Raw genomic sequence first — 56,530 nt, 5'->3', positions numbered from 1 at the left:
ATCGCACAAGGAGCAATGGCTGCTGGAGACGGGACCGCCGCAGTCGGCGGCGGTGTTGGTGGCGCGCTGGGTAATATTGTCGGGCAACAGTTAGGCGGGGCCACTGGTGCCGCTGTTGGGGCCGGAGTCGGTGGTGCTGCCGGTGGCGCGATCGGTGCACCAAGAGGCAACAAAACCGAAGCAGCCATTGGTGGCGGGCTCGGATCAGCCGGTGGCTCGGTCATCGGTAACAAACTGGGAGGTTCAACCGGCTCCACTATAGGTGCTGGCCTTGGTGGAGCTGCTGGTGGGGCAATAGGCAACAATCTTGCCGACGATGGCAGCAGGCATGACTCGGGTGGCAAACACCACAAAGGCAACAAGAAGCACAAAAACAAGAACAAACACCGCTAAAGATCCAGGCTCAGGTCTGTACAAGGCCGCAGACCATGATTCGAAAGACGTGGACGGCAATTGACCGCAGTATCATTGCCGTCCCGCCCGATCGGATGCCCCCGTCATGGCCAAAGGACTCCGGCCATCGAGCCAATACAGGATTAAATTACACATTTTTTTAACTTTTCCTGTTTTCCGCCCCCGCAGCTTCAGCCCCTCATCGCGTCATTCAAAAATGCTCGCCCCCCTGTAATTGCCGGGGTACGGCACTTATGCCCCCCGAAATGGCGTATTCGAACAGCCAGTGCCTATGCTTTTTTTGGATAAATGCATGCTTATTCTGCATAGGGTAGGCATTTACAGCATTAGACGCCGCTCTCGCGCATTGGAATAGTCGCGCCGCCTAAACGGTCTGCCAGAGAGCTTTAAGCATGATTTCCGAGCGACCTATCCGGAGCTGATGCACAGGCTTTTCGGTCGCTGAGCGTTCCGGTTCGGGCACCTAACTACATCAAACTGAAGTAAAGGTAAAAAAAAAATAATATGAAGAAGGCAAAACTTAGCCTCGCCTGGCAGATCCTGATCGGTCTGATCCTCGGGATTGCAATCGGCGCGCTGCTCAACCATTTCAGTGCCGAAAAGGCCTGGTGGATCAGTAACGTGCTGCAACCTGCCGGCGATATCTTTATCCGCCTGATCAAGATGATCGTAATCCCGATCGTTATTTCTTCGCTGGTAGTGGGTATTGCAGGTGTGGGAGATGCGAAGAAACTCGGTCGCATCGGTCTTAAAACCATTCTTTACTTCGAGGTGGTTACCACCATCGCGATTTTGGTCGGCCTGGTGCTGGCCAACGTGTTCCAACCCGGTGCCGGGATCGACATGAGCACCCTGGGCACGGTCGATATCTCCAAATATGCAGCCACTGCTGCTGAAGTAACGCATGAACATGCGTTTATCGAGACCATCCTCAACCTGATCCCCTCGAACATCTTCGCGGCCATGGCTCGCGGTGAGATGCTGCCGATCATCTTCTTCTCGGTGCTCTTCGGTCTCGGCTTGTCGAGCCTGAACGCCGAACTACGCGACCCGCTGGTGAAAACCTTCCAGGGCGTGTCCGAGTCGATGTTCAAAGTCACGCACATGATCATGAACTACGCGCCAATCGGTGTGTTCGCGCTGATCGCTGTGACGGTTGCCAACTTCGGCTTCGCCTCCCTGGTGCCATTGGCCAAACTGGTAGTGCTGGTTTACGCCGCCATCCTGTTCTTCGCCTTCGCAGTACTGGGCCTGATCGCCAAGCTGTTCGGCTTCTCCGTGATCAAGCTGATGCGCATCTTCAAGGATGAGCTGGTTCTGGCTTACTCCACTGCCAGCTCCGAAACCGTGCTGCCGCGTGTGATCGAGAAGATGGAAGCCTACGGCGCACCCAAGGCGATTTGCAGCTTTGTGGTTCCGACCGGCTACTCGTTCAACCTTGACGGTTCGACGCTGTACCAAAGTATCGCGGCGATCTTTATCGCTCAGCTGTACGGTATCGACCTGTCGATCAGCCAGCAATTGCTGCTGGTACTGACCCTGATGGTCACCTCCAAAGGCATCGCCGGTGTACCGGGCGTGTCTTTCGTGGTGCTGCTGGCCACCCTGGGCAGCGTGGGTATCCCGCTGGAAGGCCTGGCCTTTATCGCCGGTGTTGACCGTGTGATGGACATGGCCCGTACTGCCCTGAACGTGATTGGTAACGCCTTGGCAGTACTGGTGATCTCGCGTTGGGAAGGCATGTACGACGACGCCAAGGGCGAGCGCTACTGGAACTCGCTGCCGCACTGGCGCAGCAAGGAAATCCTTCCGGCAGGCGAAGTTTCCAACGGCTGAAACCCGTACGCCTGAAAGCATGATTCTGGCTTCACACAACCCCCGGAAAAACCGGGGGTTGTCGTTTCAGCAAGGGCATAGCGAGACCAGCGACGTCCAGGTCCAAGAGGCGAACAGCCGCTTGGACCAATTGCATCAGTAAGCCAGATGCTTATCGATCAAGCTGGCCACTTCACCGGCATGGGTAAATCCCAGGTCATGCCCGCCGCCGGCAAGCACATGCATTTCAACCCGTGGAATGAGTTGCGCAAGACGCGCCCCGACACGAACCGGGCTGATAGGGTCGCAATCCCCCCAAAGAAGCAGTACTGGCATACGCAGCTCGGCCAGTCGATGCGTAAGGTCGGTATGATCGTCCAGAAACCAGCGCGGCAAGGTCGGATTATCGGCAGCAAATTCATCGCGCCAATCCTGCGCTCCCTGGGCGGACATATCGACACCCCCAGAGGTAACGGTCAGTACCAGATGCGTGATCAGTTCAGGGCGCTCAAGCGCCACACGCACAGCAACAATACCGCCCATGGACTGAGCGACTAACGCCGTCGGTTGATCGATATCGCCAAGCACCCGCACAACCAGATCATCCATGCTGTTCACGCCAGGAATAGAGGGTGTATCGCCAAAACCAGGCCAGCCCACATGGAACTTCTGCGCTCGAGTGGCAAGCTTTTGCGCAACTGGATGCCAGAACTGTGTGTTGCCGGAGGCACCTGGCAGAAAAAGAAGTTGGTCAGGAGAGGTAATCATCGGCGCGGTCCTTGAGGTGGATCAAAACGTCAGCAACAGGGGCAAATAGCGAAAGTAGCGGCATTGTACGGGTTACCAAACAACCTTCTGAAGTTGCCCCTGCCTTGTTTTAAGCCTCTGCGCCTGCAAATGGGTGGTCTGCGCAGATTCCCCCTATAAAACTTGATCGAAACGAAACGATGCACCATAAGCTGACGCTGGTAAGTGACTGGCGCCGTCTGCGCGCAATCGCGAGCGCAAGGTCCCGCTCTGAGGCTCGGTGCGATACAAGCCACGTTTTTGCAATTCGGGAATAATCAGTTCTACAAAGTCTTCAAGACTGCCAGGACTGATCAACGGGTTGAGCATGTAGCCGCTGGTACCGGAAATGCGAGCGTGCTCCTCAATCCGGTCTGCAACCTGTTGCGGGGTGCCCACCAGAATCAAATCGCTGCCACGAGTAACGTTGGCAAAACGTTGTTTGACGTCACCCGCCGTTAACGGTTTACCGCTACCATCTGCACGCATCACATAGGAAGTCATGCCTTCGGTGTGAGTAGAGAGCGCATCACCGTCCGCGTAGCGACTGATGTCGATACCGGTATCGCCTGCATAACTGACCAGTTGCGCCTGCAAGTGGTAATTGCTCTGCAGTTGATCATATTTGCGCTGGGCTTCAATTTCCGTTTTGGCCGTTACGATGCGCAACACCGTCAGCGATTTGACATCTTCAGCCGCGCGACCGCGCGCCTGGGCCTGAGCCCAGATCTCCTCCAGCCCTTGGCGGATCTCATGCGGGTTAGACTTGGCAACGAAGATCAGTTCCGCGTGCTTGGCCGCAAACTCACGTCCACGACCTGACCAGCCTGCCTGGATCAGCAGCGGTGTACGTTGCGGCGACGGAGCCGTCAAGTGCGGCCCGGCTACGCGATAATGCTCCCCGACATGGTTGATCGGACGCACGCGATCACCACGCGCATAAAGCTGACGCGCCTTGTCGGCGACCACAGCATCATCGGCCCAACTGCCCTCCCAAAGCTTATAGGTTACGTCGAGAAATTCTTCCGCACGCTCATAGCGATCGTCATGCTTGATCATCTGTTCCAGGCCGAAATTTCGAGCGGCACTCGACAGGTACGACGTCACGATATTCCAGCCTATCCGGCCATTGGTCAGATGATCCAATGTGCTGAAACGCCGGGCATGGGTGAACGGATGCTCGTAGCTGGTAGTCACCGTGACGCCAAAGGCCAGGTTCTCGGTGACTGCCGCCAGTGCCGGAATAATCATCAACGGGTCGTTTGCCGGTGCTTCCACGGCCCACTTCATCGCAGCCTCGGCATTACCGCCAAACACATCGTAGAAGCCCAGGACATCTCCGAAAAACAGCATGTCCATATGCGCCTGATCGGCAATACGCGCCAGATTCGACCAGTACCCTAAAGAGTTGATGCTCAATCGCTCGTCAGCCGGGTGTGTCCAGAGGCTGGGGGCGCCACCACAGCCAACACTCGCTTGCTCATAGAGCGCAAACAACAGAGGTTTTGGATCAGACATCGTTCTTCCTGAAAGTAGAATAATTAAATGGGCAGGCTGACCGCTGATTTACGGACCTTTGCCGAAGTTGCGTTCGAGGCGGCACAAACCGAATAAAACTGCCCACGTGAGATAGAGCCGAGTGCGAAAAAAATCGTTGGTTCAAGGGTAAGAGCGCTATTGCTTTCAAAGACCAGCACGCCAATCACTTCAGCCACCTTGATAGATTAAAACGTACTATAAAATCTATTTGTACTTGTTTTAAGGAATAAGAGACTAGATTCGAGCTATAACGAATCAGCAGCCAAACGCTTGCCGGGCAGCTCGCTACCCGGTTCACGCACGCAGTACACAGGGCATGGCTAACGGCCAACCTGGCAGGGCTTGAATGACGCCCCCCTTAATCCACCGATTTCAGCTGTCAGCGGACACCCAGCAGTTACCAACTCCGAAGCTATCAAAACTAAATAGTTATATAAAAAGTATAACTACCCACCCCATAAAACCTCCGCAATAATACTTGATAGGCGGTACACACTAAGACGGCCAACATTAAATGAACTTATTGTGACACCCCTGACCGCCCAGACCCGGCACATTACCTACCGAGAATCTGCGAACTACAACGCAGCCCGGCAGGCACTAAAACAGTGCAAACAAGGCATAAAAGCCTTGAGCCAAGCGCTTTAAAGACCTGAACTGACCTGCCGCAAACATATATAAAAATCTTGATAAATCACACTTGGCAAGCGTGCAAAACACTACAAGCAGCGCCAATAGAACACCCTTAGTGTCAGCTTTAAAATCACATGGACTGGGTATATAAAGCGATGAGCATACGTTACTGCAAAGGTGTTGGTTCCTTTATAACTCTTTGCATGCCCGACGCGGTTCGTGTCGGCTTGCACCGTCAACTTAATGCTATCAAGGGCGCTAAAAACACCCTGCAAGTTCGCATGGCATGCGAACGCGCAGAGGGCTTTAGCGAAGCACTTAAAACGCTCAACATATTGAGTACAGAGGATATGGCCGGAGTCTGCCAGGTAATAGAGGCGGTGGTTCAGGCCCGAACCCGGGCCCTGACACTGTAACCTGATAGTGATGGGGCCCGGCTCAGGGCGACTTACAAGCCGAGGAAGCTCTTCGAAAACTCGTCTGCCCCATCCGCCCAGCGGCCGCAGAAAGGAGCGCAATCCATGCTGCGCTCAGCCATGCAGGGCACGATCGTAGGCTGCCAGTACCGCTTCATGCATGGCTTCGGACATGGTCGGGTGTGGCAGGATACTGTCGATCAGTTCAGCCTCTGTGGTCTCCAGCCCCCGTGCGATGGCGTAGCCCTGAATCATTTCGGTAACCTCCTCGCCGACCATATGGGCGCCCAGCAACTCGCCGCTGGCCGCGTCGAACACGACCTTGACGAAACCCTCCGTAGCGCCCATGGCAATCGCCTTGCCGTTAGCCGCAAAGGGGAACTTGCCGACCCTGATCGTCTTGCCGGCACTGCGCGCCTGGGCTTCGGTGTAGCCGACGCTGGCGACTTGCGGGTGGCTATAGGTACAGGCCGGCACGCTCCGGGAATCCAATGGATGGGGATTCAAACCCGCGATTTTTTCAACACAAAGCACGGCTTCGTGACTGGCCTTGTGCGCCAGCCACGGCGCCCCGGCAAGATCACCAATGGCGTATACGCCCGGCTCGCCCGTGCGGCAAAACTCATCCACCAATACATGGGTGTGCTGCACCTTGACCCCAGTGCTTTCCAACCCCAGTTCCTCAACGTTACCGACAATCCCCGCAGCCACCAGCACTACGTCGGCCTCCAGCGTTTCATTGCTCTTTCCTTCCAGACGCAACTGCACTATGCCCTGCTCCACCTTGCTGCTTTGCAGCGCACAGCCGGTGTACAGCCGGATACCGTCACGAGTCAGGGCCTGCGCCACATGGGCACTGATCTCTTGATCCTCTATCGGGAGAATCCGCTCAGCCATTTCCACCAGGCTGACCTGAGCGCCAAGAGCGTGATAGAAACTGGCGAACTCGACACCGATCGCACCCGCGCCGATGATCACCAGCCGCTTGGGCACGCTGTCCGGCACCAGCGCCTGGCGGTAGGTCCAGAAATGTTTACCGTCCGGCTCCATGCCCGGCAGTACCCGTGCCCGGGCACCGGTTGCCAGAATAATGTGCGGCGCCGACAGGCTAAAGTCACCCTTCTCCCCGGTCACTTTCAGCCGCTGCGGCCCATCCAGTCGCGCATGTCCGTTGAACACCTGGACGCGGTGCTTTTTCATCAACCCGCTGACACCCCGATGCAACTGGGCGGCCACATCGCGGGAACGCTTGACGATTGCCTTCAGGTCAGGCCTGGCCGCTGCGACCTCGATACCAAAGCTGCTCGCATTGCCGATCAGGCGCAGTACGTCGGCACTGCGCAATAGGGCCTTGGTCGGAATACAGCCCCAGTTGAGGCAGACCCCACCCAACTGCGCCTTTTCCACCAACGCCGTGCGCAGCCCCAGCTGACTGGCGCGGATGGCCGCCACATAACCGCCGGGACCGCCACCCACGACGATCACATCAAATTTTATTTCGCTCATGGCAACTCCCTCAGATCAGCATGCCCAACGGGTTTTCCAGCAGGCCCTTGAACACTGCCAGCCATTGCGCCGCCAGTGCGCCATCCACGGCCCGATGATCCACCGAGAGGGTGCAACGCAGTACCGAACCGACCGTCAACTCACCGTTTTCAACCACCGGTTTCAGCTGCGTTGCGCCCACCGCCAGAATCGCCGCGTGGGGTGGATTGATGATGGCGCTGAACTGCTCGACGCCAAACATTCCCAGATTACTGATAGTGAAACTGCCACCTTGGTATTCCTCGGGGCGCAGACGGCCGTCGCGGGCACGCCCGGCCAGCTCCGCCACATCCGCGCTGATCTGCGAAAGAGCCTTGCTGTCGGCATTGCGCACCACTGGCGTAATCAGGCCGCTATCAGTGGAGACCGCCACGCAGACATCCGCCTGGTGATAGCGGCGCAGCGCCGTCTCGGTCCAGGTTACGTTCATTGCCGGAACTTGCCGCAGGGCGACGGCCACCGCCTTGACGATGAAATCGTTGATCGAAATCTTCCTCGATGCCGTACGGTTGACCTGCTCGCGAAGGGCCAGCAGAGGCTCCATCCGGCACTCCAGCTCGAGATAGAAATGCGGGACCGTGGCCTTGCTCTCCACCAGGCGCCGGGCAATGGTCTTGCGCATACTGCTGTGCGGGACTTCATCAAAGTCGATAGCCGATACCGGCGCCGCCACCGACGCGAGCGCTGTATTGGCAGCGGGTGCTGCCTCGACGTCGCGCTTGACGATGCGCCCGTTTGGCCCGCTGCCCTTGAGGCTCGTCAGGTCAAGGCCCTTGGCCGCCGCCAGGCGGCGGGCCAGAGGGCTGGCGAAGATGCGCTCGCTATGACAGACGTCAATCGCAGGTGCCACCTCGGCCCGAGGCTGGAGCACAGGTGCATCCACCACCGGTTCATTGGCCGCCGACAGCGCACCAGCCTTGGCCAATAGCGCCGCAATATCGACATTAGTTTCGCCTCTGGCAAACAGCACCCCAATCGGAGCCCCCACTTCCACCTCACGCCCCGGTTCGACCAGGATCTTGCCCAGCACCGCATCTTCTTCGGCTGCCAGTTCGACCAGCGCCTTTTCGGTTTCGATCTCGGCAATGCAATCACCGGCGCTAATCGTGTCGCCTTCCTTGAGGGTCCAGTTCTGGATCGCGGCGTGGGTAGCGTTGGCCGACACCTCCGGCATATGTAAGAGCTTGGCCATCAGGCACTCCGGTCGTTGAACAGGTCGGGACGGTAGGCGGCGATGTCGGCGTATTCCACGAGTTCCAGCACGTTGCCTTCCGGGTCTCGGCAGAACAGAGCCTTCACGTCAGGTCGCAGCTGGATCGGCGCATCACCGGCGAAAAAGCTCGCGCCGGCATGTTTCAGGTCGGCCACCAGAGTGGCGATATCTTCGACAATGAACGTCAGGTAGCTCGCATTCTGGCGGTCGAGGATCAACCCCTGTTCATGCCGGGTTGGCACCCGCTCAGGTGCCAGCAGCTTGATCCGTTCACCGTAGGGCGTCTGCAGACGCACCACGCTGTAGCCGCCTTCGCTCAGACCGACCTGTTGCGCGGCGGCAGCGGGCATATGTACCTGGGCGACAAAGGTAAAACCCAACACATTCTGATAAAAACGGCTGAGGGCCGGGAGATCGACGCAGCAAATTCCCACTTCCATTGGAACCAGCATATTCATACTCATTGGTGTGCCCCTTTTTCACGGATGACCTGTTGCAGGCCTTCGATCACTTCCTCGGTGCGGGCACAGGCGGCGCGCTCCAGGACTTTTGAAATACTTGGTGAGCCTTCGCCACCGGTCACGCGCTGGATCGGTTGGTCGAGCCAGTCGAAGCAACGGCGCTGCAGTTCGTCAGCCAGCCAACCGCCGTAGGAAGTCCCCCGTGCGCCCTGCTCGACGATCAGTACATTATTGGTCTTGCGAATGCTCGCCTCGACCGTGGCCCAGTCAAAGCTGGCACGGTCGAGGAAACGCAGGTCAATGACTTCGGCATCGATACCGGTCTGTGCCACCGCTTCCAGCGAGTGCCCGACCATGCTCAAGTACGTAAGGATGGTCAGGTCGCGACCTTCACGGCGCACGGCGGCAGTACCGAACGGGATCTGATAGTCCAGGTCGTCCACAGGCACTTCGCCGTTCTGGGTGTACAGATCGACGTGCTCGATCACCAGCACCGGGTCCTTGCAGGCCAGCGCGGTGTTCATCAAGCCTATGTAGTCGAACGGCGTGGAAGCCGCAACGATGCGCCAGCCCGGATTGGTCACGTAGATTCCGGCCGGATCCATGGAGTGCTGCGAACCGTAGCCGGTGCCCATGGCAATCTTGGTACGCAGCACCAGTGGTACGTCACTTTGCCCGCCGAACATGTGCCGGGCCTTGCCGATCTGGTTGAATACCTGGTCGGCGGCGACCCACATAAAGTCGGGGTACATAAACTCCACCACCGGTTTGAAACGCCCATCCAGGGCCATACCGCCACCCAGCCCACAGAAAGCGTTTTCACTGATAGGGGTGCCGAGTATGCGCTCCGGAAAACGCTCTTTCAGGCCGCGAGTGGCGCCGTTGGTTCCGCCCTTTAGACGGTGTACGTCCTCGCCCATGACGACAATGCTGTCATCGGTTTCCATGCGCCTGTTCATCACATCGGCGATGGCGTCGATGAACTTGCGTGGCTCCAGGCCACCGCTATAGGTCGCCTGTTCACAGGTGCGGGCAGAGGCCAGTTCACTGAGGTCACCACGAATACCGACATCGCGAAAGTCCGGCGACGGCCACAACTCGGGACGAATCCGTCGTTTGCCCGGTTTACCAGCCGGGTCGGCTTCGAGCAATGCGGCAGCCGCCTGAACCATAGCCAGCTTGATGGTTTGACGCAGATCGGCCAATCCGGCGTCGTCGATCAGGTCGCGTTTTTTCATTTCCCGCGCCAGACGCTCCAACGGATCACGGGCACGCCAGCTCTGTTCTTCTTCCTTGCTGCGGTAACCGAATGCGCTGCCAGGGAACGGTCCGTTTTGATGAAAGAACCGGTACACATCAGCCTCGATAACGGTTGGACCGTTGCCCGCGCGCATATGCGCCAGCGCTTGCTGCATGGCCAGGTAGACCGCCAGCGGGTCCATACCATCGACCTTCCAGCTCGGGATATTGAAACCCAGCCCGCGCGCCGACAGACGTGGCTCGGCAGTGGCTTCCTCAACCGTGGTGGAGACCGCGTACAGATTGTTTTCAATGAAGAAACAAAGCGGCAGTTTCCAGGCCGCTGCCAGGTTCATGGTTTCCAGCACCGAACCGATGTTTACCGCGCCATCACCGAAATAGGTCACCGCCACGGTGTCGGTCCGGGCATGCCGATGGGCCCAGGCGGCACCGGCTGCCAGCGGTACCCCGCCACCGACGATAGCGTTGGTTCCCAGGGCACCAGCCTCGGCCCACTGCAGATGCATCGAACCACCACGGCCTTTGCAAAACCCCTGGGCCAGGCCCAGGATTTCCGCCAGGGTGCGTTGCAGCAAATCCTGGATCGGCGCAGTGACAGGCGATTTCGGGTCGATACCAGTGGGCATCAGGTACACCAGCGCCTTGGCCAGAAACTGGTGATGCCCCCGGTGCGAACCATTGACTTCATCCGCCGCGCCCAACGCAACGATCGAACCTACCGCGCCTCCTTCCTGACCGATGCTCGAATGCGCCGGACCATGCACCAGGCCTTCGCCTGCCAATTCCAGCACGGTCTCTTCAAAGGCTCGGATCAGGTGTAATTGGCTGAGCATGGTGCCCAGCAACGCAGGATCGGCCTGCTTCCAATCGGCGTCAGTGGAACTGAGCTCGACCCACGGCGAGGCCGGCGACAAGGCAACACTTTTCGGCATTTCACTTCTCCACAAATGACTTGAATCGACAGGCCACGGCGGGCCCGCGCAACGAGGGCGAACTAGAAGCCGTTAGCGGTCCAGCCGCCGTCCGATACGTAAATTTGCCCGGTGATGAAGGTCGCGCTGCTGGAGGCCAGAAACAGCGCCAGCTCAGCCATTTCGCCCGGTTCACCGAGGCGTTGCAGCGGTGTGCGCTTGCGCAGGGCTTCGACGTCCAGGCGGCCAGCACGTTGCAGTTCTTCCACCAGCGGAGTCCGGGTATAGCCCGGGCCGATGGCATTCATGCGGATACCATGCCCGGCCCACTCCACCGCCAGGCACTTGGTCATGGAGACCACAGCGGCCTTGGTTGCGCAGTACGCAGTGCGATCCGCGGAATGGGACACGCCCCACATCGACGAGGTGTTGATAATCACCCCGCTCTGTTGGTCGATCATGTGTCGTGCTGCCGCTTGGGCGCAGAAGAACACGCTGTTGAAATTAATCTCGATGGCCCGACGCCATTCGGTGGGAGTGATGTCCAGGGACGGTTTGTTGATCGATACGCCCGCGTTGTTGAGCAACACATCGATACGCCCGAAACACGCCTTGGCGTGAGCGAAGGCAGCTTCGACAGCAGCTTCGTCGGTGACCGAAGCCAGGAAACATTCAACCCGTGTCGACGGAAAATTGTGCTGCAACGCGCTCTTGGCGTCCGCCATGGCCTGGGCATTGATATCGATCAGCAGCAAGTGCGCGCCGTTGCGGGCAAAGCCTTCGGCCAAGGCCAGGCCTATGCCGCTACCGCCGCCGGTTACGACCACCACCTTGCCGTCGATACCGGCATAGGCACTGTGCTGGAAAACGGCTGCATCGGACCGTGACTGTTGGGAGGTAGCAGGAGAAATATCTGGATGGGACATGCTGTTCTCACTTGTTTTTATGTCTGGTCATACATTTAAAACTACTTGTCAGACCAGTAGCAAAAAATTAACTCGCTGCCAGGAGTCTGTCAAAGGGATTTGTTGAAAATACCCTGCTGCAACGATCAGAACAGCGCCAGGCTGTAGCTTACAATCAGCCGGTTATCGTCCACTGAGGGGCCGAAATTGGAGCGCACCATGGCATTCCTCCAGCGCAGCCCGAGGTTCTTCAAAGGCCCGCTCTGGATCACATAGGACAGGTCGAAATCCCGCTCCCATTCCTTGCCGCCGTTACCACCAGCAACCGCCACATTGTCGCCATTGACGTAGCGCACGAAGGCGCTAAGCCCAGGGACACCCAGAGCGACAAAGTTGTAGTCGTAGCGCAGTTGCCAGGCTTTCTCTTCGGCGGAGGCAAAATTGCGCACCTGGATATCGCTGGGCAGCACGGTGGTGGTGGGGCTCAACCAGATGGTGCCGTCATCGCCATACATACGCTGCCAGGCGGCCATCAGCGTATGCCCGCCCAATCCTGCACTCAGGGCCGTGAAGAACGAACGGTTGTCGATCTGCCCAGCCTTGGCCTGACCCTCTTCTTCGGAATCCAGCAGGCCGATATTCGCGCCCAGCGTCCAGGCGCCAACCGGTTGTTTGTGGGTGAACTGGATAAAGCGCTGACGGTAGATATCCTCCAGTTGTGCGCCCCACAGGCCTACCATGGTCCGCTCCTGATTGAAACGGTATTCGCCGCCCAAGTAGTTGTAACGATCAGATGTGGCGAAGGCGCGGCCATCGATGAACAAGTCTTCACGATTGCTCGAGTTGCGCTGGGTGAACGAGCGCATCTGCCCGGCATTGAGGGTCAGCCCGGTGATTTCCCTGGAGGTCAGCATGGCGCCCTGAAAGGTCTGCGGCAGCAAGCGCGCATCGTTGTACTGAAGGATCGGCAGGGTCGGCAGCAGCTCCCCGACTTTCAGTTCGGTCCTGGACACTTTCATCTTGACCGCCGCCCCCAGGCTGGAGAAATCATCTGCGGAACCATTGCCGTCATTGGGCAGCAACAAGCTGCCTGCGCGCCCACCGCCGCTGTCGAGCTTGACCCCGAGGCGACCGATAATATCGACCCCCACACCGACGGTACCTTGGGTGTAGCCGGACTGAGCATTGAGCAAGAACCCCTGGGCCCACTCCTCGCTCTTGGCCCTGGCGGCGCCACTGTCGCGAAAGTCACGATTGAAATAGAAGTTGCGCATCTGCACGCTGGCCTTGGCGTCCTCGATAAAACCTTGCTCCTGGGCCAGGGCCAAGCCCGGCAAAGTACTGAGCAACAACAGTGGTCGTGCGCTGAAATGTTTAGATAGGCTCATTTTTATTGTTATTCCCGGTGGATTGCAGACACAACGATCCCTTGCGCACACGAGGTCGGCGATGGGATCAGGTAGAAAATGGCAGGCGGACCTGCCGGTTAAACGCGCTTGCGACCTCAGACCGCCAGCCACTCCTTCATCAGGCTCGGGTCATCGGTGAGTGCCTGGGGCGTGCCCTCGAAGACGATCCGCCCATGCCCCATTACGCAGACACGGCTGGAGACCTTGAGGGCGATAGTCAGCTTCTGTTCTACCAGCAGGATTGAGACGCCTCGCCGGTGAATATCGCGAATGGCCTCGGCGACCACGGCGACAATCTTCGGTGCCAGCCCCTCGGTGGGTTCGTCGATCATCAGCACTTTGGGACAGCCCAGCAGCGAACGGCACAGGGTGAGCATCTGCTGCTCGCCACCCGAAAGGTTGCCTGCACCCGTATTGCGTCGCTCGCGCAGTCGCGGAAAGTAGTCGAACATCTGCTCGACGGTCCATGCCGTGGCACCGTCAGTCGCCACTTGCTGCCCCATGCGCAGGTTTTCCTCGACGCTGAGGTTGGCGAATACTTCACGCTCCTCCGGAACAAAACCGACTCCGGCGCGACTGATGCGGTACGGACGCAGCCCCGTCAGCTCCCGCCCCCCCAGCTGGATGCTGCCCGCACTGGGCGGCACCAGGCCCATTACTGCTTTCATGGTGGTCGAACGCCCGGCGCCATTGCGCCCAAGCAGGCTTACCACTTCGTTATGACCGATGCTCAAGTCGACCCCATGCAACACATGGCTCTTGCCGTAATGAACATGCAGATCGCTGATCGACAGCAGGTTTGGCGAAATCGAGTTCATGCGCATTGCTCCTCTCCCAGATAGGCTTCCTGCACCCGACGGTCAGCGCGGATCTGATCCGGCGTGCCAGTGGCTATGACTTCGCCGTACACCAGTACGCTGATGCGGTCGCACAGGGAGAACACCACGTCCATGTCATGCTCGACAATCAGTAGCGAACGCCCCTGGGTAACCTCGCGAATCAGGTTCAGGGCGTAGTCGGTTTCCTCATGGGACATGCCCGCCATCGGCTCGTCCAGCAGGATCACCCGAGGGTCACAGGCCAGGGTCATGCCTATCTCCAGGGCGCGCTGCTCGGAGTAGGACAGTTCGGCTGCGCACACTGTTTGCTTGTCCTGTAGCCGCACCTGTTCGAGCAGTTGCTCGGTCTGTGCGCGCACCTCAGAGTAACGCTGGATCGAGCGCCAGAAGTGGTATTGCATCCCGTGTTTGCGCATGACTGCGATACGCAGGTTTTCGAACACCGAAAGTCCGGGAAAAATGTTGGTGATCTGAAACGAACGCGACAACCCCAAGTGATTGATGTGCTGCGGCGAATAACCCTGGATCGCTTCCTCACCCAGGAGAATCTGCCCGCTGCTGGGCTGCAACTGCCCGGAAATCAGATGGAACAAGGTCGACTTGCCCGCCCCGTTGGGACCGATCACCGCGTGGCGTTCCCCGGTGTGCAACTCAAGCTGCGCACCACGAATGATGTGTGCCTCGCCAAATGACTTGTGCACATCGCGTAACTGCAGGATTGCACGGCTCATGATTGTTCTCCTTCGACCCGAGATCTGAGGGCGACGGGCCCGGCCGCCGGCTCATCGTCCAGCAGACGCAGCCATTGCCGACGAGCCAGCTTCAAGACCAGTAACCCCGCCAACCCCAGCAGCAACGGCATGGCCCAGGTCAGCAGCGCGCCCGGTAGCCATTCACGACCGAACAGGCTGATTGCAGGCCAGGGCTGGTCCGCTATCAGCAGCGCCTGATAGTCCTGGCTAAACACCCGCTGCAACGTTTCGATCGCAAACACCACCGCCAGGCTCAACAGCCCCGCAGTGATCAGCGCAGACAACGCCGCCGGGATGACCGCCAGCCAGCCGCGCCGACGAATTTGCGCACTCCAGCACAGCACCAGTCCGGCCAGGCCACTGGGCATGAACATCATCACCAAAACGAACAGCAGGCCCTGATACAGCAACCAGGACTGCGTAAGGTCGGAGGCAGCATTGCCAAAAAACGTCATCAGCGCTGCGCCGAGCACCGGCCCGAGGAACACGTTAACCCCGCCGATGTATGTATTGAGCACCACTTCTGCGGAAAAGCGCATGTCGAACAACACGTAGTTGGCCGACTCCAGGTTCAGCGCCTGCAAGCCCCCGGCGATACCAGCGAACATTGCCGACAAGGCAAATACCAGCACCCGTAAACGATGCACGTTGTAGCCCAGGAACTGCAGCCGGTGGCCGTTCTCGCGCAGGGCGAAGGTCAAACGCCCCATAGGGGTCAGCGTGAAGGCATAGAGCAAGGCAATCGACAGCACCACCCAGCCCAGCGTCAGGTAGTACACCTGGGTGGCGTCGCCGAAATCCAGGCCCCAGGCAGGGGAGCGCATGGACGAAATACCCGCCTCACCACCGAACAGCATACTCAGGTGCGGGGCCAGGGAATGCAGCAGCTCAGCCAGCGCCAGGGTAATCATGGAGAAGTAGACACCCGCCCGTTTGGTGGCAAACCAGCCAGCACACAAACCGCAGATAAAGCCGCCCAAGGCACCGATCAGTGGCAGCAACGGCGTTGGCAGCAAACCTTCGCCATTTAGCGCATTCATCGCGTGTAATGTGGCGAACGAACCAACGCCGAAGTATGCCGCGTGACCGAACGAAAGCATGCCGCCCTGCCCACACAACAAGTTGAAGGCACAGGCAAACAAGGCTGCGATAAGCATCTGAATAGCCGCATTGACCATCGCTGCCGGCAGGATGGCGGGCAGCACCAGCAGGGCCAGCAACAACACCGCCAGGAAGATTTTCGTAAGTTTCATGGTTTATCCCTTCTCGCCCATCAGCCCGGACGGCCGGATCAGCAAAATCAGCAGCATCAGTGCAAACGGAATGGTTGCCGCCACGCTGGACACTTTGAGGGTCATCAGCCCACCCATCTGCTGTGCCCAGTCACCTGCCCCCAGCAAACCGAAGAGCGAAGCCAGGCTGAGGTCTACACCTACTGCGAACGAGGAGATCAACCCGATCAACAGCGAAGCGATCATTGCCCCGGCCATCGAACCCAGACCGCCGACAACCACCACGACAAAGACGATGACGCCCAGCTCCAGGGCCATATTCGGATTGGTGGTGTAGAACGCTCCGGCCAGCGCTCCGGCAAGCCCCGCCAGTGCCGCACCGATACCGAATACCGCCATGAACACCAGAGGCACGTTATGCCCCAGGGCCTCGGCCATCTGCGGACGATGGATCGCCGCCCGCACGACGATGCCGACTCGGGTGCGGGTCAGCAGCAGGTAAATCAGGCCGAACACCAGCAGCGAAACCCCGCCCATCAACAGGCGATAGAACGGGTAATCCGTGTTGAATACCTGGAAGGCAGCAAAATTGAGGAACTCAGGGATCCGGTACTCGACAGAAAAATTACCGTAGAACAACTTGATCAACTCGGCAATGATAAAGGTCAGGCCGAAGGTCAGCAGCAGTTCATGAGCGTGGCCATGCTTGTGTACCCGGCGCAGGAAGAAACGCTCGACGATCACCCCGAGCAGGCCCACCAGCACGGTCGAGAGCAGTACCGCACTGGTAAAACCGACAAACTTCTGCAGGGTATAGGCCAGGTAGGCACCCACCATATAGAAGGAGGCATGGGCGAAATTGAGCACGCCCATCATGCCGAAAATCAGCGTCAACCCGGCCGAAACCATAAACAGCAGCAGACCGTAGATCACGCCGTTAAGCAGTGAAACTGTGAGAAATTCCATAGGCGACTCCAGCGTTCGCGATGGACAGAAAGACGTACCGGCCGGCACGCCATGCGGCGTCACTCAGGTCGTTGCATCTGGCAGGTGTCCTGGACAGGCGCTGCTGCTTCATCGGCACTGAACGACTTGATCGGCAAGAAGCCCATGTCAGTGCCATCGACTTTGTAGCGAGCTTCTTTCGAGACCACCGACACCACAAACGGCATCAGCAATTGGTGATCTTCGGTCCGCATGCGCACTTCACCCAGCGGGTTGCTGTCGCTGGCTTTTTCCAGAGCCAGCGCGAAACTGCGGGTATTGAGGCGACCGTCTTGTGCCGGCAGTTTCTTCAGCACATTGCCGACCATCTGCAAGGCAAATACGGTCTGGGGTTCGATGTAAGCCGGCAGGTGCCCGGTGCTGGCCTGGTACTGAGTGGCAAAGCGTTCGCCCTCCTCACCGGCCGCCTCGATATTGAAAGGATGGGAGACGTAGTGCCCCAGCGCGACATCGCCAGCGTTGGCCAGGTTACCCGGCTGGTCAAGAAAGGCGGTGCCAAAGCGCAGTTTCAACCCGGCAGAGCGACTGGCCTTCATCAGCAACAACAGGTCGTTGCCCCAGTTGCCGGTCAGCACGGTTTCGGCACCCGAAGCCTGGATGCGAGCAATATAGGGCGAGAAGTCCTGCACCTTTTGGGTGTCATGCAGGCTTTTACCTACCAACTGATAACCACCAGTCGCCGCGTTTTCGGTAATAGCTTTTTCCATGTCCAGGCCCCAGCTGTAGTTCTGGTTCATGGAATAGACCTTACTGCCCAAGGCGCCCGCTTCTTTCATCGCCACCACCAGGGTTTTGACCCGTATCGGCGCATTCCCGTTGAAACGGAAGTGGTAGAAGTGGCATTTGCTGCCCGTCAGTTCCAGTGCTTCTCCCCCGACGTTGAGAAACACTACCTCCTTACCCTTGTTGCGCAGGTTGTACTTGCGCACGTCTTCAGTGATCTGCCCTGCGGCCACTGAGGACGCACCTTGAACGATCATTTGCGCACCGCTGCCAATGGCGGCTTTGAGTTTCTCGGAAGCACCTGCCGGGGTTCCCTGGCTATCGAGTTCGATAAGCTGGATCGGTTCGCCATTCCAGCCGCCTTCGGCATTCAGCCGTTCGATCTGAAAGCGTGTGGCGGCGCGAAACATTTGCCCGGTGGCGGCTGACGGCCCCGACAGGGTCTCGACCAACGCCACTTTCAAAGGATCAGCGCAGGCGATGCCAGCGAACAGGGTCGTGCCGAGGGTGAGCAGACGCAGCGTGGTCTTGGTGTGCATGGAAACCTCGTTTTTTATTTTTATTTACGGTCTGGTAGAACATCATCAACAACATGTCTGACCAGTTGGCGAAAACTACGACAACGCTTGCCTTAAGTCAAAGCACCCGAACCCTAAAATATAATTTTATTTTTTTATAATTCGCTCGCAGGCCTTTAAAACAGCCAACCCAAGCTGAAAATATTTTTTCAAACACTTGTAAGACCACAGCCCGCTGCTTCACTATCAACAGCTCATCACTTCGATGCCTGTACCCGTGCTGCCTACCGGCAGAGGACTGAACAATGAAAAGCGTTAACGTGCATCCCCACCAGCCCCTACCCATGGAGATAGTCAACTGGCTCAGCGGCGAGATCCAGTCCGGACGGCTGGCTACCGGTGATCAATTGCCAAGCGAAAGGCAATTGTGCGAACAGTTTTCGGTTAGCCGGGCGGTGGTGCGCGAAGCCTTGTCGCAGCTCAAGTTCGAAGAACTGATTACCACCCAGCAAGGCAAGGGTGCGTTTGTTGCCAAGCGCGGCGAGCGCCATGCGTTTCGCTTGAAGGAAGTATCGCTGGGCGAGGAAGACGCATTGCTGCATATCCTCGAGTTCCTGATCACTATCGAAGTGGGCGCCACGCGCCTGGCAGCCTTGCGTCATACCCCCGAAGACCTGAAGAAAATTCGCCAGGCGCTGGTCGGCATGGAATACGCGATGGTCAATGACCAGTTGGGTGACGAAGAGGACTACGCCTTCCACCAGGCCATTGTCGCGGCCACCCACAACCCGCACTTCAAATCACTCAACGAGTACCTCGACCACAGCGTTCGGCGCCTGATTCGAGAAGCCCGCAGCAACACCGCTGAAATTTACAACGAGCTGATCCAGGACGTGCAGGACGAGCACCAGGCCATCTTCCAGGCCATCCAGGCCCGTGATCCGGTGTTGGCTGGTGAAGCCGCCGAGCGACACCTGCGCAATGCCGCCAAGCGCATGGACATGTACCTGCAGGCTTGATCCCCTGAGCCCCCTTGACACCTGAAAGCGAAGCCTTCTAACATCATGTCAGACCACTAAAAAATATGTCAGACAGGTTGTCATTCATGGGCCGTATCACAGCACTGCTACAACCACCGGCTTCATGCAAGCGCGCCTCCTGCGTCAACCCCGCCCGTGGCGCGACAGCCTACGTGCGCTTCTACTCCTGCCTTTGAGGTTCCCCATGCACATCAGTGGCCAGACGCGACTGATCGGCATCGTTGCCGATCCGATTGCCCATGTAAAAACCCCACAAGTGATCAACCAAAGCGCCACCAACCAGGGCCTTGACCTAGTTTGCGTGCCGCTGCACGTACAAGGGACAAACCTGCACAAGGTACTGCTCGGCGCATCCGGCATTGCCAACCTGCACGGCCTGGTCGTGACCATCCCTTACAAGGAAAGCATCGTTGAATACTGCGATGAATTGACCGATATGGCGCGTCAGGTCGGCTCGGTCAACGCAGTTCGGATTGACCCCGAGAGCGGTCGACTGACCGGTGGCAACTTCGATGGCGAAGGCATGCTTGCCGGGCTGCATCAGCAGGGTCATCGACTGGAAGGCAAGCGCGTATTGCTGGTGGGTGCCGGTGGCGCCGGCAAGTCGATTGCCGCGGCGATTGCCCGGCAAAACCCGGCACGACTGGCGATCTACAATCGTTCTCCGGCCCGCGCCGAAGCCCTGCTGGAACGCCTTGCAGCGCACTACCCCACGGTTGATCTGAGCACTAGTGACGGAAATGCGCAGGGCTTCGATGTGATCATTAACGCCACATCTCTGGGCCTCAAGGACGACGACGCCCTGCCGCTTGACCCCAGCACCCTACAGGCTGGCGCCCTGGTCTGCGAAGCCGTGATGCGCGCCGGCGATACACCACTATTGGCTGCGGCACGCCAGCGTGGCTGCCGCGTTCACCACGGACAACACATGATCTATGGCCAGATCGTGCAGATCTGTCGGTTTCTCGGCGTTGACCTGCAGCATGAACACCTGGCGCGCATTCTCGGCCCATGATCCCAGGCACTCTTACGGAGACCCCGACCATGTACGACTTCAACAATCGCGTCCTGCTGCTGTCAGGTGCCAACGGTGGTATTGGCCGCGAAGTGGCAAATTTGTTTTATCAATATGGCGCCTCGATGGTGCTCGCCGACTTGGACGGCGAAGGCCTGGCAGATTTTGCCCGAGAACTCGACCCCAGCGGCCAGCGCGTCAGTACCCTGCAGATGAATGCCGCAGACCCAGAAGACTCGGCCAAAGCAGTGCAACTGGCTATCGAGCGCTTCGGCGGTATCGACTTCCTGGTGCCGTCGGCCGGCCTGTACCAGTCGCAACCGATTCGCCAGATGACCGATGAGCAATGGCGCCAGACGCTGAGCATCAACCTCGACGGCGTATTCTACCTGTGCAGTCGGGCAATCCCGGCACTGCGCGCCAACAGCGCGATCGTCAACCTGACCTCGGTGGCCGCACATCGGGGGGCGTACTCCAACGCGCACTATGGCACGTCCAAGGGTGGGCTTCTGAGCCTGACCCGCGCCCTGGCCCGTGAATTGGGGCCGCAGACCAGGGTGAATGCCGTATCTCCCGGAGTCATCGAAACCCCGATGACCCAGAACCTGATCGCTACCCGCGGCAGCGACTCGGTGGAACAGACCCCACTCAAACGCCTGGGTCAGCCGAGCGAAATCGCCTCGGTGATTGCCTTCCTGTGCAGCAACGGCTCAAGTTTCATGACCGGTGAAGTGCTACACGTTAACGGCGGGCTGTACATCGCAGGATGAACCATGCCCTTGAGGTCATCGTCGCCATCTGGCGATAGTGGCCTCAGGCTCGAAAACCCAACTACCACAGCAGCTCAAGCACCTGGCGTCACCCCTCAGACCATCCTGACCACTAACTTGCCCTTCGCGCGGCCACTTTCAACATACGCCAGCGCTGCGGCAGTTTCTTCGAAAGCAAATACCTGTTCGACCACAGGCGTGATCGCTCCTGACTCAATAAGGGTGGTTATCTCGTTTAGCTGCTGCCCATCTGCACGCATGAAAACAAAGGAGTAGCTGATGCCGCGTTGCCCGGCTTGTTTACGAATGCTGCGACTCAAAAGCCCCAGCACCTGCTTCAACGGCCAGGACAGGCCTTGATCTACGGCGAACTCGGGTGTAGGTGGCCCGGAAATCGAAATCAACTGCCCACCGGGCTTCAACACCGATAGCGACTTGCTCAACTCGCGCTTGCCCAAGCTATTGAGGACTACATCGTAATCGCGAAGCTCGTTAGCAAAGTCCTGCTGTTTGTAATCGATAACGACATCAGCGCCCAATGCTTTGACCCAGGCAACATTCGCCGTACTCGTGGTCGTTGCAACATAGGCACCAAGATGTTTGGCCAATTGAATGGCAACGCTGCCCACGCCGCCGGAGCCAGCATGGATCAGCACTTTTTGTCCGGGTTTGAGCTTGGCTGTCTCGACCAGCACTTGCCAGGCGGTCAACGCTACAAGAGGAACTGAAGCAGCCTCCTCCATCGACAGATTCAACGGTTTTCGCGCCACGGAGGATTGCTTGATCGCGATGAATTCGGCGAATGTACCAATACGATTCTGGTCAGGACGCGCATAAACCTCATCACCCGGTTTGAAACGGCTAACCTGCGCGCCGACTTTGATTACTGTTCCCGCAACGTCATTACCCAGTACCAGTGGCAACTTATAAGGCAGGATCATTTTGAACTCGCCACTGCGAATCTTGACGTCCAGCGCATTGACGCCCGCCGCGTGCACTTGCACCAGGACATCGTCGTCTTGCACCGCCGGCTCAGGCATTTCGCCAATCCGCCCGGACACGTTTTTCCCATACCGATCAATGATGAATGCTTTCATCTGAATGACTTCTCTATTTGCAAATCAAGTCGAGTTTCAAAAAATCCTGTAACCCTAATGGACGGCTTGGGAGCCAGACCCATCCAGGAAGGCCAACACCTTTGACACGAATTCAGCGTGGTATTGAAAAATCCCCCCGTGGCCTGCGTCCTCGAAGATCACCAACTGCGCATTGGGTAGTCGAGCCGCGATGTCCTGACTCAATCGGGTTGGCACCATGATGTCGTTATCACCATTTACAATCAGCACAGGCACGCCAACCTGGCTCAAGTTCTGTGGGGCCTGCCTACCCCACGACTTGATCGCTTTCAGCTGTCGTAACAGAGCAATGGGGGTCGCTGGTTTGTCCCGGTCAGTCGTACGCTGTTTCAGCCGCAGCAGGTAAGCCTTGGCAGCCATTCGGCTTTGTCTCGAAGGGGTAAAAAACAGGTAATACTTGGGATCACGCAGCGTCAGCAGACCGCGGAGCATCAGTGGCCACGAGACGGCGCCCACTCGATCAATACCTTCCCCACCGGCCGGTCCGGTACCTGTGAGGATGAGTTTGCGTACCAGCTCGGGAGCTTGAAGCACCACTTGCTGCGCCACGAAACCACCGAGTGAAAAACCCAGCAAATCAATTTTTGAGTACCCAAGTGCCTGGACAAGCGCAACGACATCGCTTGCCATCGCCTCGATGGTGTCGGGAGCACTCCCCGTGGACGCACCAATCCCCTGATAATCAATGGCAATAACCCGATGGCGGGAAGCCAGGCCATCCATGATGCGCGGGTCGAAGTTATCCAGGACCGCCGCCCAATGGTTGAGCAGCACTATCGGCACAGCAGCGTCCGGTCCAAGTTCACGGTAAGCAAAAGAGACGTTGCCCACCTTGATCGACAAGTTAGGGGCATCGATAAATGTTATGGCTGAAACGCTTCGGGATACGAGCTGATCCATTGAAACCTCGACAACACTTGAACAAATCAAACCAGCAGAACTGCCTTCAGCACGTGCTCTGAGTTTAATTAAAGCCCAAAGCGCGCCAGCATGGAGGACGTGTTGTCTGTGCTCACCGAGCGTTAGCTTCGGCCAGTGTCGGGTAGTCGATATAACCCTCAGCACCACCGCCATACAAAGTAGCCGGGTTTAACGCCGCCAGCGGTGCACCAATCTTCAAGCGTTCGATCAAGTCAGGGTTACTGATAAAGGGACGGCCAAAAGCGAACAAATCGGCGTCATCATTGATCAGCCGCGAGGTAGCCAGCTCAAGGTCGTAGCCGTTATTGGCCAGATAGGTTTGCTTGAAACGGCTGCGTAGCTCGCCATAGTCAAAGGCCGCCACGTTTCGCGGTCCTCCTGTAGCGCCTTCAACGACATGCAGATAAATCACACCCAAGGCATTGAGTTGCTCGGTAATGTAGTTGTACTGCGGTTGAGGATCCGTGCTGGTAATGCCATTTGCTGGCGATACTGGCGAGATACGCACACCTGTGCGCTTGGCGCCGATTTCATCGGCGACAGCAGCGGTGACTTCCAGCAATAGCCGTGCACGGTTCTCTATTGAACCGCCGTAGGCATCGGTACGCTTGTTAGCGCCATCCTTGATGAACTGCTCCAACAGGTAGCCATTGGCGACATGAATCTCCACCCCGTCAAAACCGGCAGCCATTGCATTGGCGGCAGCCTGACGGAAGTCATTCACGATTCCCGGCAGCTCGTTCAGGGCCAACGCTCGAGGCTCGGAAACATCAGCAAAGCCATTGTTCACGAAGGTTTTGGTTTCAGCACGAAGGGCTGATGGGGCGACAGGGGCTGCACCGCCAGGCTGTAAGTCAACGTGGGAAATTCGCCCAACGTGCCACAACTGCACGAAAATCCGACCTCCATTTGCATGCACGGCTTCGGTAACTTTACGCCACCCATCAATCTGCGCCTGGGTGTAAATGCCGGGCGTATCTTGATAGCCCTGAGCCTGCTCAGAAACCTGGGTTGCCTCAGTGATGAGCAGCCCGGCCGAAGCGCGCTGGCTGTAATAAGTGGCAGTCAACTCGGTGGGTGTCAGACCAATACCCGCACGATTGCGAGTGAGGGGCGCCATAACAATGCGATTAGGCAGAGTGAGATCTCCCAAACGGTAAGAGTCGAACAGAGTTTTATCGGACATATAGCACCTTTGACATCACTGATTAAGCAGGCCTGGTTTGGTGTAGCTGAGGTTTTTTGCTGAAGACAGGATTTATGATGATGACTGAAATCTAAACCGTCAAGCTTTTTGATTATGATCAACATCAATAAATGATCAACCAAACCTTAACGCCACTTAAGCGAGCGGTACCGCTGCGGGAGCGCGCAGGCTCGCTCCCACAGACAAGGTTTTCTGGCAGTCAGATCACTCGATTTCTCGGTGGAGACGTCGTTGTAGTCCGCTTAATATCACTCGGCCTGCACGGGTCTTATGCTTGACGGTGCGTGCCCATCGAAAATAGACAAGGAAGAACCCTATGCTCCAGTTAGTCTGGCTGCGCGACCATATGCAACACAGCGACACAATGGCGCAGTGGCTGCATCGACAGTTCGCTTACGAATTCAGTGGGCAGCCATTGGCTGACTGGCAACAAGAGTTCGCTCAGGGCCAGGTCAGCTGCGACTGGCAATGCCTGATAGCGCTAGAGAATGGGCAACTGCTGGGTGGCGCAGCACTCGCCGCAGACGACCTGCCAGAACGCCCGAAAACGGGCCCTTGGCTCGCATGCGTACTCATCGCCCCGCACGCAAGGAAACGAGGCCTGGCGGAGCAACTGATCGAAGGTATCTGCAGCGAAGCAAAAAACATGGGTACTTCACTGCTGTACCTGCACACCCATGATCGCCAAGACTATTACGCAAAACGTGGGTGGCAGGTGCTGGAGTGTTTCCAGGCCTGGGGAAAGGAGCAGTGGCTGATGACGCGCAAGCTTTGATCCCGCCTGCAAGCAGACAGGGCTCAATAGGTCATCCGATCAGGGGGATCGGATGACCAGAAGCACATCTTGTTCAGGAAGGCGTTTATCGCTCAGCCATGACCCGCTCATTCGTCGTCAAAAAAACCTCCAGAATTGCCAGTAACCATTCCGGGCGGTCTTCATGGGCTGAGTGATCTGCGAAAGGAACGTTCAGGAGCCTCGCGTTTGGCACCCTATCGGCCAGCTCTACTGCGTTGGTGCGCGAAACAAGCATGTCTTCGTCGCCCCTGACCACCAGCAAGTCGGCAGTAATGTTGCCCACAGATTCGTTCGGGTAGCCTTCTTCTCCGGAGTCGAGCCAGAGCGACTTCAGTGCTCCCGTCAGCCGCTCGAAATCTGGCGCAGGATTCAGGGCCTGGTAACGATCGTAACTATGCGCAAACATCTCGCGCCAGCTCTGGGCGGTGACCTCGGCATACATGCCACGAGCAGGATCGTCCGCGCTCAGCATCCAATGCGCGCCAATTGTTACCAGCTTCTCAATATGTACATTGTTGGCCACGGCAACCCGTAGCGCAGCGATGCCGCCATCGCTATGGCCAATAATGCTGCAACGTTCAATCCCCAAAGACCCGAGCACCGCCTCCACATCCTGCTGCAGGCGCTTGTAGCTAAGTCGTGATGAGCCAAGGGTGGACTTCCCCTGGCCCCTGCTATCAATTGCGATCAACCTGTAGGTTTGGCTCAGACGTGGCGTGATGACATTAAACGTCTCGATATCACCAAACCCTCCATGGAGAAATACAAGGGCTGGGCCCTCCATGTTCCCCTGCTGTTCGTAGTAGAGACTTGCCTGATCTATCTCTATGTACTCGCCGTCCTGATGATTGAACGCCTGCATGCACCGTTTCCTTTATGTAATGACCGTGTCGGCTCTCAGCCTAAAACTGTACGTGCCAGTGACGATATTAAACACGTGCAATAGAGCAGCTCGTATTAACGTCTCGAATTATTGACCAGTCCTTCTATAAAGAACTCTATATGCCCTCGAGGACTGCTGGAAATTGACCAGGCATCAATTTTTTTAGCAATGGCCCTAAATGCCGTTGTGCTCTTGGAGCGAGGGAAGTTTCGGTAGACTGCTCGCTGCAAACAGGCGGCCTTGCGTATATCCTGGTCGTATGGAATTGCCCCTACATACTGCAGCGTTACGCTTAGAAAATCGTCAGTTATCCTGATCAATTTGGCGAACAGCCTTTGGCCGTCAAGCGGATTGTGCTGCATGTTGGCCAGGATCCGGAAGCGACTTATTCCGTAGTCACGATTAAGCAACTTTATGAGTGCGTAGGCATCAGCAATTGAGGTTGGCTCGTCACACACAACCAGCAAAACCTCTCGGGCTGCTCGAACGAAGGTAACTACTGATGTTCCAATACCCGAGGCAGTATCAATCACCAATACATCGAGTGTGTCAGCGACATCGCTGAAAGCCTGGATCAAGCCTGCATACTGCGCAGGCGATAAATGCGCCAAGTTCTGACTGCCTGACACGGCGTGGGCAATGCGCACTCCCCCAGGCCCTGGCATCAATACATCGGATAACTCGCAGCGTTCCTCAATTAAATCGGCAAGTGTGTACGTCGGGGTAAGCCCCAACAGAACGGCGATATTCGACAATCCCAGATCGGCTTCCAGCAATACAACCCGTTTGCCAAGTTCTGCCAATGCCAAAGACAGGTTTACAGCAACAACGGTCTTGCCCACCCCTCCCTTCCCGCTTGTAACGGCGATAACTTGTACAAAATGTCCACGCTCCATACTTTCTATTCCCATCCCTGTGTGACACGTGAGCACTTACGCAACGCGAAGGACAACTTACCAAGTCAAGCCGCCCCCCTTAATTACAAGGCTGATACCTGAAGCTGAATGTATCGCTCTCAACGGTGAAACCTGCGCCCACCTGGACCGGGTCTATTCTGAACTGACAAAAATGTCAGCATCGCACGCCAGGGGCCGAAGGGCCTCGCACTGAGGCATGATTACTGTTAGCCGACAAAATTTTTATTGTTATGGGTGGCCTTGAACCCAGAAGCGACTCAACCAGCCCCTCATTAACCGGGAGCCCAAGCAAGACGTGATCAATGCCAATTTATAAAAAAACCAAATAAAAGAAAAGTCATATACACCAAAATTCATTTTATAACGTCACCAAGCCAGTTGAGTGGCGCCAGCAATCCGTCAAAGCAAAAAACCAGAACAAACAATCGTCAGCGCTATATATAGAAGACATAAAATCAAGAAAATTTGCAGCCAGCCGAATGGCGCCAACAACCCGTCAAGCCATAATAAAAAGTGTAAAAATATTTTTTGAAATGGTTACAGACGAACGGTTTCAGCACTATCATTTGCTCCGGAATTTTTCCCTGGTTACGCCAATACGATCAGTGAATATCCCACACGCCCATTCATAAACTCGAAACAGGCAGCTGCAGACATTATATTAACCTGGCCAACGAAGGCATTTATAACAACGTGCCTGCATCGCTAAACCACTACCGAGCTGACACACCCAGCCACCTAACGCTCAGCAACCCTTTTATAACCACATCAAGAACACCAGAGAGCATACAGACATGAACGGACTAATGTCATCGGTGAACAGCCATCGCCCCTATAACCTACTGAATCATTTTTCAGCGCATTAAATGACACAACAGGCGAGCTTTACCAAATCAAGGCAGATATATGAGCAAACTATTTAAACGCGATTGGATGTGGGCTTATCGCAAGATGCGCAGCCTTCTGTGCTCCAGACTAACCTCTGCTTATAGAGCCACCCTGTATGCTATTCGAGGTGATACCGGGGCTTTTTACAACAGCCGTACTTGGCAGAAGATTCGTATCCGCCGATAACCCCTACTCTTTCGACTTATTCAAGACCGGGTCACTCAAGCCGTAATGTTGACGGGTAATCCTTGATAAAAGCGCTTTCGGCCGTAAAAAGGATATGGCAAACGAGTTGCACAAGACATTCGCAAGTTCGTTATTGTCCAAGCCAACCTTTTTATCGCGCCGATCGCCAACCGGTTGCGGAATGCGTACGGCCAGCCGATGTGCGGCCAGGCCCCCATGTCGCTGGCGTTCGGAGGATCTAAAGTAAGTGCTGCGCCGTGACGGGGATTTAAATCTCTCAAAAAATACAAAACGTACTTAATAATTGAACTAGCGCAGAAGTGAGAGTCCAAGAAAACTCAGATAATTTTCCTGGACAGCTTAGAAACATGAAGATCAAAAAGCAGGAAGAAGGATGAACGCCAGCAAGACTCACGGCTGGGTATGGGCATATCGAAAAATTCGAGGACTGCAATGCACACCACTGACCTCCGCCTACAGGGCCACCCTGTATGTGATACGAGGCGATACGGGAGCATTTAACAACGATGTGAGCTGGCAAAAGATCCGTATCCGGCGCTAACCCATCATGAAAAGCAACGAAGTGATAAGCATGGTCTCCCCAAACGGTAGGCAACCCGTGCAGGCATCACTGTCGCGACTTATCAGCTACTTTCGGCTGTTTCCATAGCAGCCGAACCTATCACCTGCATGTTGGGAGGCGTCCCGACCAACAACTCGCGCACTACCTCGATGGCACGGGGCTCAGGTAACCTGCGCCTGATTATCGGTGATCCAAACAGTCAATGGATGAAGTCATGAACAGGACCTTTTGTGTCGTGTTAAGCCTTTCGATTATTGCTTCGTCACTAACGGCGTGCGCCACACCTGCGGCCAAGGCGCCCATCAGCGGGCCGCAGATTTATGGCTACACCTTATATAAGCCGCTCTCCAGCGATGAACTCAACGCGCTCACCAATACCGGTTTCGAAACGCTCGCGGGGGCCAGGGTATTTCAACGGGATGATGGGCACAGCGGTGAAATCAACGTGTTCCTGGATAGCCGAAATCGCCCCAGCGTGATCAACAAGACTAGCCGCGTGTTCACCAGTGAGGGCGAATGCGAGTCCGAGCTCAAGACGCAGATGAGAGACCTGCAACAACGTATCGACAGCCACAACAACACAATCGCTCAGTCGGAGAGAGATACGCATACACCGAGAGGACGCTATGTCAGCCTCAGTCACGAAGCATGCCGCGTTCACCAAGGTGACCAGGCAGATCACTATCGTTATGCCCTGAGCGTGTCCAAGCGCCAGGAACCCGCGACCTCGACATCAGGATTGGGAAAGAAGGTCGACGACGCCTACACGGGAGCCTGGATGACCGTGTTCATGGTTGTGCTGTCGCCATTCGTGCTGATTGGCGCAGCAGTTAGCAAGGCGATCGACTGACCACTGCATACACCGCCCCCATTGATGGTCATGCCGTCATGAAGCTCATTGGCTCTGTACGGTGAATTGCGCATAAAAATGCAAGAAGACTCTTCGGTTGTGATTTCCACAAGGAAAGTCACTCGCGCAACCCTGTCTAAGCAGAACACAGCCCAGGGGTAGACTTGGCGTATGAAGCCCTTAACATGCCGTGCTTTAAACGCCCCCTCAAGGAAGACGTTACTCATGAACAAAGCGCTTTACTGGCTTCGATTGGCGGCCTCGTTACCGATATACGCCGTAGCCATTTTGATATGGGTCCAAGCTTCGAAAACCGTTTTCAAGTCTGCCGTGCTGGTTTTTACGACGCATTTGACACCCTATCGATTCGGAGAAGTGCTGGGCGTCTGGCTATTTTGCGTGCTCTCGGCAAGTATTGCCTACGGCATGTGGCTGCTTGGAAGATACGTGCGGACTTCACGCTTCAGAGTGCAGCCCAAGCCGTCGTCGACCGATCTTCCTTAATCGCTTACATCTTGTCTTCGGCGTAGATCGCCCCACCGATGATCGCCCCCACAATCGTCTGTAACAGGCCTGCTCGCTTGATACGCACTCTATCCGGCGCGTAATGCGCCTGAGGTGGGGGGGTTTGCAAAAGCTTTGCAAATCGCAGACAACAAAAAAGGGCCCACCTTTCGGTGAGCCCTTCTAGACCGCCCAGCAGAGCGGATTTTGTTTGGTAGGCGCGATTGGACTCGAACCAACGACCCCCACCATGTCAAGGTGGTGCTCTAACCAACTGAGCTACGTGCCTGCTGTGGGGTCGCATTCTATAGATTTGCGGAGGGGTGTCAACACCTTTTTTGCAGCTAACCCTATGAATAGTCGAATTATTTATTTTCACCGCAAAAAAGCTCATCCGCCGGTAGCTGGCGGGCGGTTTTCAACTCAGGTAGCATCGGTCGCACTCGTAAAAAATATAAAACAGAGGCTGCAGAATGTCGAACACTCCCTATCCCCAGTCCTACTATGCGGCTTCAGCTAATCCGACTCCTGAACGCCCTGCCCTGCAGGGTGAGGTCGAGACGGATGTCTGTGTAATCGGCGCTGGCTATACCGGGCTGTCGAGTGCGCTGTTTTTGCTGGAGGCCGGTTTCAAGGTCACTGTGCTGGAAGCCGCAAAGGTGGGGTTCGGCGCTTCCGGACGCAATGGCGGGCAGATCGTTAATAGTTACAGCCGCGATATAGATGTGATCGAGCGCACTGTGGGGGCCAAGCAGGCGCAGTTGCTGGGGCAGATGGCCTTTGAAGGCGCCAAGATCATTCGTGAACGCGTGGACAAGTATCAGATCCAGTGCGACTTGAAAGACGGCGGTGTGTTTGCAGCGATTACCGCCAAGCAGATGGGCCATCTGGAAGCACAAAAAAAACTCTGGGAGCGTTATGGCAACACCCATCTGGAGTTGCTGGATCAGCGCCGGATTCGTGAGGTTGTGGACTGCGATCAGTATCAGGGGGGGCTGCTGGACATGAGCGGCGGGCATATTCACCCGCTGAATCTGGCTCTGGGCGAGGCCGCCGCCGTTGAGTCGCTGGGCGGTACGATTTACGAGCAGTCACCGGCGATACGGATTGAACGCGGTGCCAATCCTGTGGTGCATACGCCACAAGGCAAGGTGCGCGCCAAGTTCATCATCGTCGCGGGCAATGCTTATCTGGGTAATCTGGTACCCGAACTGGCGTCCAAATCCATGCCGTGCGGTACTCAGGTAATCACCACCGAACCGTTGAGCGAAGAACTGGCCAAAACCCTGTTGCCGCAAGATTACTGCGTCGAAGACTGTAACTACCTGCTCGATTACTATCGCCTGTCCGGCGACAAGCGCCTGATCTTCGGCGGCGGCGTGGTGTATGGCGCGCGGGACCCGGCCAACATTGAAGCGATTATCCGGCCAAAAATGCTCAAGGCTTTCCCGCAGCTCAAGGACGTGAAAATTGACTACGCATGGACGGGTAACTTCCTGCTGACGCTGTCACGCCTGCCTCAGGTTGGCCGTATCGGTGACAACATTTATTACTCGCAGGGTTGCAGCGGTCACGGAGTGACTTACACCCATCTGGCAGGCAAAGTGCTGGCTGAGGCCTTGCGCGGCCAAGCAGAGCGCTTTGATGCGTTTGCCGACTTGCCGCACTATCCTTTCCCCGGCGGACAGCTGCTGCGTACACCACTGACCGCTTTGGGCGCGTGGTACTACAGCCTGCGGGACAAGTTCGGGTTTTAACCCATTGTGGGAACGGGCTTGCTCACGATAGGCGCGACGCGATCCTTCAGTGAAACCGCGTTGTTTACATCGCGAGCAAGCCCGCTCCCACAGGGTTTGTCTATTTATTGGATTCAAGGGTCTTGATGGCGGTGGCCCCGGCCTGCTCCTGTCCCGAGCGGGACAGGTCATTAGCCGCTTTCAACCAGCGCGCCTTGTCGACATTGGCCGGCAATTGTGTCGGCGACAGGATCAGTACCGCCCAGCCTCCGGCATCTTTCCAGGCCGACTCGAACGTATTGATGTTCATCAGTCGCCGCCGTTCCATGCCCGCACGCAGCATTACCGTACGCTTGGCGCGGTTATAACCTACAAGCATCGCGTAGCGCGGCTCGGACCAGAGCGTGCCGTCGCTGAAACGCAGCATGACCGGATAGCCTGCAGCGACTTGGGTCAAGAGCGCAGAAAGCGACGAGTCCAACGGATAGACCATCAACCCGTAGCCAGCAGCCAGTTGCTCCATATTGCCTTGCAATGCAGCTTCGGCGCCCGGCAGCTTCAGCGGTTTGATCAAAAGACCCGGGGTAATTCTGACCCGTTGCTCACCGAGCATCCCGGCCAATGTTTGCGGGCCGCCTTGATTGGCATTACCGCGAAAAAAGGGTACGCCATTGAGCTCGACCCGTTCAGGCAAACGCTGAATTTGCGGAGACTCAACACTAGCGCATCCCGCCATCACCAATACCAGGAACCCTGTCAGCAACAGTCGCGCTGATCTCAACCCAGTCACTCCCTGCATATTCCCTCGCCTTGAATGAGTGTCGGACCATCAGGCCCGCCAAGGGTGACGATCATAGGGTGCCAACAGGACGAGGTATAGCCTTTAGCCACAGCACTATCGTTGAGATAGAGCAAAATGGTTAGTCCAGCACGACCTTCGGTCAATAGACTGCAACACTGCTGAGGCTAGACTGTCCATTGCTTGGCGTGTGTTTGAGCCCGTTGGGGGCAAAGGAGGCACTGATGAGCCCGATACTCACGATTGTCCTGCTGATCACCGGCTGGCTGACTGTCGCTGGCGCTATGCTCTGGGGCCTGATGCGCATTAGCCGCCATCACCACCCGCAGGTGCAGCCAAAACCGCAAGACACCCCTGAAAAACCGGTAGCTGGCGCAGCAAACGCCCATTAAACAAAAAGCCGCCCACCCCAAACAGGGTGGACGGCTTTTTAGCAGTTACTTGCGCTTACTTCACCAGGGCAGCCTGGCGTTTTTCCCGAATCTGGCGCGCCACAATGTTGAGTGTTTCAACAGTGGCCGAGAACGCCATCGCCGCATACACGTAGCCTTTAGGTACATGGGCACCGAAGCCTTCGGCGATCAGGGTCATACCGATCATGATCAGGAAGGCCAGCGCCAGCATCACCACGGTCGGGTTGTCATTGATGAATTTGGCCAGAGGCTCCGAAGCCAGCAACATCACCATTACCGCGACCACTACTGCAATCACCATGATTGGCAAGTGTTCGGTCATGCCGACTGCGGTAATGATGCTGTCGATGGAGAACACCAGGTCCAGCATCAAAATCTGCCCGATGGCCGCCGCAAAACCCAAGGTTACTTTCGACGACACGCTCTCGGTCTTTTCTTCCGGTTGCGGGGTCATGCTGTGGTGGATTTCACTGGTGGCTTTCCATACCAGGAACAGACCACCGGCAATCAGAATCATGTCCTTCCACGAAAAGGCCTTGCCCAGCACTTCAAACACTGGCGTGGTCAACTGAACAATGTAGGCGATAGTACCCAGCAGACCCAGGCGCAAAATCAGCGCCATGCCGATACCGATACGACGTGCCTTGGTGCGGTATTGCTCAGGCAGTTTGTTGGTCAAAATCGAGATAAAGATCAGGTTATCGATGCCCAGCACGATTTCCATCACGATCAACGTGGCCAAGGCAACCCAGGCTGCGGGGCTGGCAGCCAGTTGTAAAAGATATTCCATAGGTGTGTTCGGACTCTGCAGTAGGACGCGTTAAATGGCTTTGGATGAGTCTTTGTTTTCTTGTTCAGGCTGCTCTTTTTCGACCAGCCCGCCAGTGGCATCACTGAGCGCCTGTTCAGCCGCCTTGTGCGTGTCATCAATCGCCTGTTTGGCGGACTCAGCGGTTTTGCTCAACATTTGTTGGGCGGCTTTTTCTGCCTGATCGCAACCGCTCATCAGCACCAGGCCCGACACCAACAACACGGCAACAGCAGATTTTTTAATGTTCATGGTCTCTTTCCTCTCTAAACCGACGGCCACCGGGGTGGCTTGCGCATAACGCGGGATTCTAGAGAATCAAACACTTCAGGAAAATTCGTATTTTTAAGCGCTATACTTCGGTTTTTACGAACTGTTGATGCGCCGATGCTTAATTACCGCCAACTTCACTACTTTTGGGTCGTTGCCAAAACCGGCAGTATCGTTCGCGCCTGCGAACAACTCAATCTCACGCCGCAGACAATCAGCGGGCAAATCAGCCTGCTGGAGGATACCTATGGCCTGCCATTGTTTCGCCGGGTCGGCCGCCAGTTGGAGTTAACCGAAACCGGGCGTCAGGTGCTGCCCTATGCCGAGCAGATCTTTCAGCTCGGCAGCGAGCTGGAAAGCATGCTGCGCATGGCGCCCAAGGAGCAACAAATTCTGTTTCGGGTTGGCGTGGCCGATGTGGTGCCCAAGTCGATTGTGTATCGCTTGATCGCACCCACCATGGAGCTCAACGAGCCGATCCGTATTACCTGTCGTGAAGACAAACTCGATCGGCTACTGGCGGACCTTGCGATTCAGCGTCTGGACCTGGTGATTTCCGACAGCCCTATGCCCTCTCACCTCGACATCAAGGGCTTTAGCCAAAAACTGGGCGAGTGCGGCATCAGCTTTTTTGCCGCCCCGGCACTCGCCAAAGATTACACCGAGAACTTCCCGCACTGCCTGCAAGGCGCCCCGCTGCTGATCCCTGGCCCCGAGACCGTACTGCGCAGCCGCTTGCTGCGCTGGCTGGCCGAGCAGCAAATACAACCGCGGATCGTGGGCGAATTTGATGACAGCGCACTGATGCAGGCCTTCGGCCAATCCGGAATCGGTGTATTTATCGCCCCCAGCGTGATTGCTCAGGAGGTGATGCGCCAGTTTGACGTTGAGCTGATCGGTCACACCGAAGCGGTCACTGAATCGTTTTACGCCATCACCGTCGAACGCAAAATCCGCCACCCCGGCATCGTTGCGATTACCGAGGGAGCCAGGCGCGAGCTGTTTACCCCGCGTTAGCGCACACAGGGCGAGGCTTGGCGGACATCAACAACAGCGCCAGCAGAATCGCTATCAGAATAAACCCGGCGGCGACGAACCCCAGGCTGCCCAAACCATAGTTATCGATCACGCGCCCACCGACCATCGCGCCCAGGCCAATCCCGAGATTACCCCCGGCAATGTTCAACGACGCAGCAAATGCCGGGGCATGGGGCGCGGCTTTCATCAACCGCACGTGACTGACCAGAAACAGCGCCGCCTGCGTCACACCCCAAATACCCATCGCCGCAGCAAGGCCCAGGGTCGAGTGAATACTCGGCACCAGCGCCACCAGACCGCCAATCATAAAGGCACAAAACACCATCGAAGCAATCAGCGGATGACGGTCCACCATGCGTCCGCCCAACGAGTTGCCGATCAATCCGACCGCACCAAAACCCATCAGGCACCAACCCACCAGGGTGCCGTCAAAACCCGCCAACCGCTCAAGGATGTCGGCCAGGTAGGTGTAAGCCGTGAACATGCCGCTAAACACCAGCACCGACAATACGATATGGCCAATCATCAGCGGGCTGCGCAACAAACCAAATTGTGAGCGCAGGGTGACGACTTCCTTGACCGTTCGGGTCGTGGGCAAGTAGATCCACAGCAGCAAGGCCTTGGCCAGTGCTACCACCGCCAGAATGCCGAAGGCACTGCGCCAGCCCCACGCATCGGAGATCAAGGTGCCTACAGGGATACCAAATACTGTCGCACAGACAATTCCGAAACCAATTTTGGCAATCGCCCGCCCGGCGTAATCCGGGCCTACGATGTCTACCGCTGTTTCGCTAGCCAAGGCCCAGAACACCGGCAAACCCAACGCGGGTAACAGTCGAGCAAATGCCATCACCCAAATATTCGGCGCCAACGCCGCCACGGTGTTGGCGAAGGCGAACATCAGCAAAATAGTGATAAACAGCCGCTTGCGTGGAAAACGCGCAAAGTACGCGGTCAAAAACGGCCCAAGGGCGGCTACGGTGAAGGCGAACAGGGTCACCAGCAAACCGGCCTGGGGCACGCTGACCTCAAGGTCACGGGCAATCGACGGCAGCAGGCCGACAATGATGAACTCGGTAGTGAGCACGGTAAAACCGGCCGCAGACAGCAGCAGGATGGGCAACAGCATGAATAACTCCAGAGACAACGAGGCCAGCGAAAGCCCAGGGGCCCGCTGATTTGAAGAAGAATGGGGATGAGTGATAGTAACAGAGTGCTTCTACGCGAAGCCACGTTACCCTCGATAGAAGCCCGCCATGAGATGTGGCAGATTGCCCCTGCTTAAGAATGCACCTACATCACTATGTTAAAGTTCGCCCCCCGCCGTGGTTTTAGTCACACAGACGTGTTCAGCACGCAAGACCAGCCCCGGCCGCTGACTCTGCTTTAATCAAAACGTTTAACCCCGCCGACTTGCGTCGATCAGCCTGCCCGCTTGCTGCTGATCGCCCCATAGTTTTTCAATGCACCACCCAGAACAACTAGAGAAAACCCTATGACTGACGCTCCACCTACCCTGCTGCAAAAGCTCAAGAGCACCAGCCTGGTGACCCAGATCGTGATCGGTCTGATCGCCGGTATTTTGCTGGCCTGGCTTGCACCTGCGGCTGCGCTTTCGGTGGCCTTTATCGGCAAAGTGTTCGTCAGCGCCTTGAAAGCCGTGGCACCGATTCTGGTATTTGTCCTGGTCATGGCATCGATTGCCAACCATAAACACGGACAAGAAACCCATATCCGCCCGATCCTGGTGCTCTACCTGTTCGGCACCTTTGCCGCTGCCGTAGTGGCCGTTATCGCCAGCATGCTGTTTCCATCGAGCCTGGTACTGGTCACCGAAGACATCGCCATTGCAGCGCCGGGTGGTATCAGCGAAGTGTTGCAAAGCCTGTTATTGAGTGTGGTGGATAACCCGGTCAACGCGCTGATCAACGCCAACTTTATCGGCATTCTGGCGTGGGCTATCGGGATGGGGATTGCCATTCGCCATGCTGGCGACGCCACTCGCACCGTGCTCAGCGACCTGTCCAACGGCGTCACCCTGATTGTGCGTGTGGTCATCCGTTTTGCACCGCTGGGTATTTTCGGCCTGGTGGCTTCAACCCTAGCCACTTCGGGCTTCGGCGCGTTGCTGGGCTACCTGCACCTGCTCACCGTGCTGATTGGCTGCATGCTCTTTGTGGCACTGGTGGTCAACCCGCTGATCGTGTTCTGGAAGCTGCGTCGCAACCCGTACCCGCTGGTGTTCCTGTGCCTGCGCGAGAGCGGGATTACCGCGTTCTTCACCCGCAGTTCGGCGGCAAATATTCCAGTGAACATGGCGTTGAGCGAGCGTTTGGGTCTGCATGAAGACACCTACTCGGTATCCATCCCTCTGGGTGCCACTATCAATATGGCAGGCGCGGCGATCACCATTACGGTATTGAGCCTGGCAGCCGTGCATACGCTGGGAATTGCGGTCGATATACCGACAGCCATTTTGCTGAGTGTCGTGGCAGCCATATGCGCGTGCGGCGCATCGGGCGTGGCGGGCGGGTCGCTGCTGTTGATCCCGTTGGCGTGCAGCCTGTTTGGCATCCCGAGCGAGATTGCGATGCAAGTGGTAGCTGTGGGCTTCATCATCGGCATCCTGCAAGATTCGGCCGAAACCGCGCTCAACTCATCCACTGATGTACTGTTTACGGCTGCTGCGTGCATGGCCCAGCAAGACAAGGCTGTGCAACAGAGCTAAGACAACCAACAAAATCTGTGGGAGCCGGACTTACCCGCTCCCACAGAGGGCTTGCTTAGAAAGCGCCCATGTAGTCACGCTTGCCGACTTCAACGCCGTTGTGGCGCAGGATCGCGTAAGCAGTGGTCACGTGGAAGAAGAACTGTGGCAAGCCGTAGGTCAGCAGGTAAGCTTGGCCGGTGAAGCGTTTCTCTTTCGGCGTGCCCTGACGGGTGATGATTTCGATACCTTCCTTGCCGTCGATTTGCTCAGGCTTGATCGAATCAACAAATGCCAGCACTTTGCTGATCAGCGCTTGCAGATCGGCGAAGGTCACTTCGCTGTCGTCATACTTCGGCAATTCGATTTCAGCCAGACGGGCCGACACACCCTTGGCAAAATCAACTGCGATTTGCACCTGACGTACCAGCGGGAACATGTCCGGTGCCAGACGCGCTTGCAAAAACACGCTCGGGTCGATGTTCTTGGCGGTTGCATGAGCTTCAGCCTTGGTCAGAACACCGCTCAGGGCGTTGAGCATTTGCTTGAACACAGGGATGGAAGCAGCGTACAGAGAGATAGTCATGAAAGTCTCGACAGTCTGTGGGCGGGAATTGAATGTGCGGCGATTATAGACACGCCTGTCCTCTTGTGGCGTATGAAGATCAACCTTAAGGTCACTGCCGGAATAACACGCATGCCTTCTGCAAGTTTTGGTACACCTCCAGTCATGGCAATGGAAGACCCGGTCCAGGCGCTCTATCGCAAGATCACCTGGAAACTCATCCCCTTCCTTTGCTTCTGTTATCTGGCCGCCTATCTGGACCGGATCAACATCGGCTTCGCCAAGCTGCAAATGCTCGGCGACCTGCAGTTCAGTGAAACCGCCTTCGGCTTGGGCGCAGGGTTGTTTTTCGTCGGCTATATCATTTTCGAGGTGCCGAGCAATCTGGTCCTGGAAAAGGTCGGCGCCAAGGTCTGGATTGCCCGGATCATGATCACCTGGGGCCTGCTCTCGGCCTGCACCATGCTGGTCACCACCCCGGCCCAGTTCTACATCGTGCGCTTCTTGCTAGGCGCGGCCGAAGCCGGGTTTCTGCCGGGCGTGCTGTATTACCTGACCACCTGGTTCCCGACGCAGCGACGGGGACGCATCATCGCCCTGTTCATGATCGGCATGCCGCTTTCCAGTGTGATCGGCGGGCCGCTGTCGGGCTGGATCATGGGTGCTTTCGACAACACGGCCGGGCTCAGGGGCTGGCAATGGCTGTTTATCATCGAGGCGATCCCCAGCGTATTGCTCGGGATTCTGACGTTCTGGGCCCTACCCAATAGCCATCACAGCGCCAAATGGCTGAATACCAAAGAAAAAGAGTTGCTTGAAAACGAGCTGCGCAAAGATGACGTCGAAGGCAAAAACAGCAAGCACAGCTTTCGCGACGGTTTTTTTAACCTGAAGGTGTGGATGCTCGGCGGGATCGACTTCTCCATCCTGCTCAGCGCCTATGCGATGGCCTTCTGGATGCCCACTTTCATTCGCAATGCGGGAGTCGCCGACAACTTCCATATTGGCGTATTGACGGCTCTGCCCAGCGCCGCAGCCCTGATCGGCATGCTGATGATTGGAGCCAGCTCCGACCGTCATCGCGAGCGGCGCTGGCATATTATCGTGCCTTTTCTGGTCGGCGCGGCCGCCATGGCTGGCAGCACCTTCTTCAGCCATAACGTTGTGGCAACCGTGGCGCTGTTTGCCATTGCATCGGCCGCGATCATTGGCGCTGTACCGGTGTTTTTCAGTTTGCCGGCGACCTTTCTCAAGGGCCGTGCAGCCGCAACCGGGTTTGCCCTCGCCTGCTCGCTGGCCAATATCGCCGGACTGGTGAGCAACTCGCTGATGGGCATCGCCATCGACGTGACGGGCAGCGGCTCCGGCGCGCTGTGGTTTTTCGCCTGCTGCCTGCTACTGAGCAGCCTGCTGGTGATTGCCCTGCCTGCCAAGCTGGTCAATCGCTGACAGACAATAAGAAACAACCTGTGGGAGCAAGCAGGCTCGCTCCCACAGCGGGGGTTACATGGCTGTCGCTCTACCGCGCAAAAGACTCCACAATGGTTGCTGGCAACGGTTGCTCAAATTGGAGAAGAAAATGGAAGTCCCCGCGAGTCAGTTCCCACAAAGCACGCAGATCGAGTCTGATGCAGGGCCTCAGCTCAACAGCACCGAGATCCGCATCCTCGGCTCGTTGATCGAGAAACAGACCACCAACCCTGAAACCTATCCCTTGACGCTCAACGCACTGGTACTGGCCTGCAATCAGAAGACCAGTCGCGAACCGGTGATGAGCCTTACACAAGGGCAAGTCGGGCAAAGCCTGCGCGCACTGGAAGGCCGCGGCTTTACCCGACTGGTCATGGGCAGCCGTGCCGATCGCTGGGAACATAAAGTCGACAAGGCGCTGGAGCTGGTGCCTGCACAAGTAGTGCTGCTGGGATTGCTGTTTCTGCGCGGTCCGCAAACCCTGAACGAGCTATTGACCCGCAGCTCCCGCATGCACGACTTCGAAGACATCGAGCAAGTGCAGCACCAGCTCGAACGCTTGATTGCCCGGGACCTGGCGCTGTTATTGCCACGCCAGAGCGGCCAGCGCGAGGACCGCTATACCCATGCACTGGGCGATCCGGCAGATATCGAAGTGATTATGGCCGCGCGCCAGCAACCCGCAGAACGCAGCAGTGGTTCAGGGGTCTCGCTGGAGCGTTTTGAAGCTCTTGAGGCGCGCATTGCCGCTCTGGAAGCGCGTCTGGCAGAGCTGGAGTAAAGCCTATATCGGGCGAGGCAACTCGCCCGACACTCAATCAACTACGGGCAAATGCCACCGCAGCCTGGAACTGCTCCGTTGTAGGCCGGACACCGGTGTACAGCACGAACTGCTCGAGCGCCTGAATCGCAATAACCTCAAGCCCCGTGATCACCTGTTTGCCCTGGGCACGACCACGAATGATCAATGGCGTTTCAACCGGGATCGCCACCACATCGAAGACGATATCGGCACGATCAATGGCATCCGCTTCAAAGGCCAGATCATCCGCCTCAGCGCCGCCCGCCATGCCCACCGGCGTCACGTTGATCAGCATCTGTGGCCGCTGTGCAGCCAGCTCCGGCTGCCACTCATAACCGCAGCTTGCCGCCAGTGCGGCCCCTGTCGCCTCGTTACGCGCCACGATCAGCCCATTGCGATAGCCGCCATCACGCAACGCCGAAGCCACCGCCTTGGCCATGCCGCCGCTGCCACGCAGTGCAAAGGTGGTGTCCTGGGCGACTTTATGGCTGGCCAGCAGTTGCGCAATAGCGATGTAGTCCGTGTTGTAGGCCTTGAGGTGGCCGTTCGTGTTGACTATGGTGTTGATCGAAGCAATGGCTTGGGCCGACGCATCCAGCTCATCCACCAGCGCAATACACGCTTCCTTGAAAGGCATCGATACCCCGCAACCACGAATCCCCAGGGCCCGGATACCCGTTACGGCGCCCGTAAGGTCCTTGCTGCTGAAAGCCTTGTAGTAAAAGTTCAGGCCTAGCTGTTCGTATAGATGATTATGAAAACGCAGTCCGAAGTTACCCGGCCGACCCGACAGCGATATGCACAGCTGGGTGTCTTTATTCGGATTCATTTGCATGATCATCTCCTTGCTGAATGCTTTTAGATGGACGGCACACGCCGTACCGAGAAATTTGTTGGATCATACTGCGGTCGCTTGCGCTGAAACGTCTCAGCGCCTGCCAGACCTTACACAAAATTTACCAAAACGCTTCGCAGTTTTTTAAAAAAGCACTGTCTTAAGGTTATCCCCGCGATTATCTGTGGTCTGGTGCAGACCGAAACGTCGGGGCTGGAATTCGAGGAATCGTCATGATGCGTACCATCCCCAAAGTGGCTTTGCTTATCGGCGCACTGGCTGTAGCGGGTCAGGCATCCGCCCATGGCGGCTGGGGTGCCGGCCCTGTCCTTTTTGGCGCGGTAGTCGGCGCTGCGGTTGTGGGTTCAGTCATAGCAGGCCAGGAACCGCGTCCGGTTTACGTTCAACAACCGGTCTATGCCCAACCGCAACCGGTCTACGTACAGGCACCGCCGGTGTATTACCAACCGCAACCGGTGTATGTACAGCCACCTCAGCCCGTCTACTATCAGGGTTACTACGGCCGGCCACACCCGGTGTACTACGGCCCTCCACGTGGTTATTACGGCCCGCCACGCTGGTGATACCGGTGCGCGCAAACCGGCAGGCTTTTTCAGCTGCCGACGGGTCCTAATAGACAATGTGAATGTCGCGGATGAGACACCGTACTGGCCCCAAGTACGGCATTATGGAGCGTAATCTGCTCGATCATCGGCACAATCATAAAAACAAGGACGACCTTTATGCCTACACAAAACCCGCATCATATCGTCGGGCTATGCACCTCCAGCAAGGTTTACAACACCCTGACCGAGCTCAAGCAGCTCGAAGGCCATCGCACCGCCAAGCTGGTTTCTCTATTGACCCAGCACCTTGTCCGCGAAGGGTTGTTGAGCGATCAGGAAGTCATGCACATGCTCGATCTGGTGGTTGACTGATACCTCACCGCCATCAATGACGACTATCACGCGCAATGATTTCTTGCGTAGCGGCCCGGGCCGTAAGGTAGCGACATTGTTTGAAGGAGGTTTTTATGCCCACGATTCATGTCATGTCAGTCATCGGCAGTGCCGTACCGGCCCCACTTCGCGCCGACGGCCTGTTGGCGTGCTGGTATGTGGTCAGTGACGGCGTTGCCGTCAGCGGCCCCTTTACCTCACGCGCTGCGGCACAACTCAAAGCCACCAGCGAAACAGATAAAACAACGCGACACTCAACGCGACACTGAGCAATACGTTGCGTCGCCAAAGCATCAGACCTATGGCGCACAACCCGGCCAACAGGTATGGGTTGCTCAGGCTCAAGTCGAGCCCGTGATCCTTGACGAAGATGATCGGCCCGCAGATCGCCGTCAGCATTCCCGGCACTGCAAAGCCCAGGAACTCCTTGACCCCGCGATTCAAGCGAATCGGCAACCGCGGCTCCAGAAACAGGTAGCGGTTGAAAAACAGAATCAGCGTCATCCCGCCAATAATCGTCCAGATCATGCCCAGTACCCTCCCAGACGCTTGCACAGATAGCCTGCAACCATGCCCGCCAACCCTGCCAGCACAATGGCCGACTCCCACTGCCAGTAACTGAACAGCACAACGGTCAACAACGAGACCGCCACGCAGACAATCGTCGGGACAGTGCGCACGATGGGCGTGATTAACGCGATAAAGGTCGCGGCAATCGAGAATTCCAGCCCCAGTTGATCCAGCCCCGGAATGCTCTTGCCCAGCACCACGCCCAGAAGGGTGAAAATATTCCAGCCCACGTACATGCACAGCCCTACACCCAGCGCATACCAGCGATTGAATGTCTTCTGGTCAAACGGGCTGACCAGGGCAAAGAACTCATCGGTCAGCAAAAAGCCCAGCCCGAATCGCCATTTGGGTTGCAACGGCGATACCAGCGGTCGCAGATGCATCGCATAGAGCAAGTGCTGCGAGGTCAGCAGCAAGGTCGTTACCAGAATCGAGATCGCACTGGCGCCACCCTTGATCATTCCGATCGCGACCAGTTGCGCCGCACCGGCAAACACAAACAGCGACAGCCCCTGACTTTGTGCAGGCGTTAACTGCGCATCAATCGCCGTGGAGCCGGCCAACAACCCCCAGGGCGCGCACGCCAGCGTCAACGGAAGGCAGGCTATGGTGCCGCGAAAAAACGCGGTTCGAGCAAGGGAATCACGCATCAGAAACAATCCGGCAGTAAGCAGCGGCAAAGGGTCGCAACTTGCGTGAATAAAGTCTTGAACGATCTTGCTCTGCGCCCCTCAAAACTTTACGCGGCCTGCTTGAAAAGGCCCGGCGCGTTTGACGAGAGGCTGATCCTGGTCTTTAGTCAGGCGCATTCAAGTTGCGTTGTTGCCCATCCACCGCTGCCACGAGGAACCACCATGTCAGACCTGAAATCCGCCAAGGAAAGCAGAAAGGCCGATCTGCGGACACCTACGGCACTAAGCGAAAAAGCCTGTATCAACATTGCGGCAGAAGTAAATGCACTGCTGGCTGACACTTTCGCCATTTACATGAAAACCAAGAACTTCCACTGGCATATGTCCGGCCCGCATTTCCGTGACTTCCATCTGCTGCTGGACGAGCAAGCCGATCAAATTTACGCCACCACCGACGCTATTGCCGAACGCGTGCGCAAACTGGGGCGTACCACCCTTCGCTCCATCGGCCATATCAAGAAACTGCAGCGCCTGCTGGATAACGATGCCGACTTCGTAACCCCCGAAGACATGCTGGCAGAGCTGCGCGAAGACAATATCCAGCTGGCCGCCTACATGCGTGAGACCCACGACATGTGCTCCGAACTCGGAGACGTGGCCACCACCAGCCTGCTGGAAAATTGGATCGACGAAGCAGAACGCCGCGTGTGGTTCCTGTTTGAGTCGTCGCGCACCAAGTAACCCAAAATTCTGTAGCCGCTGAGGAGAGCTGCGAGGCTAAGACCGGTTTGCCAGGGCTCCGCCCTCGATCGCAGCCTCCGGCAGCGGCTACAGTGCGATTCCTGTTTGAGTCGATGAATTTTGTTTCATCTTCCATAAGCGCGGCGAAGGGTATATTCGCCGCGCTCATTGCTCATTCAATGAACCCTTGGCCCGCACCCTCCCCCGCGGGCTTTTTTTTGCCCGTCAAACGCCCTGCTTGAACACCAGCGCCTTGAGGCCACACTCGACGTCGGCATCCGGGAACTCCGGCGGGTTGTCCAGACGCTGAACAAAGTGCAGGCTCGGCGCATCCTGGGTCACGCCATCAATCAAAAAGTCCGAACCCAGTGCAGGATCGTTCATACAGGCCAGCACCGTGCCGTTTTCGCTGAGCAACTCCGGTAAACGCCGCACCACGCGCTGGTAATCCTTGGTCAACAGAAAGCTGCCCTTCTGGAACGACGGCGGGTCGATGATCACCAGATCGTAAGGGCCGGTGCTTTTTACCTTGCCCCAGGATTTGAACAGGTCATGACCCAGAAACGTCACCTTGCTCATGTCATGCCCGTTCAAGCGATGGTTGTCACGCCCACGGCTCAACGCCGCACGGGACATATCGAGGTTGACCACATGCTGTGCCCCGCCCTCTATCGCTGCCACTGAAAAACCACAGGTGTAGGCGAACAGATTCAATACCCGCTTGCCCTCGGCGTTGGCCCGTACCCAGTCACGACCATAGCGCATGTCCAGAAACAGGCCGTTGTTCTGCTTGCGGCCCAGATCCACTCGATAACTCAATCCGCCTTCAGTCAGCGTGCACTCATCAATCGCCTCGCCCACCAGCCATTCGGTGTCGCTCTGCAGCGTGTAGCGATGTTGCAGCACCAGCGTATGCGCGCCGCTGGCTTGCCACTCCGGCGATTGGGCGATGCTCAGCAGCAATTGCTTCAAGGCATCCAGAGGTTCAGCCTCCGGCTCCTTGAACAGCGAGACCAGTACCACGCCTTGTAGCCAGTCCACCGTCAACTGCTCAAGCCCCGGCCAGCACCGTCCGCGCCCGTGGAACAAACGCCGGGTTTCGCTGGGCGCAGTCTGCAGAGCAGTCAATAAGTGCAGGTGCAAGGTGGTTAACGCTTCAGGAGTCATCGGGCCGGCCGGTCAATTTCAGGGGCCGGCATTTTACACAATTGCGCCGCCTGCAAGCATGTGAAGGCAAGCCCTCAGCGGCCGCAGGTCAGCCCGCAATCTTTAAGTCCTGTTCAGCTTGCGCACAGCATCCAACTGCTAATTTCGGCGCCGGGCGCTGCATGAACAGCAAAGCACCGGTAAAAAACCTGTTTATTGCGCAAACCCCAGCAAAATCAGGCATTTCTGCCGCTATTGATCCATACTCACAAAATGTAACGTCATGTGTGTAACGGCCGTTACAACCCGGTATTTCCCAACCCTTTTTGAGTCATTCTGCGTGAAAATTCATCTTTCTATTTTAAGCCTGTGTTTCGTTCTGGCAGGCACCAGTGCTTCTTCAATCGCCGCAGCGGCTGAAAGCACTTCGGCCCCAAGGGATACCTCGCAACTGCATATCGCCTCAGGCAGTGCGATGCTGATCGATCTGCAAACCAACAAGGTCATTTTTGCCAGCAACCCCGACGCCATCGTTCCTATCGCCTCAGTGACCAAACTGATGACCGCCATGGTGGTACTGGACGCCAAGCAGTCGATGGATGAGTACATTTCGGTCAACATCAGCGACACCCCGGAAATGAAAGGCGTGTTCTCCCGGGTCAAACTGGGCAGTGAGCTGTCGCGTCACGAAATGATGCTGATCACCTTGATGTCATCGGAAAACCGCGCCGCAGCAAGCCTGGCCCATCACTATCCGGGCGGTTATGTGGCATTTATCGCAGCGATGAATGCCAAGGCCAAGAGCCTGGGCATGATGAGTACCCATTACGTAGAGCCGACCGGTTTGTCGATTCACAACGTGTCTACCGCACGTGACCTGAGCAAGTTGCTGGCCGCCGCTCGGCATTACCCGATGCTCAGCCAGTTGAGCACCACCAAGGAAAAAACCGTGGCATTTCGCAAACCCAACTACACCCTGGGTTTCCATAACACCGACCATCTGGTGAACAAGGACAAGTGGAATATCAAGATCACCAAAACCGGCTTTACCAATCAGGCTGGTCATTGTTTGGTACTGGTGACTGAAATGGGCGGTCGCCCGGTTTCGCTGGTTATTCTGGATGCCTTTGGCAAATACACCCACTTCGCCGACGCAGGGCGGATCCGTAACTGGCTGGAAACCGGCAAAAGCGGCAGCGTGCCCGATGTAGCCTTGCGCTACAAAGCTGACAAGAATCTGCAAAAACACCAACTGACAGCAGGTCAGCCTGCCAAGTGACGGATTGCGGATAAAATGCAGGCACTTGCCCCGGGGAGAGATCGGGGACAAATGCCTGCGTACTGCCCGCCACGAACACCCGGATAGCAAGAACCCCGCCACAAAGACGGGGTTCTTGGCTAGCGCGTGCTCAGATTAGTGTTGCAGAGCAGGCTGCGAATCCCCATTAATCGGGATGCGTTTGGCTTTTGCCTCTTCCGGCACCACCCGTTGCAAGTCAATGCTCAACAAGCCATTACTCAGGTTGGCGCCTTTGATCTCGATATGATCGTCGAGACGGAAGGACAATTTAAAGGCCCGCTGTGCAATGCCCTGATGCAAGAAGGTCACACCTTCATCGCTCATGCTTTCACGTTTGCTGCCGCTCACGGTCAGCACGCCCTTCTCTACTTGCAGGTCCAGATCATCTTGCTGGAAGCCTGCCGCTGCAACCACGATGCGATAGCTGTCTTCACCACGTTTTTCAACGTTGTAAGGTGGGTAGCCGCCGCTCGAGTCGTTGCGCAAAGCGGTTTCAAACAAATCACTAAAACGGTCAAAGCCGACAGAATTACGGAACAGCGGCGCCATGGAAAATGCGTTGCTCATAATTATATCCTCCTGATTTCAGCGAGATATTGTTACGCGACCCGGTTTCGGCATCGCGTACCCGAGTGTCCTGTCTCACAAAAAGGATCAGTACTTGCGAGACAGGACACTAGATAAGGACCGTAAAAACCATTTCAAGAGCTTTTTTTAATTTTTTTTCAGCTGTTTCAGGCAGCGTCTGCTGGCGGGTTATTGACCATATGCCTAACCTTTTCACAGTCGGTTTCCCGGCGCATGGCATTGAACAGTACGACGGCTTCAGGGTAGTTGCGGGTCAGCATCGCCAGCCACTGCTTGAGTCGTCCCGGAGCTGAACGCGGCGTCAGCTGAGCCTCGGCCTGGGTCCAGAAGTCGCGGATCATGGGCTGTAAATCGGCCCAGGTCATTTCAACCACTTCCTCACCGGCACGGGCTGCGGCGATTTGCCGGGCCAGATCGGGGCGCGACACCAGACCGCGACCGAGCATGATGTCTTCAGCACCACTGATTTCGCGGCAACGGCGCCAGTCTTCAACCGACCAGATATCGCCATTGGCAAACACCGGCACCTTGACCGCTTCCTGCACCTGGGCGATGTATTCCCAATGCGCAGGCGGCTTGTAGCCATCCATCTTGGTCCGCGCATGCACCACAATCTGACTGGCGCCGCCTTCGGCCAAGGCAATCGCGCACTCATTGGCGCTGTCTGGCGTATCAAAGCCCAGACGCATCTTGGCGGTGACCGGGATATGCGCTGGCACGGTGCGGCGCACTTGCAGCAGGATCGCGTGCAGCAACTCGGGCTCCTTGAGCAGCACCGCTCCGCCACGGGACTTGTTCACGGTTTTGGCCGGGCAGCCAAAGTTGAGGTCAATCACCCCGGAACCCAACTCACAGGCCAGCGCCGCATTATCGGCCAGACAGGCAGGATCAGAACCCAGCAACTGCACACGCAGGGGCACGCCAGAGCGGGTTTTTGCTCCGTGCTGCAGTTCAGGGGCGAATTTATGGAAGTAGGCTTCAGGTAACAGCCGTTCGGTGACCCGAATAAATTCGGTCACACACCAATCAATACCGCCGGTGCGGGTCAGGACATCACGCAGGATGTTGTCGACCAACCCCTCCATCGGCGCCAAAGCAATTTGCATGGGTGACTCTCATCAAAAACGTGGGGCAGTTTACGTGGTTCTGCGGGCAATCGGTATGAGCAGGCGCTGCCTGTCAGGCTGTCACGACAGCCGGACCATAACCTTCAAGAAACTCGGGCGGCAGGCGCTTGGGCTTGCCGGTGGACAGCTCGATGCAGACAAAGGTGGTTTGCGCACGCAACAGGGTCACACCATCGCTGGGGCGGACCAGTTGAAAATGACGGGTCATGCGCAGGCGCTGGTCGCAATCGACAATCCAGGTCGCCAGTTGCAGCTCGTCGTCTTCATAGGCGCTGGCAAGGTAATCGATTTCATGCCGGGATACCGCCATGGCGCGATCAAGACGACGGTACTCGGTGAGGTCCAGCCCCAGGCGCTGCGAATGGCGCCAGGCACAGCGTTCCAGCCAGACCACATAGGCCGCGTTATTGGCATGGCCAAACCCGTCGATGTCTTCAGCCTGCACGTGCAGGTCAATGATAAACGGCGCTGCCAAATCCCAACTCATGCCTTGTCTCCCGGTACACAAATAAGGAGAGCAGTGTAACGCAGAGGGTGCTGCTGCAAGCTTGCAGGCGAGGAATATAAAAACTGCAGACAAACAAAAGGGTCATTCAATAATCGAATGACCCTTATAAATCCCGCAAAGCGGGTAATCGTGGCGTCCCCTAGGGGACTCGAACCCCTGTTACCGCCGTGAAAGGGCGGTGTCCTAGGCCACTAGACGAAGGGGACACAAACCCTTCTAACAGTGATCAGCACTGAGTGCTGATCGATTCAATGCCGGTGTGGCCAAGCATTGAACTGTAAATTGGTGGAGCTAAACGGGATCGAACCGTTGACCTCTTGCATGCCATGCAAGCGCTCTCCCAGCTGAGCTATAGCCCCGATTTATCGCCTGGCGGCGGAGCATCACCGAAGTGCTGCTTCTGTAAAACTGGCGTCCCCTAGGGGACTCGAACCCCTGTTACCGCCGTGAAAGGGCGGTGTCCTAGGCCACTAGACGAAGGGGACACAAACCTTCTAACTGATCAGCACTGAGTGTTGATCGATTCAATGCCGGTGTGGCCAGGCATTGAACTGTAAATTGGTGGAGCTAAACGGGATCGAACCGTTGACCTCTTGCATGCCATGCAAGCGCTCTCCCAGCTGAGCTATAGCCCCAAACAGACACTGCAGCGTGTTTCTTGCTGCTTGTTTCGTGTTGCTGTGTGGACGGGGCGCATATTAAGACTGGATGGGTAGGCTGTCAAACTTATTTTCAAAGTTTTTTAAAAAAATTTGCCGTGAGAACAACCACTTACCCTCCCCGCCCTGTAAATACTGGGCCAAACCCACGAAATCTGTAGCCGCTGCCGAAGGCTGCGATAAGGGCCGAAGGACCTTCCCCCCCTCAGGACTGCTGCGCAGTCCATCGCAGCCTGCGGCAGCGGCTACAAATAAAAGCAGTTAACCAATCGCGTTAAACAGCTTTTCCCACTCTTTATTTTCTTTCTTCGACACGCCGCCCAGCAGGTCCAGCGCCTGACGCAGACGGAAGCGGGTCAGGTCCGGCCCCAGAATCTCCATCGCGTCCAGCACCGACACCGAGCTGGCTTGCCCTGTGATCGAGGCGAACATCAGCGGCATGGCATCACGCAGCTTCAGCTCCAGGGACTCAACCACGGTCTGGATGCAACCCGTGATCGCGTCTTTTTCCCACTGACGCAGGCTCTCGAGCTTCCACAGGATCAGTTGCATCAACTGACGCACTTGCTCATTGGACAGCTTCTTGTGCTCAAACAGCTTGGCATCCAGCTGCAAGCCGCCGGAGAAGAAGAACCCGGCCAATGGCGCGATTTGGCTGAAGGTTTCAACCCGGCCCTGCACCAGCGGCGCGATCTTCATCATGTACTCAGGGTTCAGCGCCCATTGCTGCACGCGGCTGGCGAACTCTTCCAGCGGCAGATCGCGCAACCATTGGCCGTTAAGCCAGGACAGTTTCTCAACGTCAAAGATCGGCCCGCCCAGCGAGACGCGGGACAGGTCAAAGTTGTCGACCATTTCCTGCAGCGAGAACTTCTCGCGCTCGTCCGGCATCGACCAGCCCATACGGCCCAGGTAGTTGAGCATCGCTTCAGGCATAAAGCCCATGCGCTCGTAGAACGTCACCGAAGTCGGGTTCTTGCGCTTGGACAGTTTGCTCTTGTCCGGGTTACGCAACAGCGGCATGTAGCACAGCTGCGGTTGTTCCCAGCCAAAGTATTCGTACAGCAGGATCAGCTTGGGTGCCGATGGCAGCCATTCTTCGCCACGCAGTACGTGGGTGATGCCCATCAGGTGATCGTCGACCACGTTGGCCAGGAAGTACGTCGGCAGACCGTCGGTCTTCATCAGCACTTGCATGTCCATACGATCCCACGGGATCTCGACATCACCGCGCAGCAGGTCCGGCACCACGCATACGCCTTCGGTCGGCACTTTCATGCGGATCACATGCGGCTCGCCAGCGGCCAAGCGCTGCGCGACTTCTTCCTTGGACAACAGCAGCGCTCGACCGTCGTAGCGCGGGGTCTCGCCCTTGGCCATTTGCTCGGCGCGCATCTGGTCCAATTCTTCGCTGGTGCAGAAGCACGGGAAGGCATGGCCCATTTCGACCAGTTGCTGGGTGTACTTCTTGTAGATCTCGCTACGCTCGCTTTGACGGTACGGGCCGTGCGGGCCGCCAACGTCCGGGCCTTCGCTCCAGGTGATACCCAACCAGCGCAGGGCGTCGTAGATCTGCTGCTCGGACTCGCGGGTCGAGCGCAACTGGTCGGTATCTTCGATCCGCAGGATGAATTCGCCGCCATGCTGCTTGGCAAAGCAGTAGTTGAACAAAGCGATGTAAGCGGTGCCGACGTGGGGGTCGCCGGTAGGCGATGGCGCGATGCGCGTGCGAACGGTGGTCATGGGCGGTCTCGAAATGGAGATAAAACAAAGGGCGAATGGTAACAGGCCGACCCTGCTTGGCTCCAGCGTAGGACTCGGCCCAGCCGCCACACGGCTGAAAAAACCTGAAATAGAGCGTTTGTATCGAATTGATACAGGGAAAAGCACCCGGCAGTGGTGCTAATCTCGGACCATTCCCGACATTCTCTGGCTGGAGACACCTATGTCCCACGTTGTACTGGTGCTGGTTGAAACCGTTAACGATTACCTGCCACTGCTCGAACATGAGGGTTTCGAGCTGATCCTTGCACCGACCATGGCCAGCCGCGCGGCGGCAATTGCCGAACATGGCGCACGTATCGATGCCGTTTTAACCCGCGGCCCCTTGGGCCTGTTCGCCGAAGAAATGGCCGCCCTGCCCTTGCTCAAGATCATCTGCGTGATCGGTGCAGGCTATGAGCAAGTGGACTTGCAAGCCGCCAGCAATCGAGGGATTACCGTTACCAACGGCGCCGGAGCCAATGCCTCGTCCGTGGCCGACCATGCGATGGCGCTGCTGCTGTCACTGGTACGCGGCATTCCCCAGGCCGATGCCGGTATCCGCCGGGGTGAATGGAACAAACTGCGCCAGCCCTCTGTGGCCGCAAAACGCCTGGGTATCATCGGGCTGGGCGCCGTCGGGCTGGCCATTGCCAAGCGTGCAGCGAACGGTTTTGACATGAGCATCAGCTATCACAACCGCCAGCCGCGACCTGACACCCCCTATACCTACTGCGCCAGCGTGGCCGAACTGGCCGCTGCCGTGGACTTCCTGATCGTGGCCACACCGGGCGGCAGCGACACCCGGCATCTGGTCGATGCCCCGGTGCTCGATGCCCTGGGGCCGCATGGCTACCTGATCAATATTGCGCGCGGCAGCGTGATTGACACCGACGCGCTGATTGCTGCACTGGCCAGCGCCCGAATCGCCGGCGCCGGGCTCGACGTCTTCGATCACGAACCCCAGGTTCCCGATGCCCTCAAAACCCTCGGCAACGTGGTCATGACCCCGCACATGGGCGGTCAATCGCCAGAAGCCGCACAAGGCACCGTGCAATTGGTCGTCAACAACCTGCTGGCGTATTTCTCCGGGCAACCGGTCCTCACACCTGTGCGGTTGCCCACGCCTGTCTGACTGTCCTGTGGAGCCCGAGCTTGAAATTCAGCCTGCCTAAAACCGCCACCGCGCCCTTCTGCCCTTCCGAAGTCAGCGGTAGCGTTGCCGTCGATGCCAGCGCGCCGTTGTTTAAACGCGTACTGCGCTTTGCCGGGCCCGGCTTGCTGATCAGCATCGGCTACATGGACCCCGGCAACTGGGCCACCGCCATCGAAGCCGGTTCGCGATACGGCTACAACCTGTTGTTTGTGGTACTGCTCGCCAGCCTCGCCGGGATGGCCGTGCAGTGCCTGTGTTCGCGACTCGGGATCGCCACTGGCCGCGATCTGGCGCAACTGTGCCGCGAACGCTACAGCAAGCGCTCGGCACGAGTGCAATGGCTATTGGCGGAAATATCGATCATCGCCACCGACCTCGCCGAAGTGCTCGGCTGCGCGCTGGCCTTCCACCTGCTACTGGGTTGTTCGATGACCGTCGGCATCGCCCTCACTGCCTTCGACACGCTGCTGGTGCTTGCCTTGCAAGGCAAGGGTTTCCGCCGCCTGGAAGCCATCATGCTGGCGCTGGTGTTGACTATCGTCGGCTGCTTTTTTGTCGAACTGGTGCTGATCAAGCCTTACTGGCCGGACGTGTTCCAAGGTTTCAAACCGTCACTGTCAGCCATCAGTGACGCAGCGCCGTTGTACATTGCCATCGGCATCATTGGCGCCACCGTCATGCCGCACAATCTGTACCTGCACAGCTCCATTGTACAAACACGCCTGACCGGCACCGACTACGCCAGCAAACTGGACGCGGTGCGCCTGTCACGCATCGACACCATCGGCTCGCTGGCCCTGGCGTTGCTGGTCAACGCGGCGATCCTGATCCTCGCGGCTGCCGCCTTTCACCAGACCGGTCACAGCGATGTGGTCGAAATCCAGGACGCCTACCGCATGCTCGACCCGCTGGTGGGCGGCGCCATGGCCAGTGTCCTGTTCGGCGTGGCGCTGCTGGCCTCCGGGCAAAGCTCGACCTTCACCGGCACCATCGCCGGACAGGTGATAATGGAAGGCTACCTGGACCTGCACATCCCCTGCTGGCAACGCCGCCTGATCACCCGCGGACTGGCGCTGATCCCGGCGTTTCTCGGGGTCTGGCTGATGGGCGACGGCGCAGTGGGCAAGTTGCTGATCCTCAGCCAAGTCGTGCTCAGCCTGCAATTGCCGTTTGCGCTGTACCCGCTGATCCGCATGACCAGCGACCAGAAACTCATGGGCCCCTTCGCCAACCGCCTACCAACCCGGTTGTTGGCCTGGTTTCTGTTTGCGCTGATCAGCTGCGCCAACGTCTGGCTGATTGCGCAGCTCGGGTTCGGGGACTAACACCCGAGCTGCCCATCCAGCCAGCTCGCCACCCGTCCATGAATCACCGGCACCTCCTCCAGCAACCCGCTCATGCGCATAAAGTCGTGGGTCATGCCGGGCTCTTCGCACAGCAGCACTTGATTGCCCGCCCGCTTGAGTTTTTCGGCATAGGCCAACCCTTCGTCGTGCAGCGGATCGTAACCGGCCAGGTACACCAGCGCCGGGGCCAGGCCACTGACATCCGGTGCCAGCAAGGGCGAAATACGCCAATCCTGCACGTCAGCCGGAGTGCGACTGTAGAGCCGGTAAAACCAGTCCATGCACGCGGTTTCGAGCAGGTAGCCCTCGGCATACCGCACATGGGAATCACGCTTGCAGCTGCCATCCGTCACCGGGTAAAGCAGCACCTGCGCACGCGGCACGATGGCGACTTCCTGCGGTTCGCGCACCGCCAGAATCGCGAGTACCGTACTCAACGTGCCCCCTGCGCTGTCTCCGGCAAACGCCACTCGCGTGGCATCCAGCCCGTGCCTGGCACCGTCGCGCAGCAGCCAGTTCACCGCATCGCAGGCGTCGTGCAGTGCCGTGGGGAATACCCATTCCGGCGCCAGCCGGTAATCCACCGCCAGCACTGCAAAGTGCCCCGCTGCCGCCAAACGTCGGCACAGCGCGTCATGACTGTCGAGACTGCCGATCACATAGCCGCCACCGTGAAAATAAATCACCACCGGCAGCCGCGAACCATCCAGCTGCGCACCACGATACAACCGCGCAGGCAGACTGAAACCATCCCGCGCCGGGATGCGCAGGTCGTAGCTGTCGACCTCGGGCACTGGCACATCAAATACCCCCGAGCTGAGCTCAAATTCACTGCGGGCCTGGGCCGGGGTCAGCGTGTGCATGGGCTGGCTCTTGCCGGTCATGCGGCTGAATTCAGCCAGTTCCAAAAACGCTTCCAGTTCGGGTAATACAGGCATTTCGGTTTCCTTCTTGCTCAACAAAGATCAAGCCAGTTCAGGCTCCAACAATTCATCCAGTTGCTTGAGCAAGGTGGCGTGACGCAGCAGCTCATAATGGCCACCGCTCAACACCTCATGCCCCGCCCCGGGACCCATTTGCGCCGCATGTACCCGACGCTCGTCTTCACGCCCGACCACCCACCAGTGATGTGCCGCTACCCGAGTCCGAGGCAGTGAGCGCTGGTCCAGGGCCAATTGTTTGAGACGTGCACCCACGGCAAAGATGTGACTCAACTCCGCCGCGCCCAGCAATCCATGCTCACCCAGACTGCTGCGCGGCTCTGCCATGGCCGCCTCGATCACCTGCTCGGCACCGGCGCCAGTCGCGGTCAACAGCTGCGCCTCGGCTTGCGGTACGCCCAGCACAAAGCGCAAAAAGTCCTGCAAGTCTTCACGCCCGTCACTGGCTTCAGCAGTGCCCGCTACATAGCTGTCTACCAGCCCGGCAAATGCCACTTGCTGACCTTGAGCCTCGAGGGCCTGGGCCACCAGCACCGTCAACGCCCCGCCCAGTGACCAGCCCAGCAAGTGATAGGGGCCGTGCTCCTGCTGCTGGCGGATGCGCTCGGCATAGGCCTGCGCCATGCTCTGCAACGACCCATCCTGCCATTCGGGGTCCAGCAACATGCGGCATTGCACTCCATAGACGCTGCGCCGCCCGTCCAATTTACGCGCCAGCGGTTCGTAGTCGAACACCGTGCCAAAACCGGCATGCAGGCAGAACAACGGCGGCACTGCTTCGACTCGACTGTTAAGTGCCAGCAACGGATCAGGTGCTTGACCTGTAACCACAGGTTCAAAGCCGCTGAGTTCGGCAATACACGGCTTTTGCATCAGGTCGCGCAGCTTGAGGCTCAAACCCAGCTCTGGCTGATTGCGCACTCGCGAGATGACCTTAAGCACCTGTAGCGAATCACCACCCAGCTCAAAGAAGTTATCGTCGATGCCCACCTGCTCCAGCCCCAGCACCTCCTGCCAGATCCCGGCCAACGCCTGTTCCAGCGCATTACGCGGTGCTCGATAGTGGCCCTGAAGCAATTGCGGCTCGGGTAATGCACGGCGATCCAATTTGCCATTGGCCGATAGCGCAAAACGCTCCAGTAGCACGATATGGCTGGGCACCATGTAGTCCGGCAGTTGTGCCTGTAATTGCGCTTTCAGTTGGCGCTCCGAAATCGTGCCGCGCGCAGCCACCACATAGCCCACCAACTGTTTGCCGCTCGCGCCCTCGATGACCTTGACCGCCGCATCCTGCACACCGTCGCACTGACGCAAACGCGCTTCGATTTCCCCCGGTTCGATACGGAAGCCACGAATTTTTACTTGTTGGTCCAGACGGCCCAGATAGTCGATCAGCCCGCATTCACGCTGGCGTACCAGGTCGCCGGTGCGGTACATGCGTCCGCCACTGGCGGCGAACGGATCTGGTACAAAGCGCTCGGCGCTCAACCCCGGCTGGCGATGGTAGCAACGGGCCAGACATTCGCCGCCCAAGTACAACTCACCACTGACCCCCACCGGCAACGGATTCATGTCCGCATC

54 protein-coding genes and 5 tRNA genes (2 of these 59 cut by a window edge) are annotated in these 56,530 nt (G+C 57.3%); 21 read left to right on the top strand and 38 right to left on the bottom strand.

Annotation, left to right across the window (positions count from 1 at the left end; translation table 11 throughout):
- Together V6L79_RS12450 and gltP are read left to right on the top strand one after the other, a co-directional pair.
- Positions 1-393 carry the 3' portion of a glycine zipper domain-containing protein gene (locus tag V6L79_RS12450; RefSeq protein WP_261741806.1) on the top strand. Its footprint begins 39 nt before the window's first position, so the window shows 393 of its 432 coding nt (coding positions 40-432); the start codon falls outside the window, past its left edge; the stop codon is at positions 391-393.
- 525 nt (positions 394-918) lie between these two features.
- The gene (gene gltP / locus V6L79_RS12445; protein ID WP_261741805.1) at positions 919-2,250 is read left to right on the top strand and encodes a glutamate/aspartate:proton symporter GltP; all 1,332 of its coding nucleotides are present in this window, start codon (positions 919-921) and stop codon (positions 2,248-2,250) included.
- 135 nt (positions 2,251-2,385) lie between these two features.
- Here the strand turns inward: gltP and V6L79_RS12440 are convergent, their stop codons facing one another.
- The 13 genes from V6L79_RS12440 to V6L79_RS12380 form a co-directional block, all read right to left on the bottom strand.
- Entirely contained in the window at positions 2,386-2,997 is a 612-nt protein-coding gene (locus V6L79_RS12440) for an alpha/beta fold hydrolase (RefSeq protein ID WP_338578861.1), read from the bottom strand.
- Positions 2,998-3,150: 153 nt separating this feature from the next.
- On the bottom strand, positions 3,151-4,533 hold the full coding sequence (locus tag V6L79_RS12435; RefSeq protein ID WP_338578860.1) for an LLM class flavin-dependent oxidoreductase: 1,383 nt from the start codon (positions 4,531-4,533) through the stop codon (positions 3,151-3,153).
- A gap of 1,184 nt (positions 4,534-5,717) precedes the next feature.
- Positions 5,718-7,109, bottom strand: coding sequence for a dihydrolipoyl dehydrogenase (gene lpdA, locus V6L79_RS12430; RefSeq protein ID WP_321836817.1), 1,392 nt, complete (start codon positions 7,107-7,109; stop codon positions 5,718-5,720).
- Positions 7,110-7,119: 10 nt separating this feature from the next.
- Positions 7,120-8,340: a pyruvate dehydrogenase complex dihydrolipoamide acetyltransferase gene (locus V6L79_RS12425; RefSeq protein ID WP_261741801.1), complete on the bottom strand. Its 1,221-nt coding sequence runs from the start codon at positions 8,338-8,340 to the stop codon at positions 7,120-7,122.
- A complete protein-coding gene (locus V6L79_RS12420) occupies positions 8,340-8,825 on the bottom strand; it encodes a VOC family protein (RefSeq protein WP_261741800.1) in 486 nt (161 codons plus the stop codon). The genes V6L79_RS12425 and V6L79_RS12420 overlap by 1 nt, the downstream gene beginning before the upstream one ends.
- Entirely contained in the window at positions 8,822-11,014 is a 2,193-nt protein-coding gene (locus V6L79_RS12415; RefSeq protein ID WP_338578859.1) for a thiamine pyrophosphate-dependent enzyme, read from the bottom strand. The genes V6L79_RS12420 and V6L79_RS12415 overlap by 4 nt, the downstream gene beginning before the upstream one ends.
- Positions 11,015-11,076: 62 nt before the next feature.
- Entirely contained in the window at positions 11,077-11,919 is an 843-nt protein-coding gene (locus V6L79_RS12410) for an SDR family NAD(P)-dependent oxidoreductase (protein ID WP_261741798.1), read from the bottom strand.
- Positions 11,920-12,044: 125 nt separating this feature from the next.
- Complete coding sequence (locus V6L79_RS12405) at positions 12,045-13,286, bottom strand: OprD family porin (protein ID WP_261741797.1); 1,242 nt, start codon at positions 13,284-13,286, stop codon at positions 12,045-12,047.
- A gap of 116 nt (positions 13,287-13,402) precedes the next feature.
- The gene (locus V6L79_RS12400) at positions 13,403-14,125 is read right to left on the bottom strand and encodes an ABC transporter ATP-binding protein (RefSeq protein WP_261741796.1); all 723 of its coding nucleotides are present in this window, start codon (positions 14,123-14,125) and stop codon (positions 13,403-13,405) included.
- Positions 14,122-14,877, bottom strand: coding sequence for an ABC transporter ATP-binding protein (locus tag V6L79_RS12395; RefSeq protein WP_261741795.1), 756 nt, complete (start codon positions 14,875-14,877; stop codon positions 14,122-14,124). The genes V6L79_RS12400 and V6L79_RS12395 overlap by 4 nt, the downstream gene beginning before the upstream one ends.
- Positions 14,874-16,151, bottom strand: a complete 1,278-nt coding sequence (locus tag V6L79_RS12390) for a branched-chain amino acid ABC transporter permease (RefSeq protein WP_338578858.1) — start codon at positions 16,149-16,151, stop codon at positions 14,874-14,876. Before V6L79_RS12390 ends, V6L79_RS12395 begins: the two co-directional genes overlap by 4 nt.
- A 3-nt stretch (positions 16,152-16,154) precedes the next feature.
- Complete coding sequence (locus tag V6L79_RS12385; RefSeq protein WP_261741793.1) at positions 16,155-17,096, bottom strand: branched-chain amino acid ABC transporter permease; 942 nt, start codon at positions 17,094-17,096, stop codon at positions 16,155-16,157.
- Between the two features lie 59 nt (positions 17,097-17,155).
- A complete protein-coding gene (locus V6L79_RS12380) occupies positions 17,156-18,397 on the bottom strand; it encodes a branched-chain amino acid ABC transporter substrate-binding protein (protein ID WP_261741792.1) in 1,242 nt (413 codons plus the stop codon).
- A 284-nt stretch (positions 18,398-18,681) separates the two neighbouring features.
- Between V6L79_RS12380 and V6L79_RS12375 the strand changes: the two genes are divergently transcribed.
- The 3 genes from V6L79_RS12375 to V6L79_RS12365 all read left to right on the top strand — a co-directional run bounded on the left by V6L79_RS12375 (position 18,682) and on the right by V6L79_RS12365 (position 21,201).
- Positions 18,682-19,395 carry a FadR/GntR family transcriptional regulator gene (locus V6L79_RS12375; protein ID WP_261741791.1) on the top strand — a complete coding sequence of 238 codons (714 nt, stop codon included), beginning with the start codon at positions 18,682-18,684 and terminating at the stop codon, positions 19,393-19,395.
- Positions 19,396-19,600: 205 nt separating this feature from the next.
- A complete protein-coding gene (locus V6L79_RS12370) occupies positions 19,601-20,431 on the top strand; it encodes a shikimate dehydrogenase (RefSeq protein WP_261741790.1) in 831 nt (276 codons plus the stop codon).
- Positions 20,432-20,460: 29 nt separating this feature from the next.
- Positions 20,461-21,201: an SDR family NAD(P)-dependent oxidoreductase gene (locus V6L79_RS12365; RefSeq protein WP_338578857.1), complete on the top strand. Its 741-nt coding sequence runs from the start codon at positions 20,461-20,463 to the stop codon at positions 21,199-21,201.
- Between the two features lie 95 nt (positions 21,202-21,296).
- On the opposite strand, the gene V6L79_RS12360 is transcribed toward V6L79_RS12365, so the two are convergent.
- The 3 genes from V6L79_RS12360 to V6L79_RS12350 all read right to left on the bottom strand — a co-directional run bounded on the left by V6L79_RS12360 (position 21,297) and on the right by V6L79_RS12350 (position 24,444).
- Positions 21,297-22,298: an NADP-dependent oxidoreductase gene (locus tag V6L79_RS12360; RefSeq protein WP_261741788.1), complete on the bottom strand. Its 1,002-nt coding sequence runs from the start codon at positions 22,296-22,298 to the stop codon at positions 21,297-21,299.
- 54 nt (positions 22,299-22,352) lie between these two features.
- A complete protein-coding gene (locus V6L79_RS12355; RefSeq protein WP_338578856.1) occupies positions 22,353-23,237 on the bottom strand; it encodes an alpha/beta hydrolase in 885 nt (294 codons plus the stop codon).
- Positions 23,238-23,349: 112 nt separating this feature from the next.
- Positions 23,350-24,444, bottom strand: a complete 1,095-nt coding sequence (locus tag V6L79_RS12350; RefSeq protein WP_338578855.1) for an alkene reductase — start codon at positions 24,442-24,444, stop codon at positions 23,350-23,352.
- Positions 24,445-24,781: 337 nt separating this feature from the next.
- Between V6L79_RS12350 and V6L79_RS12345 the strand changes: the two genes are divergently transcribed.
- Complete coding sequence (locus V6L79_RS12345) at positions 24,782-25,240, top strand: GNAT family N-acetyltransferase (RefSeq protein WP_338578854.1); 459 nt, start codon at positions 24,782-24,784, stop codon at positions 25,238-25,240.
- An 85-nt stretch (positions 25,241-25,325) separates the two neighbouring features.
- On the opposite strand, the gene V6L79_RS12340 is transcribed toward V6L79_RS12345, so the two are convergent.
- A complete protein-coding gene (locus tag V6L79_RS12340) occupies positions 25,326-26,123 on the bottom strand; it encodes an alpha/beta hydrolase (RefSeq protein ID WP_338578853.1) in 798 nt (265 codons plus the stop codon).
- A gap of 95 nt (positions 26,124-26,218) precedes the next feature.
- On the bottom strand, positions 26,219-27,040 hold the full coding sequence (locus tag V6L79_RS12335; protein ID WP_338578852.1) for a MinD/ParA family protein: 822 nt from the start codon (positions 27,038-27,040) through the stop codon (positions 26,219-26,221).
- Between the two features lie 1,892 nt (positions 27,041-28,932).
- Here V6L79_RS12335 and V6L79_RS12330 point away from each other — a divergent pair.
- Both V6L79_RS12330 and V6L79_RS12325 read left to right on the top strand, forming a co-directional pair.
- The gene (locus V6L79_RS12330) at positions 28,933-29,568 is read left to right on the top strand and encodes a hypothetical protein (protein ID WP_338578851.1); all 636 of its coding nucleotides are present in this window, start codon (positions 28,933-28,935) and stop codon (positions 29,566-29,568) included.
- 225 nt (positions 29,569-29,793) lie between these two features.
- Positions 29,794-30,072 (top strand): hypothetical protein, encoded by a 279-nt coding sequence (locus tag V6L79_RS12325; protein WP_338578850.1) that lies wholly within the window; start codon positions 29,794-29,796, stop codon positions 30,070-30,072.
- Positions 30,073-30,284: 212 nt separating this feature from the next.
- Here V6L79_RS12325 and V6L79_RS12320 read toward each other — a convergent pair.
- Positions 30,285-30,361, bottom strand: a tRNA-Val gene (locus tag V6L79_RS12320).
- 184 nt (positions 30,362-30,545) lie between these two features.
- On the opposite strand from V6L79_RS12320, the gene V6L79_RS12315 reads away from it, so the two are divergent.
- On the top strand, positions 30,546-31,829 hold the full coding sequence (locus V6L79_RS12315) for an FAD-binding oxidoreductase (protein ID WP_338578849.1): 1,284 nt from the start codon (positions 30,546-30,548) through the stop codon (positions 31,827-31,829).
- Between the two features lie 100 nt (positions 31,830-31,929).
- Here the strand turns inward: V6L79_RS12315 and V6L79_RS12310 are convergent, their stop codons facing one another.
- A complete protein-coding gene (locus V6L79_RS12310) occupies positions 31,930-32,607 on the bottom strand; it encodes a peptidase C39 family protein (protein WP_321836142.1) in 678 nt (225 codons plus the stop codon).
- Positions 32,608-32,831: 224 nt separating this feature from the next.
- On the opposite strand from V6L79_RS12310, the gene V6L79_RS12305 reads away from it, so the two are divergent.
- On the top strand, positions 32,832-32,999 hold the full coding sequence (locus V6L79_RS12305) for a hypothetical protein (protein ID WP_261741774.1): 168 nt from the start codon (positions 32,832-32,834) through the stop codon (positions 32,997-32,999).
- A gap of 55 nt (positions 33,000-33,054) precedes the next feature.
- On the opposite strand, the gene V6L79_RS12300 is transcribed toward V6L79_RS12305, so the two are convergent.
- Both V6L79_RS12300 and V6L79_RS12295 read right to left on the bottom strand, forming a co-directional pair.
- A complete protein-coding gene (locus tag V6L79_RS12300; RefSeq protein WP_261741773.1) occupies positions 33,055-33,810 on the bottom strand; it encodes a TerC family protein in 756 nt (251 codons plus the stop codon).
- A gap of 30 nt (positions 33,811-33,840) precedes the next feature.
- Entirely contained in the window at positions 33,841-34,080 is a 240-nt protein-coding gene (locus V6L79_RS12295) for a hypothetical protein (RefSeq protein WP_261741772.1), read from the bottom strand.
- A gap of 135 nt (positions 34,081-34,215) precedes the next feature.
- Between V6L79_RS12295 and nhaR the strand changes: the two genes are divergently transcribed.
- Entirely contained in the window at positions 34,216-35,115 is a 900-nt protein-coding gene (nhaR, locus tag V6L79_RS12290) for a transcriptional activator NhaR (protein WP_261741771.1), read from the top strand.
- Here the strand turns inward: nhaR and V6L79_RS12285 are convergent.
- Complete coding sequence (locus V6L79_RS12285) at positions 35,102-36,265, bottom strand: MFS transporter (RefSeq protein WP_261741770.1); 1,164 nt, start codon at positions 36,263-36,265, stop codon at positions 35,102-35,104. The two genes, nhaR and V6L79_RS12285, sit on opposite strands and share 14 nt — an antisense overlap.
- Positions 36,266-36,631: 366 nt before the next feature.
- On the opposite strand from V6L79_RS12285, the gene sstT reads away from it, so the two are divergent.
- Positions 36,632-37,864, top strand: coding sequence for a serine/threonine transporter SstT (gene sstT, locus V6L79_RS12280; RefSeq protein ID WP_261741769.1), 1,233 nt, complete (start codon positions 36,632-36,634; stop codon positions 37,862-37,864).
- A 55-nt stretch (positions 37,865-37,919) separates the two neighbouring features.
- On the opposite strand, the gene V6L79_RS12275 is transcribed toward sstT, so the two are convergent.
- On the bottom strand, positions 37,920-38,429 hold the full coding sequence (locus V6L79_RS12275) for a DUF1993 family protein (RefSeq protein WP_261741768.1): 510 nt from the start codon (positions 38,427-38,429) through the stop codon (positions 37,920-37,922).
- Positions 38,430-38,540: 111 nt separating this feature from the next.
- On the opposite strand from V6L79_RS12275, the gene V6L79_RS12270 reads away from it, so the two are divergent.
- Positions 38,541-39,857: an MFS transporter gene (locus tag V6L79_RS12270; RefSeq protein WP_338580288.1), complete on the top strand. Its 1,317-nt coding sequence runs from the start codon at positions 38,541-38,543 to the stop codon at positions 39,855-39,857.
- Between the two features lie 130 nt (positions 39,858-39,987).
- Positions 39,988-40,659 (top strand): YceH family protein, encoded by a 672-nt coding sequence (locus V6L79_RS12265; protein WP_261741766.1) that lies wholly within the window; start codon positions 39,988-39,990, stop codon positions 40,657-40,659.
- 37 nt (positions 40,660-40,696) lie between these two features.
- On the opposite strand, the gene V6L79_RS12260 is transcribed toward V6L79_RS12265, so the two are convergent.
- Positions 40,697-41,515, bottom strand: coding sequence for a shikimate 5-dehydrogenase (locus V6L79_RS12260; RefSeq protein WP_338580287.1), 819 nt, complete (start codon positions 41,513-41,515; stop codon positions 40,697-40,699).
- 233 nt (positions 41,516-41,748) lie between these two features.
- Between V6L79_RS12260 and V6L79_RS12255 the strand changes: the two genes are divergently transcribed.
- The 3 genes from V6L79_RS12255 to V6L79_RS12245 all read left to right on the top strand — a co-directional run bounded on the left by V6L79_RS12255 (position 41,749) and on the right by V6L79_RS12245 (position 42,743).
- Complete coding sequence (locus V6L79_RS12255) at positions 41,749-42,099, top strand: hypothetical protein (protein WP_261741764.1); 351 nt, start codon at positions 41,749-41,751, stop codon at positions 42,097-42,099.
- Positions 42,100-42,258: 159 nt separating this feature from the next.
- Positions 42,259-42,453: a hypothetical protein gene (locus V6L79_RS12250; RefSeq protein ID WP_261741763.1), complete on the top strand. Its 195-nt coding sequence runs from the start codon at positions 42,259-42,261 to the stop codon at positions 42,451-42,453.
- Between the two features lie 95 nt (positions 42,454-42,548).
- Positions 42,549-42,743 carry a hypothetical protein gene (locus V6L79_RS12245; protein ID WP_261741762.1) on the top strand — a complete coding sequence of 65 codons (195 nt, stop codon included), beginning with the start codon at positions 42,549-42,551 and terminating at the stop codon, positions 42,741-42,743.
- On the opposite strand, the gene V6L79_RS12240 is transcribed toward V6L79_RS12245, so the two are convergent.
- Complete coding sequence (locus V6L79_RS12240; RefSeq protein WP_261741761.1) at positions 42,691-43,002, bottom strand: AzlD domain-containing protein; 312 nt, start codon at positions 43,000-43,002, stop codon at positions 42,691-42,693. The two genes, V6L79_RS12245 and V6L79_RS12240, sit on opposite strands and share 53 nt — an antisense overlap.
- A complete protein-coding gene (locus V6L79_RS12235) occupies positions 42,999-43,694 on the bottom strand; it encodes an AzlC family ABC transporter permease (RefSeq protein ID WP_261741760.1) in 696 nt (231 codons plus the stop codon). Before V6L79_RS12235 ends, V6L79_RS12240 begins: the two co-directional genes overlap by 4 nt.
- 204 nt (positions 43,695-43,898) lie before the next feature.
- On the opposite strand from V6L79_RS12235, the gene V6L79_RS12230 reads away from it, so the two are divergent.
- Positions 43,899-44,417, top strand: coding sequence for a Dps family protein (locus V6L79_RS12230; protein WP_261741759.1), 519 nt, complete (start codon positions 43,899-43,901; stop codon positions 44,415-44,417).
- A gap of 225 nt (positions 44,418-44,642) precedes the next feature.
- Here the strand turns inward: V6L79_RS12230 and V6L79_RS12225 are convergent, their stop codons facing one another.
- The gene (locus tag V6L79_RS12225; protein ID WP_321836135.1) at positions 44,643-45,584 is read right to left on the bottom strand and encodes a class I SAM-dependent methyltransferase; all 942 of its coding nucleotides are present in this window, start codon (positions 45,582-45,584) and stop codon (positions 44,643-44,645) included.
- A 319-nt stretch (positions 45,585-45,903) separates the two neighbouring features.
- Between V6L79_RS12225 and pbpG the strand changes: the two genes are divergently transcribed.
- Positions 45,904-46,842, top strand: coding sequence for a D-alanyl-D-alanine endopeptidase (gene pbpG / locus V6L79_RS12220; protein WP_261741757.1), 939 nt, complete (start codon positions 45,904-45,906; stop codon positions 46,840-46,842).
- A 135-nt stretch (positions 46,843-46,977) separates the two neighbouring features.
- Here the strand turns inward: pbpG and V6L79_RS12215 are convergent, their stop codons facing one another.
- From V6L79_RS12215 to gltX, 8 genes are all read right to left on the bottom strand, one after another.
- Positions 46,978-47,430, bottom strand: coding sequence for an Hsp20 family protein (locus tag V6L79_RS12215; RefSeq protein ID WP_261741756.1), 453 nt, complete (start codon positions 47,428-47,430; stop codon positions 46,978-46,980).
- A gap of 167 nt (positions 47,431-47,597) precedes the next feature.
- A complete protein-coding gene (locus V6L79_RS12210; protein ID WP_338580286.1) occupies positions 47,598-48,557 on the bottom strand; it encodes a tRNA-dihydrouridine synthase in 960 nt (319 codons plus the stop codon).
- A 73-nt stretch (positions 48,558-48,630) separates the two neighbouring features.
- Entirely contained in the window at positions 48,631-49,065 is a 435-nt protein-coding gene (locus V6L79_RS12205) for a thioesterase family protein (protein ID WP_261741754.1), read from the bottom strand.
- A 151-nt stretch (positions 49,066-49,216) separates the two neighbouring features.
- A tRNA-Glu gene (locus V6L79_RS12200) sits at positions 49,217-49,292 on the bottom strand.
- A 77-nt stretch (positions 49,293-49,369) separates the two neighbouring features.
- Positions 49,370-49,445: transfer RNA gene (locus tag V6L79_RS12195), tRNA-Ala, on the bottom strand.
- Between the two features lie 50 nt (positions 49,446-49,495).
- Positions 49,496-49,571, bottom strand: a tRNA-Glu gene (locus V6L79_RS12190).
- A gap of 74 nt (positions 49,572-49,645) precedes the next feature.
- Positions 49,646-49,721, bottom strand: a tRNA-Ala gene (locus V6L79_RS12185).
- Positions 49,722-50,006: 285 nt separating this feature from the next.
- The gene (gltX, locus tag V6L79_RS12180; protein ID WP_261741753.1) at positions 50,007-51,488 is read right to left on the bottom strand and encodes a glutamate--tRNA ligase; all 1,482 of its coding nucleotides are present in this window, start codon (positions 51,486-51,488) and stop codon (positions 50,007-50,009) included.
- Between the two features lie 202 nt (positions 51,489-51,690).
- On the opposite strand from gltX, the gene V6L79_RS12175 reads away from it, so the two are divergent.
- Positions 51,691-52,641, top strand: a complete 951-nt coding sequence (locus V6L79_RS12175; protein WP_261741752.1) for a 2-hydroxyacid dehydrogenase — start codon at positions 51,691-51,693, stop codon at positions 52,639-52,641.
- Between the two features lie 20 nt (positions 52,642-52,661).
- Positions 52,662-53,987 (top strand): Nramp family divalent metal transporter, encoded by a 1,326-nt coding sequence (locus V6L79_RS12170; RefSeq protein ID WP_261741751.1) that lies wholly within the window; start codon positions 52,662-52,664, stop codon positions 53,985-53,987.
- On the opposite strand, the gene V6L79_RS12165 is transcribed toward V6L79_RS12170, so the two are convergent.
- Together V6L79_RS12165 and V6L79_RS12160 are read right to left on the bottom strand one after the other, a co-directional pair.
- Positions 53,984-54,946 carry an alpha/beta hydrolase gene (locus tag V6L79_RS12165; protein ID WP_321836134.1) on the bottom strand — a complete coding sequence of 321 codons (963 nt, stop codon included), beginning with the start codon at positions 54,944-54,946 and terminating at the stop codon, positions 53,984-53,986. The two genes, V6L79_RS12170 and V6L79_RS12165, sit on opposite strands and share 4 nt — an antisense overlap.
- Before the next feature lie 27 nt (positions 54,947-54,973).
- Positions 54,974-56,530: the 3' end of an amino acid adenylation domain-containing protein gene (locus tag V6L79_RS12160; protein WP_338580285.1), read on the bottom strand. The gene runs 10,155 nt beyond the window's last position; the window shows 1,557 of its 11,712 coding nt (coding positions 10,156-11,712); its start codon lies beyond the right edge, outside the window; it ends in the stop codon at positions 54,974-54,976.

The sequence above is a fragment of the Pseudomonas sp. ML2-2023-6 genome (genome assembly GCF_037055265.1).
Classification (GTDB): Bacteria; Pseudomonadota; Gammaproteobacteria; order Pseudomonadales; family Pseudomonadaceae; genus Aquipseudomonas; species Aquipseudomonas kulmbachensis.
This window is presented reverse-complemented; position numbering and strand designations above follow the sequence as displayed.

Bases quoted from the DNA above. Each gene is read 5' to 3' on its own strand.
- gltP (WP_261741805.1), top strand. From the start codon at position 919: ATGAAGAAGGCAAAACTTAGCCTCGCCTGGCAGATCCTGATCGGTCTG.
- V6L79_RS12440 (WP_338578861.1), bottom strand. From the start codon at position 2,997: ATGATTACCTCTCCTGACCAACTTCTTTTTCTGCCAGGTGCCTCCGGC.
- V6L79_RS12435 (WP_338578860.1), bottom strand. From the start codon at position 4,533: ATGTCTGATCCAAAACCTCTGTTGTTTGCGCTCTATGAGCAAGCGAGT.
- lpdA (WP_321836817.1), bottom strand. From the start codon at position 7,109: ATGAGCGAAATAAAATTTGATGTGATCGTCGTGGGTGGCGGTCCCGGC.
- V6L79_RS12425 (WP_261741801.1), bottom strand. From the start codon at position 8,340: ATGGCCAAGCTCTTACATATGCCGGAGGTGTCGGCCAACGCTACCCAC.
- V6L79_RS12420 (WP_261741800.1), bottom strand. From the start codon at position 8,825: ATGAGTATGAATATGCTGGTTCCAATGGAAGTGGGAATTTGCTGCGTC.
- V6L79_RS12415 (WP_338578859.1), bottom strand. From the start codon at position 11,014: ATGCCGAAAAGTGTTGCCTTGTCGCCGGCCTCGCCGTGGGTCGAGCTC.
- V6L79_RS12410 (WP_261741798.1), bottom strand. From the start codon at position 11,919: ATGTCCCATCCAGATATTTCTCCTGCTACCTCCCAACAGTCACGGTCC.
- V6L79_RS12405 (WP_261741797.1), bottom strand. From the start codon at position 13,286: ATGAGCCTATCTAAACATTTCAGCGCACGACCACTGTTGTTGCTCAGT.
- V6L79_RS12400 (WP_261741796.1), bottom strand. From the start codon at position 14,125: ATGAACTCGATTTCGCCAAACCTGCTGTCGATCAGCGATCTGCATGTT.
- V6L79_RS12395 (WP_261741795.1), bottom strand. From the start codon at position 14,877: ATGAGCCGTGCAATCCTGCAGTTACGCGATGTGCACAAGTCATTTGGC.
- V6L79_RS12390 (WP_338578858.1), bottom strand. From the start codon at position 16,151: ATGAAACTTACGAAAATCTTCCTGGCGGTGTTGTTGCTGGCCCTGCTG.
- V6L79_RS12385 (WP_261741793.1), bottom strand. From the start codon at position 17,096: ATGGAATTTCTCACAGTTTCACTGCTTAACGGCGTGATCTACGGTCTG.
- V6L79_RS12380 (WP_261741792.1), bottom strand. From the start codon at position 18,397: ATGCACACCAAGACCACGCTGCGTCTGCTCACCCTCGGCACGACCCTG.
- V6L79_RS12375 (WP_261741791.1), top strand. From the start codon at position 18,682: ATGAAAAGCGTTAACGTGCATCCCCACCAGCCCCTACCCATGGAGATA.
- V6L79_RS12370 (WP_261741790.1), top strand. From the start codon at position 19,601: ATGCACATCAGTGGCCAGACGCGACTGATCGGCATCGTTGCCGATCCG.
- V6L79_RS12365 (WP_338578857.1), top strand. From the start codon at position 20,461: ATGTACGACTTCAACAATCGCGTCCTGCTGCTGTCAGGTGCCAACGGT.
- V6L79_RS12360 (WP_261741788.1), bottom strand. From the start codon at position 22,298: ATGAAAGCATTCATCATTGATCGGTATGGGAAAAACGTGTCCGGGCGG.
- V6L79_RS12355 (WP_338578856.1), bottom strand. From the start codon at position 23,237: ATGGATCAGCTCGTATCCCGAAGCGTTTCAGCCATAACATTTATCGAT.
- V6L79_RS12350 (WP_338578855.1), bottom strand. From the start codon at position 24,444: ATGTCCGATAAAACTCTGTTCGACTCTTACCGTTTGGGAGATCTCACT.
- V6L79_RS12345 (WP_338578854.1), top strand. From the start codon at position 24,782: ATGCTCCAGTTAGTCTGGCTGCGCGACCATATGCAACACAGCGACACA.
- V6L79_RS12340 (WP_338578853.1), bottom strand. From the start codon at position 26,123: ATGCAGGCGTTCAATCATCAGGACGGCGAGTACATAGAGATAGATCAG.
- V6L79_RS12335 (WP_338578852.1), bottom strand. From the start codon at position 27,040: ATGGAGCGTGGACATTTTGTACAAGTTATCGCCGTTACAAGCGGGAAG.
- V6L79_RS12330 (WP_338578851.1), top strand. From the start codon at position 28,933: ATGAACAGGACCTTTTGTGTCGTGTTAAGCCTTTCGATTATTGCTTCG.
- V6L79_RS12325 (WP_338578850.1), top strand. From the start codon at position 29,794: ATGAACAAAGCGCTTTACTGGCTTCGATTGGCGGCCTCGTTACCGATA.
- V6L79_RS12315 (WP_338578849.1), top strand. From the start codon at position 30,546: ATGTCGAACACTCCCTATCCCCAGTCCTACTATGCGGCTTCAGCTAAT.
- V6L79_RS12310 (WP_321836142.1), bottom strand. From the start codon at position 32,607: ATGCAGGGAGTGACTGGGTTGAGATCAGCGCGACTGTTGCTGACAGGG.
- V6L79_RS12305 (WP_261741774.1), top strand. From the start codon at position 32,832: ATGAGCCCGATACTCACGATTGTCCTGCTGATCACCGGCTGGCTGACT.
- V6L79_RS12300 (WP_261741773.1), bottom strand. From the start codon at position 33,810: ATGGAATATCTTTTACAACTGGCTGCCAGCCCCGCAGCCTGGGTTGCC.
- V6L79_RS12295 (WP_261741772.1), bottom strand. From the start codon at position 34,080: ATGAACATTAAAAAATCTGCTGTTGCCGTGTTGTTGGTGTCGGGCCTG.
- nhaR (WP_261741771.1), top strand. From the start codon at position 34,216: ATGCTTAATTACCGCCAACTTCACTACTTTTGGGTCGTTGCCAAAACC.
- V6L79_RS12285 (WP_261741770.1), bottom strand. From the start codon at position 36,265: ATGCTGTTGCCCATCCTGCTGCTGTCTGCGGCCGGTTTTACCGTGCTC.
- sstT (WP_261741769.1), top strand. From the start codon at position 36,632: ATGACTGACGCTCCACCTACCCTGCTGCAAAAGCTCAAGAGCACCAGC.
- V6L79_RS12275 (WP_261741768.1), bottom strand. From the start codon at position 38,429: ATGACTATCTCTCTGTACGCTGCTTCCATCCCTGTGTTCAAGCAAATG.
- V6L79_RS12270 (WP_338580288.1), top strand. From the start codon at position 38,541: ATGCCTTCTGCAAGTTTTGGTACACCTCCAGTCATGGCAATGGAAGAC.
- V6L79_RS12265 (WP_261741766.1), top strand. From the start codon at position 39,988: ATGGAAGTCCCCGCGAGTCAGTTCCCACAAAGCACGCAGATCGAGTCT.
- V6L79_RS12260 (WP_338580287.1), bottom strand. From the start codon at position 41,515: ATGCAAATGAATCCGAATAAAGACACCCAGCTGTGCATATCGCTGTCG.
- V6L79_RS12255 (WP_261741764.1), top strand. From the start codon at position 41,749: ATGATGCGTACCATCCCCAAAGTGGCTTTGCTTATCGGCGCACTGGCT.
- V6L79_RS12250 (WP_261741763.1), top strand. From the start codon at position 42,259: ATGCCTACACAAAACCCGCATCATATCGTCGGGCTATGCACCTCCAGC.
- V6L79_RS12245 (WP_261741762.1), top strand. From the start codon at position 42,549: ATGCCCACGATTCATGTCATGTCAGTCATCGGCAGTGCCGTACCGGCC.
- V6L79_RS12240 (WP_261741761.1), bottom strand. From the start codon at position 43,002: ATGATCTGGACGATTATTGGCGGGATGACGCTGATTCTGTTTTTCAAC.
- V6L79_RS12235 (WP_261741760.1), bottom strand. From the start codon at position 43,694: ATGCGTGATTCCCTTGCTCGAACCGCGTTTTTTCGCGGCACCATAGCC.
- V6L79_RS12230 (WP_261741759.1), top strand. From the start codon at position 43,899: ATGTCAGACCTGAAATCCGCCAAGGAAAGCAGAAAGGCCGATCTGCGG.
- V6L79_RS12225 (WP_321836135.1), bottom strand. From the start codon at position 45,584: ATGACTCCTGAAGCGTTAACCACCTTGCACCTGCACTTATTGACTGCT.
- V6L79_RS12215 (WP_261741756.1), bottom strand. From the start codon at position 47,430: ATGAGCAACGCATTTTCCATGGCGCCGCTGTTCCGTAATTCTGTCGGC.
- V6L79_RS12210 (WP_338580286.1), bottom strand. From the start codon at position 48,557: ATGCAAATTGCTTTGGCGCCGATGGAGGGGTTGGTCGACAACATCCTG.
- V6L79_RS12205 (WP_261741754.1), bottom strand. From the start codon at position 49,065: ATGAGTTGGGATTTGGCAGCGCCGTTTATCATTGACCTGCACGTGCAG.
- gltX (WP_261741753.1), bottom strand. From the start codon at position 51,488: ATGACCACCGTTCGCACGCGCATCGCGCCATCGCCTACCGGCGACCCC.
- V6L79_RS12175 (WP_261741752.1), top strand. From the start codon at position 51,691: ATGTCCCACGTTGTACTGGTGCTGGTTGAAACCGTTAACGATTACCTG.
- V6L79_RS12165 (WP_321836134.1), bottom strand. From the start codon at position 54,946: ATGCCTGTATTACCCGAACTGGAAGCGTTTTTGGAACTGGCTGAATTC.